General features: G+C 69.7%; 53 protein-coding genes (2 of these 53 cut by a window edge). 31 read left to right on the forward strand and 22 right to left on the reverse strand.

Going from position 1 to position 55676, the window contains the following annotated elements; translation table 11 throughout:
• From VPH43_RS24125 to ydiK, 4 genes are all read left to right on the forward strand, one after another.
• Positions 1-195, forward strand: the final stretch of a protein-coding gene (locus tag VPH43_RS24125; RefSeq protein ID WP_328580328.1) for a heavy metal translocating P-type ATPase. Its footprint begins 2073 nt before the window's first position; 195 of the gene's 2268 nt are visible here — the last part of the coding sequence; its start codon lies off the left edge, out of view; it ends in the stop codon at positions 193-195.
• Positions 196-203: 8 nt separating this feature from the next.
• Positions 204-683, forward strand: a complete 480-nt coding sequence (cueR, locus tag VPH43_RS24130; protein WP_328580380.1) for a Cu(I)-responsive transcriptional regulator — start codon at positions 204-206, stop codon at positions 681-683.
• Between the two features lie 175 nt (positions 684-858).
• Positions 859-2601, forward strand: coding sequence for a M14 family metallopeptidase (locus VPH43_RS24135; RefSeq protein WP_328580329.1), 1743 nt, complete (start codon positions 859-861; stop codon positions 2599-2601).
• Between the two features lie 150 nt (positions 2602-2751).
• Positions 2752-3816 carry an AI-2E family transporter YdiK gene (ydiK, locus tag VPH43_RS24140; protein ID WP_328580330.1) on the forward strand — a complete coding sequence of 355 codons (1065 nt, stop codon included), beginning with the start codon at positions 2752-2754 and terminating at the stop codon, positions 3814-3816.
• A gap of 42 nt (positions 3817-3858) precedes the next feature.
• On the opposite strand, the gene VPH43_RS24145 is transcribed toward ydiK, so the two are convergent.
• Both VPH43_RS24145 and VPH43_RS24150 read right to left on the reverse strand, forming a co-directional pair.
• Positions 3859-5595, reverse strand: a complete 1737-nt coding sequence (locus VPH43_RS24145) for a sensor histidine kinase (protein WP_328580331.1) — start codon at positions 5593-5595, stop codon at positions 3859-3861.
• Positions 5596-5647: 52 nt separating this feature from the next.
• Complete coding sequence (locus tag VPH43_RS24150) at positions 5648-7054, reverse strand: MATE family efflux transporter (protein WP_328580332.1); 1407 nt, start codon at positions 7052-7054, stop codon at positions 5648-5650.
• Between the two features lie 167 nt (positions 7055-7221).
• On the opposite strand from VPH43_RS24150, the gene VPH43_RS24155 reads away from it, so the two are divergent.
• From VPH43_RS24155 to VPH43_RS24165, 3 genes are all read left to right on the forward strand, one after another.
• On the forward strand, positions 7222-8115 hold the full coding sequence (locus VPH43_RS24155) for an MBL fold metallo-hydrolase (RefSeq protein WP_328580333.1): 894 nt from the start codon (positions 7222-7224) through the stop codon (positions 8113-8115).
• The gene (locus VPH43_RS24160) at positions 8112-8759 is read left to right on the forward strand and encodes a DsbA family protein (protein WP_328580334.1); all 648 of its coding nucleotides are present in this window, start codon (positions 8112-8114) and stop codon (positions 8757-8759) included. The genes VPH43_RS24155 and VPH43_RS24160 overlap by 4 nt, the downstream gene beginning before the upstream one ends.
• 120 nt (positions 8760-8879) lie before the next feature.
• Complete coding sequence (locus VPH43_RS24165) at positions 8880-10532, forward strand: tannase/feruloyl esterase family alpha/beta hydrolase (protein ID WP_328580335.1); 1653 nt, start codon at positions 8880-8882, stop codon at positions 10530-10532.
• Between the two features lie 23 nt (positions 10533-10555).
• Here the strand turns inward: VPH43_RS24165 and VPH43_RS24170 are convergent, their stop codons facing one another.
• Positions 10556-11515, reverse strand: coding sequence for an alpha/beta hydrolase (locus tag VPH43_RS24170; RefSeq protein ID WP_328580336.1), 960 nt, complete (start codon positions 11513-11515; stop codon positions 10556-10558).
• 163 nt (positions 11516-11678) lie between these two features.
• Between VPH43_RS24170 and VPH43_RS24175 the strand changes: the two genes are divergently transcribed.
• The 5 genes from VPH43_RS24175 to VPH43_RS24195 all read left to right on the forward strand — a co-directional run bounded on the left by VPH43_RS24175 (position 11679) and on the right by VPH43_RS24195 (position 15412).
• Complete coding sequence (locus VPH43_RS24175; protein ID WP_328580337.1) at positions 11679-12152, forward strand: hypothetical protein; 474 nt, start codon at positions 11679-11681, stop codon at positions 12150-12152.
• Between the two features lie 59 nt (positions 12153-12211).
• A complete protein-coding gene (locus tag VPH43_RS24180; protein ID WP_328580338.1) occupies positions 12212-12808 on the forward strand; it encodes a TOPRIM nucleotidyl transferase/hydrolase domain-containing protein in 597 nt (198 codons plus the stop codon).
• Positions 12809-12861: 53 nt separating this feature from the next.
• The gene (locus VPH43_RS24185; RefSeq protein WP_328580339.1) at positions 12862-13467 is read left to right on the forward strand and encodes a TetR/AcrR family transcriptional regulator; all 606 of its coding nucleotides are present in this window, start codon (positions 12862-12864) and stop codon (positions 13465-13467) included.
• A 104-nt stretch (positions 13468-13571) separates the two neighbouring features.
• Positions 13572-14414, forward strand: a complete 843-nt coding sequence (locus VPH43_RS24190; protein ID WP_328580340.1) for an oxidoreductase — start codon at positions 13572-13574, stop codon at positions 14412-14414.
• Positions 14411-15412 (forward strand): NADP-dependent oxidoreductase, encoded by a 1002-nt coding sequence (locus VPH43_RS24195; protein WP_328580341.1) that lies wholly within the window; start codon positions 14411-14413, stop codon positions 15410-15412. Before VPH43_RS24190 ends, VPH43_RS24195 begins: the two co-directional genes overlap by 4 nt.
• A gap of 16 nt (positions 15413-15428) precedes the next feature.
• Here VPH43_RS24195 and VPH43_RS24200 read toward each other — a convergent pair whose 3' ends face one another.
• Entirely contained in the window at positions 15429-16088 is a 660-nt protein-coding gene (locus tag VPH43_RS24200) for a TetR/AcrR family transcriptional regulator (RefSeq protein WP_328580342.1), read from the reverse strand.
• 183 nt (positions 16089-16271) lie between these two features.
• Here VPH43_RS24200 and VPH43_RS24205 point away from each other — a divergent pair, with 183 nt between their 5' ends.
• The 10 genes from VPH43_RS24205 to ggt all read left to right on the forward strand — a co-directional run bounded on the left by VPH43_RS24205 (position 16272) and on the right by ggt (position 28278).
• Positions 16272-18077 carry a feruloyl-CoA synthase gene (locus VPH43_RS24205; RefSeq protein ID WP_328580343.1) on the forward strand — a complete coding sequence of 602 codons (1806 nt, stop codon included), beginning with the start codon at positions 16272-16274 and terminating at the stop codon, positions 18075-18077.
• A complete protein-coding gene (locus VPH43_RS24210) occupies positions 18078-18914 on the forward strand; it encodes a crotonase/enoyl-CoA hydratase family protein (protein ID WP_328580344.1) in 837 nt (278 codons plus the stop codon).
• Positions 18911-20176 carry a thiolase family protein gene (locus VPH43_RS24215; protein WP_328580345.1) on the forward strand — a complete coding sequence of 422 codons (1266 nt, stop codon included), beginning with the start codon at positions 18911-18913 and terminating at the stop codon, positions 20174-20176. Before VPH43_RS24210 ends, VPH43_RS24215 begins: the two co-directional genes overlap by 4 nt.
• Positions 20173-20592 (forward strand): acyl-CoA thioesterase, encoded by a 420-nt coding sequence (locus tag VPH43_RS24220; RefSeq protein WP_328580346.1) that lies wholly within the window; start codon positions 20173-20175, stop codon positions 20590-20592. Before VPH43_RS24215 ends, VPH43_RS24220 begins: the two co-directional genes overlap by 4 nt.
• Positions 20593-20651: 59 nt before the next feature.
• Positions 20652-21788: an ABC transporter substrate-binding protein gene (locus VPH43_RS24225; protein WP_328580347.1), complete on the forward strand. Its 1137-nt coding sequence runs from the start codon at positions 20652-20654 to the stop codon at positions 21786-21788.
• 28 nt (positions 21789-21816) lie between these two features.
• On the forward strand, positions 21817-22854 hold the full coding sequence (locus VPH43_RS24230) for a branched-chain amino acid ABC transporter permease (protein ID WP_328580348.1): 1038 nt from the start codon (positions 21817-21819) through the stop codon (positions 22852-22854).
• A gap of 108 nt (positions 22855-22962) precedes the next feature.
• Positions 22963-24705, forward strand: coding sequence for a branched-chain amino acid ABC transporter ATP-binding protein/permease (locus tag VPH43_RS24235; protein ID WP_328580381.1), 1743 nt, complete (start codon positions 22963-22965; stop codon positions 24703-24705).
• A gap of 91 nt (positions 24706-24796) precedes the next feature.
• The gene (locus tag VPH43_RS24240) at positions 24797-25576 is read left to right on the forward strand and encodes an ABC transporter ATP-binding protein (RefSeq protein ID WP_328580382.1); all 780 of its coding nucleotides are present in this window, start codon (positions 24797-24799) and stop codon (positions 25574-25576) included.
• Between the two features lie 32 nt (positions 25577-25608).
• Complete coding sequence (locus VPH43_RS24245) at positions 25609-26373, forward strand: SDR family NAD(P)-dependent oxidoreductase (protein WP_328580349.1); 765 nt, start codon at positions 25609-25611, stop codon at positions 26371-26373.
• A gap of 219 nt (positions 26374-26592) precedes the next feature.
• Positions 26593-28278, forward strand: coding sequence for a gamma-glutamyltransferase (gene ggt / locus VPH43_RS24250; protein ID WP_328580383.1), 1686 nt, complete (start codon positions 26593-26595; stop codon positions 28276-28278).
• 113 nt (positions 28279-28391) lie between these two features.
• On the opposite strand, the gene VPH43_RS24255 is transcribed toward ggt, so the two are convergent.
• Together VPH43_RS24255 and hemN are read right to left on the reverse strand one after the other, a co-directional pair.
• The gene (locus VPH43_RS24255; protein ID WP_328580350.1) at positions 28392-29087 is read right to left on the reverse strand and encodes a sulfite exporter TauE/SafE family protein; all 696 of its coding nucleotides are present in this window, start codon (positions 29085-29087) and stop codon (positions 28392-28394) included.
• Positions 29088-29140: 53 nt separating this feature from the next.
• Positions 29141-30559, reverse strand: a complete 1419-nt coding sequence (gene hemN, locus VPH43_RS24260) for an oxygen-independent coproporphyrinogen III oxidase (RefSeq protein WP_328580351.1) — start codon at positions 30557-30559, stop codon at positions 29141-29143.
• Between the two features lie 99 nt (positions 30560-30658).
• Here hemN and fnr point away from each other — a divergent pair, with 99 nt between their 5' ends.
• A complete protein-coding gene (gene fnr / locus VPH43_RS24265) occupies positions 30659-31429 on the forward strand; it encodes a fumarate/nitrate reduction transcriptional regulator Fnr (protein ID WP_328580352.1) in 771 nt (256 codons plus the stop codon).
• A gap of 16 nt (positions 31430-31445) precedes the next feature.
• Here the strand turns inward: fnr and VPH43_RS24270 are convergent, their stop codons facing one another.
• From VPH43_RS24270 to VPH43_RS24310, 9 genes are all read right to left on the reverse strand, one after another.
• Positions 31446-31709 carry a hypothetical protein gene (locus tag VPH43_RS24270; RefSeq protein WP_328580353.1) on the reverse strand — a complete coding sequence of 88 codons (264 nt, stop codon included), beginning with the start codon at positions 31707-31709 and terminating at the stop codon, positions 31446-31448.
• Positions 31710-31729: 20 nt separating this feature from the next.
• Positions 31730-31990 carry a hypothetical protein gene (locus VPH43_RS24275; protein WP_328580354.1) on the reverse strand — a complete coding sequence of 87 codons (261 nt, stop codon included), beginning with the start codon at positions 31988-31990 and terminating at the stop codon, positions 31730-31732.
• A 14-nt stretch (positions 31991-32004) separates the two neighbouring features.
• Positions 32005-33456 (reverse strand): cytochrome c oxidase accessory protein CcoG, encoded by a 1452-nt coding sequence (gene ccoG / locus VPH43_RS24280; protein ID WP_328580355.1) that lies wholly within the window; start codon positions 33454-33456, stop codon positions 32005-32007.
• Between the two features lie 12 nt (positions 33457-33468).
• Positions 33469-34392: a cytochrome-c oxidase, cbb3-type subunit III gene (gene ccoP / locus VPH43_RS24285; protein ID WP_328580356.1), complete on the reverse strand. Its 924-nt coding sequence runs from the start codon at positions 34390-34392 to the stop codon at positions 33469-33471.
• Positions 34389-34547 carry a cbb3-type cytochrome oxidase subunit 3 gene (locus tag VPH43_RS24290; RefSeq protein ID WP_328580357.1) on the reverse strand — a complete coding sequence of 53 codons (159 nt, stop codon included), beginning with the start codon at positions 34545-34547 and terminating at the stop codon, positions 34389-34391. The genes ccoP and VPH43_RS24290 overlap by 4 nt, the downstream gene beginning before the upstream one ends.
• Before the next feature lie 15 nt (positions 34548-34562).
• Complete coding sequence (gene ccoO / locus VPH43_RS24295) at positions 34563-35183, reverse strand: cytochrome-c oxidase, cbb3-type subunit II (RefSeq protein WP_328580358.1); 621 nt, start codon at positions 35181-35183, stop codon at positions 34563-34565.
• 16 nt (positions 35184-35199) lie between these two features.
• Positions 35200-36642 (reverse strand): cytochrome-c oxidase, cbb3-type subunit I, encoded by a 1443-nt coding sequence (gene ccoN, locus VPH43_RS24300; protein WP_328580359.1) that lies wholly within the window; start codon positions 36640-36642, stop codon positions 35200-35202.
• A 78-nt stretch (positions 36643-36720) separates the two neighbouring features.
• Positions 36721-36885 carry a cbb3-type cytochrome oxidase assembly protein CcoS gene (gene ccoS, locus VPH43_RS24305; protein ID WP_328580360.1) on the reverse strand — a complete coding sequence of 55 codons (165 nt, stop codon included), beginning with the start codon at positions 36883-36885 and terminating at the stop codon, positions 36721-36723.
• A complete protein-coding gene (locus VPH43_RS24310; protein ID WP_328580361.1) occupies positions 36885-39155 on the reverse strand; it encodes a heavy metal translocating P-type ATPase in 2271 nt (756 codons plus the stop codon). The genes ccoS and VPH43_RS24310 overlap by 1 nt, the downstream gene beginning before the upstream one ends.
• A gap of 178 nt (positions 39156-39333) precedes the next feature.
• Between VPH43_RS24310 and VPH43_RS24315 the strand changes: the two genes are divergently transcribed.
• Positions 39334-40104 (forward strand): Crp/Fnr family transcriptional regulator, encoded by a 771-nt coding sequence (locus tag VPH43_RS24315; protein ID WP_328580362.1) that lies wholly within the window; start codon positions 39334-39336, stop codon positions 40102-40104.
• Between the two features lie 68 nt (positions 40105-40172).
• On the opposite strand, the gene VPH43_RS24320 is transcribed toward VPH43_RS24315, so the two are convergent.
• Positions 40173-42452: a nitric-oxide reductase large subunit gene (locus tag VPH43_RS24320; protein ID WP_328580363.1), complete on the reverse strand. Its 2280-nt coding sequence runs from the start codon at positions 42450-42452 to the stop codon at positions 40173-40175.
• A 184-nt stretch (positions 42453-42636) separates the two neighbouring features.
• Between VPH43_RS24320 and VPH43_RS24325 the strand changes: the two genes are divergently transcribed.
• On the forward strand, positions 42637-43851 hold the full coding sequence (locus VPH43_RS24325) for an NAD(P)H-dependent flavin oxidoreductase (protein ID WP_328580364.1): 1215 nt from the start codon (positions 42637-42639) through the stop codon (positions 43849-43851).
• 14 nt (positions 43852-43865) lie between these two features.
• Here VPH43_RS24325 and VPH43_RS24330 read toward each other — a convergent pair whose 3' ends face one another.
• Genes VPH43_RS24330 through VPH43_RS24345 form a run of 4 tightly spaced genes read right to left on the reverse strand, consistent with a single transcriptional unit; the run spans position 43866 to position 45923 of the window.
• The gene (locus VPH43_RS24330; protein WP_328580365.1) at positions 43866-44450 is read right to left on the reverse strand and encodes a hemerythrin domain-containing protein; all 585 of its coding nucleotides are present in this window, start codon (positions 44448-44450) and stop codon (positions 43866-43868) included.
• A 45-nt stretch (positions 44451-44495) separates the two neighbouring features.
• Positions 44496-44912, reverse strand: coding sequence for a putative zinc-binding protein (locus VPH43_RS24335; RefSeq protein ID WP_328580366.1), 417 nt, complete (start codon positions 44910-44912; stop codon positions 44496-44498).
• Positions 44913-44919: 7 nt separating this feature from the next.
• The gene (locus VPH43_RS24340; RefSeq protein WP_328580367.1) at positions 44920-45624 is read right to left on the reverse strand and encodes a hypothetical protein; all 705 of its coding nucleotides are present in this window, start codon (positions 45622-45624) and stop codon (positions 44920-44922) included.
• Between the two features lie 26 nt (positions 45625-45650).
• Positions 45651-45923: a DUF2249 domain-containing protein gene (locus VPH43_RS24345; RefSeq protein WP_328580368.1), complete on the reverse strand. Its 273-nt coding sequence runs from the start codon at positions 45921-45923 to the stop codon at positions 45651-45653.
• Positions 45924-46072: 149 nt separating this feature from the next.
• Here VPH43_RS24345 and VPH43_RS24350 point away from each other — a divergent pair, with 149 nt between their 5' ends.
• The 6 genes from VPH43_RS24350 (at position 46073) to VPH43_RS24375 (ending at position 54359) form a co-directional block, all read left to right on the forward strand.
• Positions 46073-48970: an adenosylcobalamin-dependent ribonucleoside-diphosphate reductase gene (locus VPH43_RS24350; RefSeq protein ID WP_328580369.1), complete on the forward strand. Its 2898-nt coding sequence runs from the start codon at positions 46073-46075 to the stop codon at positions 48968-48970.
• Between the two features lie 92 nt (positions 48971-49062).
• Complete coding sequence (gene moaA / locus VPH43_RS24355; RefSeq protein ID WP_328580370.1) at positions 49063-50139, forward strand: GTP 3',8-cyclase MoaA; 1077 nt, start codon at positions 49063-49065, stop codon at positions 50137-50139.
• A gap of 60 nt (positions 50140-50199) precedes the next feature.
• Positions 50200-52098 carry a type IV pili methyl-accepting chemotaxis transducer N-terminal domain-containing protein gene (locus VPH43_RS24360; RefSeq protein WP_328580371.1) on the forward strand — a complete coding sequence of 633 codons (1899 nt, stop codon included), beginning with the start codon at positions 50200-50202 and terminating at the stop codon, positions 52096-52098.
• A 2-nt stretch (positions 52099-52100) separates the two neighbouring features.
• Entirely contained in the window at positions 52101-52769 is a 669-nt protein-coding gene (locus VPH43_RS24365) for a LuxR C-terminal-related transcriptional regulator (RefSeq protein ID WP_442909337.1), read from the forward strand.
• Between the two features lie 85 nt (positions 52770-52854).
• The gene (locus VPH43_RS24370; protein ID WP_328580373.1) at positions 52855-53493 is read left to right on the forward strand and encodes a YitT family protein; all 639 of its coding nucleotides are present in this window, start codon (positions 52855-52857) and stop codon (positions 53491-53493) included.
• A 20-nt stretch (positions 53494-53513) separates the two neighbouring features.
• Positions 53514-54359: a DUF6544 family protein gene (locus VPH43_RS24375; RefSeq protein ID WP_328580384.1), complete on the forward strand. Its 846-nt coding sequence runs from the start codon at positions 53514-53516 to the stop codon at positions 54357-54359.
• Positions 54360-54676: 317 nt separating this feature from the next.
• Here the strand turns inward: VPH43_RS24375 and VPH43_RS24380 are convergent, their stop codons facing one another.
• Both VPH43_RS24380 and VPH43_RS24385 read right to left on the reverse strand, forming a co-directional pair.
• Positions 54677-55360 (reverse strand): DUF4145 domain-containing protein, encoded by a 684-nt coding sequence (locus VPH43_RS24380; protein WP_328580374.1) that lies wholly within the window; start codon positions 55358-55360, stop codon positions 54677-54679.
• An 85-nt stretch (positions 55361-55445) separates the two neighbouring features.
• Positions 55446-55676, reverse strand: the 3' end of a protein-coding gene (locus tag VPH43_RS24385) for a hypothetical protein (protein ID WP_328580375.1). The gene runs 480 nt beyond the window's last position; the window shows 231 of its 711 coding nt (coding positions 481-711); its start codon lies beyond the right edge, outside the window; it ends in the stop codon at positions 55446-55448.

Genomic DNA, 55676 nt, shown 5'->3' on the forward strand with positions numbered 1-55676 from the left:
GTGCTCGGCATTCCACTGGCCGCGCTGGGCCTGCTCAGCCCGATGGTGGCCGGCGCGGCCATGGCGCTCAGCAGCGTGAGCGTGGTCACCAACGCCTTGCTGCTGCGGCGCTGGCGCGGTGCGGCCGCCGCACACACCGAACCCGGGGCGCCGGCCGACGCCGCCCGCCCCGCCACCCTGCAGGAGGCTCGATGAACGGGATGATGAACATAGGGCAGGCCGCCAAGGCCTCCGGCGTGTCGGCCAAGATGATCCGGCACTACGAAAGCGTGGGGCTGTTCGAGGAGGCCCACCGCACCGAAGCGGGCTATCGGCAATACACCGACAAGGACGTGCACACGCTGCGCTTCATCCGCCAGGCGCGGGTGCTGGGTTTCTCGATCGAACAGATCCGCGAGTTGCTCGGGCTGTGGCAGAACCGCCGGCGCCCCAGCCGGCAGGTGAAGGCGCTGGCGCAGGCCCACATCGAGGAGCTGGACCAGAAGCTGCAGGAGATCCAGGCGATGAAGGCCACGCTGGAGCGCCTGGTGCACTGCTGCCATGGCGACGACCGGCCCGACTGCCCTATCCTCGAAGGGCTGGCGGACGACGCGCTCGCTGTGGTGCCGCCGCCGGCAGCCGATGCCCGCCACCGGCATGCTGGCCTCAAGTCCGGCAAGGCCACCCCGCGCCACGACAGCTAGCCTGCGGGCGGCAGTCCTCTGCTGGGGACAACCCTGAGGCGCACCGCACCATGCGTGCACTGAAGCACACCTGACCCGAGAATCGCGCGGCGCCATGCGGACACACGATGCCGCTGCGGCGCGCCGCCTGCCGGCGGTGGCCTTCGCGCCGGCATCCAGACCAGGGAGACCTTCAATGAACCACGCCCGTTCACCGATCTGCGGTGCCGTCCTCGCCTTGCTGCTGTGCGGCAGCCTGCCCGCACTGGCCCAGACCGCGTCACGCGCCGCCGAACACGACGCCTTGCGGCAGGAGGAGCTGCAGCGCAACCACTACTTCAAGGCCTGGTTCCCCGACCTGGCCACGGCGCACAAGGCCGCGATCAGCTTCCACAACGAGCTGATGGAGGCCGACTACGCCAAGGGCTACCTGGTGTTCGAGCTGGAGCCGGCGCAGGTGGCCGAGCTGCGCCGTTTCGGTTTCCGCGTGGAAACCTCTGCGGAGCATGTGGCACAGCGCCGCCAGATGCTGCAGCGCCTGCAACGGGTCGCCGCCGAGCAGCGTGCGCAAGGGCAGGGCGGCGATGTGAGCGTGCAAAGCATTCCCGGCTTCAGCTGTTATGAAACGGTGGAGGAGACCTTCGCCGCCGCCCAGGCCTTCGTGAGCGCCCATCCCACGCTCGCCCAGTGGCTGGACGTGGGCGACTCCTGGGAGAAGACCAAGGGCATCGGGGGTTACGACATGGGCGTGCTCAAGCTCACCAACAGCGCCATCGCCGGCCCCAAGCCCAAGCTCTTCATCAACAGCGCCATCCATGCGCGTGAATACACCACCGCGCCCCTCAACCTGGAGTTCGCCCGCTGGCTCATCAACGGCTACGGCACCAACGCCGACGCCACCTGGATCCTGGACCACCAGGAAGTGCACCTGATGCTGCAAGCCAACCCCGACGGCCGCAAGAAGGCCGAGGCCGGGTTGTCGTGGCGCAAGAACACCAACACCGCCTACTGCCGCCTGCGCCCCAACAAACGGGGCGCCGACCTGAACCGCAACTTCGAGTTCAGCTGGAACTCCACCGGTGGCCAGGGCTCCAGCGGCAACGCCTGCAACGAAACCTACCGCGGCCCCTCGCCGGCGTCGGAACCCGAGGACCAGGCCATCCAGGCCTACATCCGCAGCCTGTGGCCGGACCGCCGCGGCCCCAACCCCAGCGACCCGGCGCCGGCCGATACGAGCGGCGTGCACCTGGACATCCACAGCTACAGCCAGCTGGTGCTCTGGCCCTGGGGCAACACCACGGCGCCCAGCGGCAATGCCACCGCGCTGCAGACCATGGGCCGGCGCCTGGCCTGGTTCAACGGCTACACGCCGGAGCAGTCGATCGGCCTGTACCCCACCGACGGCACCAGCGACGGCCCGAGCTACGGCGAGCTCGGCGTGGCCGCGTTCACGATCGAGCTGGGCACCAGCTTCTTCGAAAGCTGCACCAGCTACGAAAGCAGCACAAAGCCCAAGAACCTGCCGGCGCTGATCTATGCCGCGCGCGTGGCCCGTGCGCCCTACCAGCTGCCCGCAGGGCCGGACGTGACCAGCGTGGCACTGGCCGGCGATGCCAGCGGCGCCGGTGTGCCCGCGGGCACGCCGGTGAGCCTGAGCGCGGCCATCACCGACACCCACTTCAACAACAGCAATGGCACCGAGCCGGTGCAGAATGTGGTGGCCGCCGAGGCCTACATCGACGTGCCGCCTTGGAGCGCCGGCGCGGTGGCCCGGCCGCTCGCTGCAGCGGATGGTGCCTTCAACACGCCCACCGAAAACGTCGCCGGCACCCTGGCCACCACCGGCCTGGCACCGGGCAAGCACCTGGTGTATGTGCGTGGCCGTGATGCGTCAGGCGCCTGGGGGCCGGTGAGCGCGGTGTTCCTCAAAGTGAACTGACCCTGCCGTGGCACCGCCGGCCGTGCCGGCGGTGCGCCCCGCGTCAGTTGCGGTTCGGCACCACAGGCCCGGCATGAACGCGTGCCGGGCCGTGTTGCACACTCCGGGCATGCCGATACCCAACACCCCACTCGCCTGAGTGCCGACCTCATGTCCAGCTCCCCCCGTGACCTCACCCGCACCCTGCTTGCCACGCTGTTCCTCGGCGCCCTGATCTATGGGTCGGTCGCCATCCTGCGGCCGTTCCTGGTGCCGGCGATCTGGGCCACCATGATCGTGGTGACCACCTGGCCGGTGATGCTGCGGCTGCAGCAGCGCCTGTGGGGCCGGCGCGCGCTGGCCGTGACCGCGATGACCTTGATCCTGCTGCTGGCGATCGCGGTGCCGCTGGCGCTGGCGGTGGGTGCGCTGGTGACCAATGCCGACGACATCGTCGACCAGGTGAAGTCGCTCACCGCGTTCCGCCTGCCCGGCCTGCCCGACTGGCTGGTGAGCCTGCCCTACGTGGGGCCGCGCCTGGCGGCTGCCTGGCAGCAGTGGGCTGCCACTGGCGTGGAAGGCCTGCTGGCGCAGCTGCAGCCCTATGCCGGCAACCTGACACGCTGGCTGCTCGGCCGCGCCAGCAACGCCGGCTACGTGATGCTGGAGTTCCTGCTGACCTTGCTGCTGGCTGCGGTGATGTACGCCAGCGGTGAAAAGGCGGCGCTGGCGCTGCTGCGTTTCGGCCGACGCCTGGCCGGCGAGCAGGGCGAGCTGTCGGTGCTGCTGGCCGCGCGCGCCATCCGCGGCGTGGCGCTCGGCGTGGGCGTCACCGCCGTCGTGCAGTCGGTGCTGGGCGGGCTGGGGCTGGCGATCGTCGGTGTGCCGGCCGCCGGGCTGCTCACCGCCCTGATGTTCGTGCTGTGCCTGGCGCAGGTGGGGCCGTCGCCAGTGCTGCTGAGTGCGGTGGTCTGGGTGTTCTGGAGCGGCTCCATCGGCTGGGGCATCTTCCTGCTGGTGTGGGCACTGGTCGTCAGCACCATGGACAACGTGCTGCGCCCCTGGCTCATCCAGCGTGGCGGCGCCGACATGCCCTTGCTGCTGGTGTTTGCCGGCGTCATCGGCGGGCTGCTGGCCTTCGGCCTGGTGGGCATCTTCGTCGGGCCGGTGGTGCTGGCCGTGGCCTATACGCTGCTGCAGGCCTGGGTCGAGCTGGACCAGCCGGCGGCGGCCTGACGCATCGGCCGGTTCGCCGATCGGTGGGCCCTCACAACAGCGTCAATCGGCCAGCGGCAGGCGCACCTCGAAGGCCGAGCCGGCGCCGGCGCCTGCACTGCGGGCCACCACGGTGCCCCCGTGCAAACCCACCAGCTGCTTCACCAGGGCCAGGCCGACGCCCATGCCGCCCAGCGGCCGGTCCATGGCCTGATCGCCCTGCACGAAGAGTTCAAACGCCCGTTCGATGAGGTCGGGCGACATGCCCTGGCCCGAGTCCGACACCACCAGCACGGCGTGGGGCGGCTGCGAAGCCACCTTGATCCCGATGCGGCCGCCCGGCTCGGTGTACTTGGCGGCGTTCTCCAGGAGATTGGTGACCACCTGGGACAGGCGTGCCTCGTCGCCCATCACCATGGTGCGCTCCATCTCCTCCTGCACCTTGTGCTCCAGCAGCCGGCCCGACAGTTTCAGGTTGGCCAGCACCGTTCGCGCCACACCGGACAGGTCGATGCGCTCGCGCTGCATGGTGGCGTTGCCACGCGTGATGAGATGGACTTGAAGCAGGTCATCGGCCAGCCTTGCCATGTGGCGCAGCTGACGTTGAAGCACATCGCGCGCCTTGGCCAGCACGTCCGGCCGGTGCACATGCTGAAGCAGCAGGGTCGCCCCCTGCATGGCAGCCAGGGGGTTGCGCAGTTCATGGCTGAGCATGGCGAGGAAGTTGTCCTTGGCGCGCTCCTCCGCGCGCAGCCGGGTCTCCCGCTCCCGTACCGCCTCGGCCGCACGCTGCAGCGCACCGGCCAGCTGGTTGACTTCGTGCACCGGGCTGTTCAGGTGGGCGGCCGCGCTTTCCCCGGCTTCGATGGCCGATGCGGCGTCGGCAAGCCGGGTGATCGGCTTTGCCAGGCGGCGCGAAATGAGCCACGCCCCGGCCAAGGCCAGGGCCAGGACGAGCGCCATGCTCATGGCCGCAACCGCGGCCGCATGGCGGGCGCGTTCATGCACCAGGCGCGCCGGAATGGCGATCACGACGCTCCAGCCGCTCATCGGGGACCTGGTGAAGCCGCGGTACACGTCGATGCCTTCCAGTGACAGTCCGCGCGTCCAGCCCTCCGGCGCGGCGGACAGGTCGGCTTGCAGGTTGCTGGTGGCCACGGTGCCCGCCTCGGGAGCCAGTGGGCGGCTGCGCGCCACGAAGGCATAGCGCCGGTCCAGCACCGCAGCGATCCAGCCGGGCGGAATGTCGCGTCCCGCGATCAGGCGCTCGATGGAGGCGGGGTCGATCACCGCGGCCACCACGTACGCCACCTTGCCCTCGCTCAGCACCGGCACGCGCACCGAGTAGCCGGTGCGCGCCGTGAGGGCGCCGCGGGCCATGTTGCTGACCACCGGGCGACGGGTCTCGAAAGCCTGCTTCAGGCTCGGTAGATCCGGTGTCTGCGGCAGCGGCGCACCGGGTGCAGCCTTGAGGTTCAGCACCTGCTGTCCCGTGGGCAGGGAGACGTTGACGTTGTACCAGTCCGGCTGCGATGCCTGCACACGAAGCGCTTCCACACGGAAGGTCTCCAGGTCGCCTGCACCCAGCGCCTGCGACGCGGCCAGCGCCTGCAGGGTGCGGATGTGGCCCTGTACTTCGGCATCCACCGCAGACTGCAGGGCGCGGGTGCGGGCCTGTATGCCGTGCTGGAAGGTCTGCTGCTCCTGATGCACCAGCGCCCACGTGCCCAGGATGCCCAGAACCAGCATCGGCGCCATCACCACCAGCGTGAGCAGCAGCAGGTGACCTCTGAGCCGCATCGTCTCCCTCACTTTCCGGGGAAGCGGCAAGCCGTGTGCCGGCGCGGGGCGCCTAAGGTTGTTGCACCGTCGCCGCCGCCGCCTGCAGCTCCCTGCGCTTGGACGCCACGCGCCGGTGGGTGGCGCGCGCATGCGGCACCCAGCCGCGGCGCCACCAGCGCGCGGCCATCATCAGCCCGCGCAGCCATTCGTCGGCCGCATAGGCGAACCACACACCCGCCAGGCCGAAGCCCCAGTGCACCCCCAGCAGCCAGGCGCCGCCCGCCATCACCAGCACCATGGACGCCACGCCGGCAGCCACCGGGAAGGTGGCATCGCCGGTGGCGCGCAGCGCGTTGATCACCACCAGGTTGAAGGTGCGCCCCGGCTCGAGCAGCACGCAGATCCACAGCAGCGTCTGCGCGGTGGCAATCACCTGCGGGTCGTGCGTGAACAGCCGCAGCAGCCATGGCGCCGACAGCGCGAACGCGAGGGCGAGCAGGAACGACACGGCCAGGCCGACGGCCAGGCTCTTGCGCACCAGCCGGTGCGCCGCATGCAGCTCGCGCGCGCCCACCATGTGGCCCACCAGGATCTCGCTGGCAAACCCCATCGACAGCCCCGACAGCAGGATGAAGTACATCAGCTGCATGGTGTAGGTGTGGGTGGCCAGCGCACCGGCGCCCATGCGCGCGGTGAGCGCGATGGTGAACATCATCGCGAGCCGGAACGCCATGTTCTCCGCCGCACCGGGCAGGCCGATGTGCAACACCGGCGCCAGGCGCTGGCCGCGCAGCGTCCACCAGTCGCGGCGGCCCGGCACCAGGCCCAGCCGCCGCTTCCACAGCCACAGGTGGAAGCCGACACCGAAGGCGCGGCTGAACACCATTGCCAAGGCAAAGCCCTGCAGGCCCAGCGCCGGCAAGGGCCCCACGCCGCCCATGAGCGGCCAGCACAGCAGCAGGTGCAGCGCATGCATGGCCAGCATGTTGAGCAGTGCGTCGCGTGCATGCAGGTGGGCGCGCATCACCGAGGCCATGCTGGCGTTGAAGGCATCCAGCGCCAGGCCCAGGGCCAGCAGGCGCAGGTAGGGCAGGGCCAGGGGCAGCACCTCCGCTGGCGCGTTCATCCCCCGCAGCATCGGCCCGGCGCCGGCCACCACGCCGACTGCGGTGGCCAGGCCCAGCCAACTGCTCGCGCCCAGCGACGCCCGCGCAGTCTGGTCGGCCGCAAGGCGGTTGCCGGCGCCCAGGTTCTGCGTGATCACCACGCTGACACCCACGCTGACGATGCGAAACAGCAGGAAGAAGGTGGCCTGCACATTGTTCGCCAGGGCGAACGCGCCCGACGCTGCATCGGAGGTGCGCGAGGCCAGCCACAGGCCGACCATGCCGACAGACATGCCGAGCAGCAGCTCGGCGAACAAGGGCCAGGCGATGGCGAACAGCGCGGGCCGCGGCGCTGGCGAAACCGATTTCATCGGCCGAAGTGTCGAGCATGGCGGCGCTTGCGGCGCGAGACGGCTCGACGATGAAACCACCATGACGATTGGCTCGGTTCGGTTGACAAAGATTCGATCGTTTCGCGGTTTATCTACTGGCGCGGTGCCAATAACCTCCGGCCATCGTCACTTCACCGGAAACCACCATGAGCCTGCTCAAGACCTTCACCCGCCTGCTCGCCCCGATGGGCCTCACCCTCGGCGTGGTCGCCCAGGACGCAGCGGCACAGCCCGCGCAGCCGCCGCTCACGCTGCAGGTCTACAACGCCGACGGCAACAGCTTCCATGTCAACGCGGTGCTGGTGGCGGGCAAGACCGATGCGGTGCTGCTGGACACCGGCTTCACCCGCGCCGACGCGATGCGCATCGCCGCGATGGTGCTCGACAGCAAGAAGACGCTGAAGACCATCTACATCAGCCAGGCGGACCCGGACTTCTATTTCGGCATCGACGTGCTCAAGCAGGTGTTCCCCGATGCGAAGGTGCTGGCGACGGCGCCCACGGTGAAGAAGATGGAGGCCACGCTGCAGAACAAGCTGCAGGTCTGGGGCCCCCGCCTGGGCGCCAATGCGCCACGCCAGGTCCCCATGCCCGAGGTGCTGGCCGGCAACACCATCGCGCTGGAAGACCAGGTGCTGGAAGTGCGCGGCCTGGACGATGCGCTGCCGCACCGCAGCTATGTGTGGATCCCGTCCATCCGCGCAGTGGCTGGCGGCGTGAACATCTTCGCGGGCCTGCATGTGTGGACGGCCGACACCCAGGCGGCGCAGGAGCGCACCGCCTGGGCGCACAAGCTGGACACGATCGCCGCGCTCAAGCCGCAGACCGTGATCCCGGGTCACTCCGCACCGGGCGCCAAGCAGGACGTTTCACAGATCGCCTACACGCAGGCCTACCTGGCACGCTTCGAAACCGAGCTCGGCAAGGCGGCCAACGCGGCGGCGCTGACCGAGGCGATGAAGGCGGCGTATCCTCAGGCGGGCCTGGGCATCGCACTGGACATCGGCGCCAAGGTCAACAAGGGAGAGATGAAGTGGTGAGCCCGCCCGGCCCGGTGCTGCATTACATCTTCGATCCGCTGTGCGGCTGGTGTTATGCGGCCGCGCCGCTGGTGGCGGTGGCGCGCGAGCTGCTGCCGGTCAAGCTGCATGGCGGCGGCATGATGGCCGGCGCATTGCGCCGCCCGGTGTCGCCGCAGTTCCGCAGCTTCGTGCTGCGGCATGACCGGCAGATCGCGCAGGTGAGCGGCCAGCCGTTCGGCGAGGCGTATTCCAACGTCCTGCTGAACGACACCAGCGTGGTGCTGGACTCGGGCCCGCCCATCACCGCCATCCTGGCGGCGGAGTCCATCGGGGGCAGGGGGCTTGACCTGCTGACGCGGCTGCAGCGTGCGCACTACGTGGAGGGGCGCAGGATTTCGCGGCCCGAGGTGCTGGCCGAGCTGGCGCTGGACCTCGGCATCGACGAGGCCGCCTTCGCGCAGGCCTGGCGCGCGATGGACGGCCAGGCGACCCTGCGCCACATCGAGCAGAGCCGGGATCTGCTGAGCGCGCTGGGCGGATCCGGCTTCCCGACACTGGCGCTGGAGCGCAAGGGCGAGCGTGTGCTGCTGGATGCGAGCGCGCATCTCGGCCAGCCCGGGCGCTGGCGCGACTGGCTGGCCACGGCGATCGGGCCGGCCTGAAGCGATCCGGCCGGCGGCGGCGCGGCACGGGTGCCCGGTTTTACCCCGATGCGTCACAGGAGCGGCAGGGCTACCATGCGTCCATACCGTACACCACTGTATGGACGCAGGAGACCCCAGGTGACACGCTTCAACCCCTCCCTGGCGACCACGGTCGCCTGCCTGCTCACGGCCTGCGGCGGCACCCATGAGACCGTGCCGCCCACACTGGCCTGCGCGGAGCTCAACACCGCCAACCTGCAGCTGGCCGGCGTCAAGGTGGCCAGCGCGGTGGCCGTGGCCGCCTCGGGCACGCTGCCGGCCCATTGCCAGCTCAACGGCACCATCGCAGAGCGCACCGGCATCGATGGCAAGCCCTACGCCATCGGCTTCGAGCTGCGCGCGCCCACCGCCTGGAACGGCAAGTTCTTCTTCCAGGGCGGCGGTGGCACCAATGGCGTGGTGGTGCCGGCCACCGGCAACCTGCTCAACGCACCCAGCGGCACTGCACTGGAGCGTGGATATGCGGTGGCCAGCACGGACGGTGGCCATGCCACCGGCGTGTCGGACACCAGCTTCGGCATCGACCCGCAGGCGCGTTACGACTATGGCTACAACGCGGTGGGGCAGACGACCGTGGTGGCCAAGCAGATCCTGCGTGCCCACTACGGCCGCGACGCGGCGCATTCGTACATCGTGGGCTGCTCCAACGGCGGCCGGGACGCGATGGTGGCCGCGGCGCGCTTTGCGGACCAGTTCGACGGCTTCGTTGCCGCCAACCCGGGGTTCAACCTGCCCAAGGCCGGCCTGGCGGAACAATGGGACACGCAGCAGTTCATGTCCGCCGCCACGCCGGGGCAATTGCCGAAGGACGCGTTCCCGCCGGCCGTGATGGCGCTGGTGGCCAACCGCATCCTCGCCAGGTGCGATGCGCTGGACGGTGCCGTGGACGGCCTGGTGAACGACCGCGCCGCCTGCCAGGCGACCTTCGATCTCGAGGCGGACGTGCCCACCTGCAGCGGCACACCGGATGGCAGCTGCCTCACCGCGGCGCAGAAGAGCGCGCTGGCCCGGGTGTTCGGCGGCCCGCGCAATGCGGCAGGCCAGCAGCTGTATGCCACCTGGCCGTGGGACCCGGGCATCGCCGGCGCCGGCTGGCGCTTCTGGAAGCTGGACGCCGGCTTTGCGCCGCTGCCCTTCAACACCCTCATCGGCGCCGGCGCGATGGGCTACGTGTTCACCACGCCGCCGGATGCGCCCAGCCTGGCTGATGGCGGCCTGGGCTACCAGCTGGGCTTCAGCATGGACACCGACGCGCCCAAGATCTTCGCGACCAACGCCACCTACACCCAGTCGGCCATGGCGTTCATGACGCCGCCGAATCCGGCCGCGCTGTCGACCCTGATGGCCCGCGGCGGCAAGCTGATCGTGGTGCACGGCACCGCCGACCCGGTGTTCTCCGCCGACGACAGCATCGCCTGGTACGAGGCCTTCAAGGCGGCCAACACCACCGCGGCCCATCACGCGCGGCTGTTCCTGGTGCCGGGCATGAACCACTGCGCCGGCGGGCCGACCACCGACCGCTTCGACCTGCTCACCGTGCTGGAGAACTGGGTGGAGAAGGGCACGGCGCCGGATGTGGTGACGGCCGGCGTGAACCCCGCGGATCCGGACGTGGTGGCGGCCGGCTGGCCCGCCAGCCGCACCCGGCCGCTGTGTGCCTACCCGCAAGTGGCCAGGCTGAAGCCCGGCGCCACCAACCTGGAGGACGCGGCCAGCTTCCAGTGCCAATAGCAGGCACGGGGGCCGGCCCGTGATCAGGACAGCGCCGTCGCCAGGATCGGCAGGCTGATGTCCATCCGGTAGTCGACCGATGTGTGGTCATCGGCGAACTCTTCATAGACATGTGGCACGTCCATGGCGGCCAGCCGCTGGTGCATGCGCCGCGCCCCATAGACCAGGTTGTACTGGTCGATGTCGCCGCAATCGATGTAGAGGCATTTCAGCCGCTTCAGCCCCGGGCCGTGGGCCTCCACCAGCGTCAGCGGGTCCCAGGCCATCCAGTTCGCCCAGCGCTCGGGAATGAGCTCGCAGGTGTCCAGCGTCACCGGCAGGCGCACGCCATAAGGCGCCGAGCGATCGGGGTCGAAGCTCGCCGCCTGCGCCAGCATCATGAGGATGTGGACGTCGCTGTCCTTCACCTTCTTGGCCTGCCAGAAGTTGTCGACCCACTTGCCAATGTCGGGCTCCTTGGCCAGGGCCCGCAGCACCGCCGCAAATTCGTGCCGGTACATCAGCTCGAAACCCATGTCCCCGGAATGCACCGCGGCGGCGCTCCACACATCCGGGTGCAGCAGCGCGTGCACCATGGCGCCGTAGCCGCCGCTCGACTTGCCGAAGATGCCACGCCGGCCATCACCGCCGCAGCCGAAACGGCCTTCGACGAAAGGCACGGCCTCGGCCACCAGGAAGTCGTCCCAACGGCCCATGGCCACCGAGTTCACGTACTGGTTGCCGCCCAGCCGCGTGAAGCAGTCCGGCAACGCCACCACCACCGGCGGCATCTGCCCCGTGGAGATCAGCCGGTCCAGGCGCTCGGGAAGGTTTTCGCCGAAGTTCTTCCAGTTGGTGTGCGCCGGGCCGCCGGCGGTGAAGCCCACCACATCCACCAAAAGCGGCAGCCCGCGCCCGTCATGGCCATGAGGCACGTAGACATCGATCGTGCGGCGAGTGGGGTCACCGAGCAGGTTGCCCTTCAGCACCTGGCTGTCGAGCATCAGGCGATGAACGGTTCCTGCGGGTGTGTCGGGGTTCCTGCGCATGGGGTCCTTTCAGAGGTGGGTGGGCCGGCCGCACGGCGAAGCTTGGACAGGCCGCTCGGGCGGGAATAATCGCACGGCTGTCCTGCCCTTGGCGGTGATGCTTGGAGAGGGAATGCCCATGAATCTGTTTGCTGAGGTGATGTCCTTTCTTTCCGCGGGTGGCCTTGCCCTGTTCGTGGGTGCGCTGCTCACGGAGGCCATGGTGCTTGTTCCCATGTGGCGAACATTGCAGCCGCAAGAGTTCTTCACGCTGCACGCAGCGCATGCGCACCGCCTGTACGCGTTTTTTGCCCCGCTCACCGTGAGCGCCACGGTTCTTGCCGTGGGTGCGGCCATCGCGTCCGTCGCTGCAGATCGGCCGCTGAGTTCGGCGTCGGTTGTCGCTGCTGTGCTGGCCCTGGTCATCCTGTCGACCTACGTGTTGTACTTCCAGCGGGCCAACGCCAGCTTTGCCGCAGCGAGCATTCCGCATGAACACCTGCCCGCAGAGCTGGCACGGTGGGCGTCCTGGCACTGGTTTCGCACCGCGATCGGCCTTGTCGCGCTGGCCTCGGCCTTGTTCGCATGGCGCGGCGGTACAAACATCCCGTGATGAACCGGCCGCCGGACCGCCGAGGTCGAATGTCACTCTCGTGATGCCGCCTGCGCCGCATGGAAAGCGACACGCCCGCTCCGACCCTGGTGCTCGTGGAAGGTGACAGCGATGCGGGCGCTGTTCGCGCGCTCGCCGCCCTCATCGGATGCGACCTCGACATGCATCGCATCCAGGTCAGGTCAGCGCACGGGGTGACCAACTTTCCCCGGTTGCTCGCGGAGTTTGTGCACGTGCACCCCAGGTCAGGAACCTGCGGTTTGTATGACGTTGGCGAAGAATGGCATGTTCGCCGCGCCATCGCCCACGCTCGTGCACCCATCGCCGCCGACGAGTCGCTGGAGACCCATGGTTTTTATGCCTGCGTCGTCGACCTCGAGGATGAACTGATCCGTGCGCTGGGCCCCGACGCGGTGGAACAGGCGATCCAGGCGCAGGGCGAACTTGCTTCCTTCCGGCGGTTTCAGGCGATGCCTCAGCAACGCGGCAAGCCGGCCCATGACCAGCTCCGCCGATTCCTCGGCACGCGCGCGACACGCAAGATCCGCATGGCGGCTCATCTCGTGCGGGCGCTGGGCGTGGCCCGGCTGCCGCGCCCGCTGGCGCAACTGGCGGCCCACCTCGTTGAGGCGGCACGAGAGCGCAGCGGCGCCTGAGCGGGGATCCTCGGCTGAGCACAAGACAGTCGACACCTTGACGGAATAGTCGTATGATGAGCATCATGCGAAAGAACGCACCCAATGCCAGAGCCGCTGCCAAGGACGCCACGCATGAACGCATCGTGTCCGTGGCGGCCCGCGCGATCCGCCGCAGCGGGTATGACGGCACGGGAGTGGCGGACATCATGAAAGAAGCCGGCTTGACGCACGGCGCCTTCTATTCCCACTTCGCGTCACGCGAGGCCATGCTGGCCGAAGCGGCCGGAAAGGCCTGCGCGGAATCCGCGGCCGGGGTGGCCGACGTGGCGGCCGCCGCACCGCCCGGCATGGCGCTCGCGACGATGCTTGCGGCCTACCTGTCCCGAGAGCACGTGGCGCAACGGGAGGCGGGCTGCCCGCTGGCAGCGCTGGGTTCCGAAACCTCCCGGCAGTCGCCTGAAGTGCGCCGCGTCACCACGCGTCATATCAAGGCGACGATCGACCTGCTCGCCCGCCAGTCCGCAGACTGGGGGCAGCCCGCTGCCCACGGGAGGGCGCTGGTGACGCTGTCCACGATGGTGGGCGCCCTGATGCTGGCCCGTGCGGTCGATGACCCCGCGCTCTCGGACAGCCTGCGCGAAGCGGCGCTCCAGCACCTCACCGCCATCGGGCACTGAGCCTTCGATGCCAACCGCTTTTTTTGCTCGCCTTGACGCATGACGATCATCATGCGAGTAAGGCGAGCGACCTTCCTTTTCCCACAACCTGACGGAGATGCGTCATGACCATGAAGAAACAGGGCGGCAAGGTTGCCCTCGTGACAGGTGCCTCCTCAGGCATCGGACAAGCGACGGCGCAGCGGCTCGCAGATGCCGGCTATACGGTGTACGGCACCAGCCGGCGCGGCGGCGGTGCGGGCGGGCGGTCGTTCGAGATGCTCACCCTGGATGTGACCAGCGACGCCTCCGTCGCCGACGCTGTCGCTCAGCTGATGCATCTGGAAGGGCGCATCGACCTCCTCGTCAACAACGCCGGCTTCGGGGTGGCGCCAGCCGGGGCGGAAGAAAGCTCGATCGCGCAGGCCCAGGCCATCTTCGACACCAACTTCTTCGGCATCGTGCGCATGACGCGTGCCGTGCTCCCCCACATGCGCGGGCAGGGCGCCGGGCGCATCCTCAACATCGGCTCGGTGCTGGGGCTGCTGCCCATGCCGTACGGCGCGCTCTACTCGGCGACCAAGCACGCGATCGAGGGCTATTCCGAGTCGCTCGACCATGAACTGCGCACCCGCGGCATCCGGGTTTCGGTGATCGAGCCGGCCTACACCAACACGCCGTTCGACGCGAACTTCCTGCAGCCGGACGCACAACTCGATGCCTATCGCCAGGCCCGCGTCGCCGTGAGCCAGCGCGTGAAGGAAGTGATGGCCACGGCGGACCATCCGCGTGTGGTGGCCGAGGCGGTGCTGAAGGCCGCCAGTGCCGGGCGCCCGCAGCTGCGCTACACCGCCGGCGGGCTCGCCGGCCGGCTGGCCTGGCTGCGCCGGTTTGCGCCTGCGGGCGTGATGGACGCCGGGATTCGAAAGGACCTGCGGCTCGACGCAAGGCCGGCGGTGAATGCATGAAAGCCTTCGTCGTCGATCGCTATCAGAAGCAGGCGCCCCTGCGCCTGGCGGACCTGCCCACGCCGCAGCCCCGTGAAGACGAAGTGCTGGTCGAGGTGCATGCCGCCGGCGTGAACCTGCTGGACGCGAAGCTGCGAAGCGGCGAGTTCAAGCTCATCCTGCCCTATCGCCTGCCGCTGATCCTGGGCCACGACGTGGCGGGCGTGGTCGTCAAGGTCGGCACGCGCGTGCGCCAGTTCCAGCCGGGTGACGAGGTCTATGCGCGGGTGGACGACCTGCGGATCGGCACCTTCGCTGAGTTCGTCGCGGTGAAGGAGGCGTCGCTGGCGCTCAAGCCCAAGGGGCTGACGATGGAGGAGGCCGCTTCGATTCCGCTGGTGGGGCTGACGGCATGGCAGGCGCTGGTCGAGAAGGCCCACCTGAAAAAGGGACAGAAGGTCTTCATCCAGGCCGGCTCAGGGGGCGTCGGCAGCTTTGCCATCCAGCTGGCCAAGCACCTGGGCGCCACTGTCGCGGCGACGACGGGCACGACGAATGTCGAGCTCGTCAAGGGGCTGGGCGCGGACGTCGTCATCGACTACAAGACGCAGGATTTCGAGGATGTGCTGCGCGACCATGACCTGGTGCTGAACAGCCAGGACAGCAAGACACTCGACAAGTCCCTGCGCGTCCTGCAGCGTGGCGGCCAGCTGATCTCCATCTCCGGGCCACCCGATCCCGAGTTCGCACGCGAGAGCGGGGCACCCGCGTTCCTGCGATGGGCGGTGCGGCTGCTGAGCGCGGGTGTGCGGCGCAAGGCGCGGCGATTGGGGGTGCGCTACGGCTTCCTCTTCATGAAGGCGAGCGGAAGCCAGTTGCGTGAGATCACCGAACTGATCGAGGCCGGGGCCATCCGCCCGGTGATGGACCGGGTGTTCCCGTTTGCGTTGACCAACGAGGCGCTGGCCTACGTCGAGGCCGGGCGCGCGAAGGGGAAGGTCGTCGTCAGCGTGAAATGAGCCGAGGCCGCCCAGCTCAGGCGCCCTTGCCAGCCTTGAGCGGCAACCCGATCAGCTGCTCCACGAAGCGCGCCCGCTCGGCGCGCTCGGACGCCGCGCCCTGCGTGGACATCAGCGACTCCGCCACCAGGTAGGCATACAGCAAGAAGGCGCGCGAGCGGGCTTCCAGCACCGGGAAACCGAGCGCCGAGAACAGCTGGGCGATGTAGGCCCGGCGGCTGGCGTCCGCTTCGTCCACCGCGCTGCGTGCCATGTTGTCGCGCCGGGCCCAGGCGCGGATGGCCAGCTCGATGCGGGCCGCGCGCAGGGCGGCCCGGCCGCGGAAAGGCAGCGAGAGCACGTCGCGCAGCTGTTCGCGCGGATCGGCATGCGCCTTTTCCAGCCGAGAGGTCAGCGCCTCGGTGGCACTTTCGCGCCAGGCCTGCAGTACCGCCCTCAGCAGCTCCTCCCGGTCGCGGAAGTGCCAGTAGAAGCTGCCGCGGGTGACCTTGAGCTGGCCGGCCAGCACGTCCACCCGCACATGGTCGATGCCCTGGTCCACCAGCACTTCGGTGGCCGCTTCGATCCAGGTGTCGGGCGTGAGGGGCGCGCGGGCCTCGGTGCTCTCGGCCTTGCGGCGCGGTTTGGCCGGCAGCGGGCGGACGGTGGGGCGAGGCGGAGCGGAAGCGTTGGACACAGTGGTGAATGGAACTCGGAATGGCGCCCATGATGCCATCGCCCGGCGCGGCCAACCAGGGCGGCGCCGCGCCGCAGGAGGCCGAGCCTAGACATAAACCCTGATAGGCAAGCCCGGCCGCCTCCTTATGATGCAGCCACGCCATACACCTGTGTATGGTGATGCAAGACAGGAGACACCGGCATGGCCACGCCAGGCTACGACCGCGGCTTCGACCCGCGAGACCTCGCTCCGCCGCGTGCCGTGCGCATCGCGCTGGACGACGGCAGCTTCGTGCTGCGCTCGCCGGAGCCGCTGAAGCCGTATGCGCGCTGCACCGGGGAATGGCTGGAGCGCTGGGCCGCGGAAACGCCGGATGCGGTGGCCTTTGCCGAGCGTCGGCCCGACGGTGAGTGGACGCGCCTGACGTGGAAGGACACTCGGGAACGCGTGGGGCGCATTGCGCAGAGCCTGCTGGGCTTGCGCCTGCAGCCGCAGGCGCCGGTGGTGGTGCTGTCGGACAACTCGCTGGACCACCTGCTGCTGGTGCTGGCCGCACAGCACATCGGCCGCGCGGTGTGCACCGTTTCCAGCGCCTATTGCCGCATGACACGCGACTACAGCAAGGTGCACAGCATCCTCAACACGCTCGGGCCGGCGCTGGTGTATGCCGACAATGTGGAGGTGTATGGGCCGCCACTGGCGAGCGCGGGGCTCAAGGCGGTAGTGGTGTTCAGCCACGGCGCCGACCGGTTCCCGGGCGCGCTGTCGTTCGACAGCCTCACCCGCACCGCCGAAGGCCCGCAGGTGATGCAGGCGATGGCCGAGGTGACACCCGACACGCATGCCAAGTACCTGCTGACCTCCGGCTCCACCGGGCACCCCAAGGTGGTGATCAACACCCATCGCATGCTGTGCGCCAACCAGCAGATGATTGCCCAGGCCTGGCGCTTCCTGGAGCACGAGAAGCCGGTGATCGTCGACTGGCTGCCCTGGAGCCACACCTTCGGCGGCAACCACAACACCAACCTGGTGCTGCGCAACGGCGGCACCCTGGTCATCGACGAAGGCCGGCCGGCCCCCGGGCTGGTGGAGAAGTCGCTTGCCAACCTGATCGAGGTGCAGCCGACGCTGTACTTCAACGTGCCGCGCGGCCTGGACCTGCTGCTGCCGCTGCTGGAGGCCGATGAGGCCGCGGCACGCCGCTTCTTCGAGCGCCTGCGCATGGTGTTCTATGCCGGCGCCGCGCTGCCCCAGGCCACCTGGGACCGGCTGCAGGCGCTGGCGCGCAAGGTGCGCGGCGAGGAGGTCTGGCTCACCACCTCCTGGGGCTCCACCGAAACATCGCCGGCCATCACCATGGCGCATTGGCGGCTGGAGCGCGCCGGCAACATCGGCCTGCCGCTGCCCGGGCTGGAGCTGAAGTTCGTGCCCAACGGCAGCAAGCTGGAGATGCGGGTGCGCGGCGTCAGCGTGTTTCCCGGCTACCGGGACGCGCCGCAGCTCACCGCCAAGGCCTACGACGAAGAAGGCTACTACTGCATGGGCGACGCCGGGCTGCTGGTGGACGAAGCGCGCCCTGAGCTCGGCATCGTGTTCAACGGCCGGGTGGCGGAGGACTTCAAGCTCACCACCGGCACCTGGGTGTCGGTGGGCACCTTGCGCGTGCGCGTGGTGTCGGCCCTGTCGCCGCTGGCGCAGGACGTGGTGGTCACCGGGCATGACCGCGACGAGGTCGGCGTGCTCGTCTTCCCGTCGGCCCAGGGCGCGGCGCTGCCGCCGGCCACTTTAGCGGCGCGCATCGGCGAGGCCTTGCGCGCACTCAAGGCGGAAGGCGGCGGTTCGTCCCAGGTGCCGGTGCGTGCCCTGGTGTTGGACGAGCCGCCCAGCGCCGACCACGGCGAGGTCACCGACAAGGGCTATGTCAACCAGGCGGCGGTGCTCAAGCGTCGCGCCGATCGCGTGGCCGCGCTGTACGACGGTGGCGCCGGCGTGGTGCGGGTGAACTGAATGAATGAAACCGAGGCGAACGACGTGCTGTCCGAATTCCAACCCGCCGGCGGCCTGCTGGCCGAGCTGTCCCTGCTGCGCGTGGAGTGCGCGGGGCCGTTGTTCCACCTGCGCCTGAACCGCCCGGCCAAGCGCAACGCGATCAACGACACGCTGGTGCGCGAGTTGCAGACCGCTTTCGTGCACCTGCCCAAGCAGGCGCGCGTGGTGGTGATCAGCGGCGAAGGTGCGCACTTCAGCGCGGGGCTGGACCTCTCCGAAGTGACCGAGCAGGACGTGGTGGAGGGTGTGTTCCATTCGCGCGCCTGGCACGCGGCTTTCGAGCAGATCCAGTACGGCCCGGTGCCGGTGATCGCGGCGCTGCACGGTGCGGTGGTGGGCGGCGGCCTGGAGCTGGCGGCCACCGCGCACCTGCGCGTGGCCGACCAGACGGCCTTCTTCGCCTTGCCGGAGGGCCAGCGTGGCATCTTCGTCGGCGGCAGCGGCTCGGTGCGCATCTCGCGCCTCATCGGCGTGTCGCGCATGACGGACATGATGCTCACCGGCCGGGTGCTCGATGCCACCGAGGCGGAAGCTGCCTCGCTCGTGAACTACCGGGTGCCCGAAGGCCAGGCGCTGGCCAAGGCGCTGGAGCTGGCGCACAAGGTGGCCGCGAATGCACCGCTGTCCAACTATGCCGTCACCCAGGCACTGCCCCGCATCGCGGAGATGGCGCCGGGCGACGGCCTCTTCCTCGAATCGCTGATGTCGGCCATTGCGCAAGGCGATGAGGCGGCCAAGCAGCGGGTGCGCGACTTCCTGGCCAAGCGCGCCGGCAAGGTGGGGAAGGCGGCATGAACACCACTCCCCAACCGAAAGGCCTGTTCCAGCGCTTCGAAGGCGTGGTGCTGCTCGACGGCGTGCGCACGCCGCAGGTGGACTACCAGGGCGCGTTCGCGGATGCCAACCCGATCGACCTGGGCATCAAGGTCGCGCGCGCGGTGCTCGCGCGCACCGACATCAACCCCGCCCAGGTGGATTCGGTGCTGGCCGGCAACATGGCGCCCGGCGGCTTCGACCAGTTCTACGTGCCGCGCCACATCGGCCTGTATGCCGGCGTGCCGCTGGAGGTGCCGGCGCTGATGTGCCAGCGCATCTGCGGCACCGGCTTCGAGCTGTTCCGCCAGGCCGGCGAGCAGATCAGCGCAGGCGTTGCGAGCCTGTGCCTGCTGGTGGGCACCGAATCGATGACGCGCAACCCGATCGCCGCCTTCGACCACCGCGGCGGCTTCCGGCTCGGTGCACCCATCGGCTTCAAGGACTACATGTGGGAGGCGCTCACCGATCCGGCGGCCGGCATCTCCATGATCCAGACGGCGGAGAACCTGGCGCAGCGCTACCAGGTCACACGAGAGGCGGTGGACGCCTTTGCATCGCGCTCCTTCGCGCGCGCGGTGGCGGCGCAGGCGGCGGGCTGGTTCGACGACGAGATCGTGCCCGTGCGCGATGAGGTGTTCGAGCTGGCCGGCTACCGGCCGCGCCGGCTCAAGCTGGCCGGCAAGGCGCAAGTCGCCGACCGCGACACCCACCCGCGGCCCACCAGCGTGGAGGTGCTCGCGTCCTTGCGCACCGTGTTCCCCCACGGCGTGCAGACCGGTGGCAACAGCTCGGCGCTCACCGATGCCGCGGCGGCCGCGCTGGTGGCCGATGAAGCGACGGCCAAGGCCTGGGGTCGCGCGCCGCTGGCCCGCATCGCGGCCGCGGCCGTGGTCGGCGTGCCGCCCGAGCTGATGGGCATCGGCCCGGCACCCGCGATTCGGCTGCTGCTGGCACGCTGCGGCCTGGCGCTGGACGACATCGCGCGTTTCGAGGTCAACGAAGCCCAGGGCGCGCAGACGCTCGCCGTGGCGCGTGAACTGCGGCTGGACGAGGAGCGGCTGAACGTGAAGGGCGGCGCCATCGCACTCGGCCATCCGTTGGCCGCCACGGGTGTGCGGCTCACCCTTTCGGTAGCGCGGCAGCTGCGCGAGGCGGGCGCGCGCTGGGGCATCGCGTCGGCCTGCATCGGCGGCGGCCAGGGCATTGCGCTGCTGGTCGAGAACCCCGAGGCCGCGCAATGAGCCGCAGCCACGTCTACCGCGTGAACGTGCAGTTCGGTGATTGCGATCCGGCCGGCATCGTGTTCTTCCCCAACTTCTCGCGCTGGATGGACGAAGCCTCGCTCGCCTTCTTCATGGCCTGCGGCGTGCCGCCCTGGCGCGAGCTGGTGAAGACGCGCGGGATCATCGGCACGCCGCTGCTGGAGATCCACACCCGTTTCTTCAAGCCGGCCACCTACGGCGAAACCATCGCGGTGCACACCGAGGTGGAAGAGTGGGCCGCCAAGACCTTCCGCCACCGCCACACCGTGCGGCGTGGCGACGACCTGCTGTGCGAAGGCACGGAGGTGCGCGCCTTCTGCCAGCGCGACCCGCACAACCCCGAGCGCATCCGCGCCATCCCCGTGCCCGAGGACATCAAGGCGCTGTGTACCTGACCCGTGCGCCTGCGCCGGCGCACCCCACAACAGCTCGAAGAGCTTCACAGGAGACAACGATGACTCGAACGATTCACCACCTGCTGGCGGCGGCGCTGTGCGCCGTGGCATCCACCGCCTGGGCCGACCTCACCATCGGTGTCAGCGTGCCGCTCACCGGCCCGGCCTCCGGCCTCGGCATCCCGATGAGCAATGGCGTGAAGATGTGGCCGCAGACCATCGGCGGCGAGAAGGTGAACGTCGTGATCCTCGACGATGCCACCGACCCCACCAAGGGTGTGCAGAACGCGCGCCGCTTCGTCAACCAGGACCATGCGGACGTGATCGTCGGCTCCGGCGCCACGCCGGTGGGCATCGCGATCGCGGAGGTGGCCTCCGAATCCAGGACGCCGCAGCTCAGCCTGTCGCCGATCGGCCTGCCGCCGGCCAAGGAGGGCTGGAGCTTCCGCATGCCGCAGAGCAACGGCGTGATGGCCAACGCCATGGTGGCGCACATGCAGAAGCAGGGCGTCAAGAGCGTCGGCTTCATCGGCTACACCGACGCCTATGGCGAGCAGTGGCTGCAGGAGCTCAAGCCCCGGCTGGAGAAGGCCGGCATCCGCCTGGTGGGCGAGGAGCGTTTTGCGCGCAGCGACACCAGCGTCACCGCCCAGGCCCTCAAGCTGGCCAGCGCCAACCCGGATGCGATGGTGGTGGTGGCTTCCGGCAGCGGCGCCGCCATGCCGCAGCTGGCATTGATCGAGCGCGGCTACAAGGGCAAGTTCTATCAAACCCATGCCGCGGCCACCAAGGACCTGATGCGCGTGGGCGGCAAGGCGGTGGAGGGCACGTTCGTCACCTCCGGCCCGGTGGTGGTGGCCGAGCAGCTGCCCGACAGCCACCCCAGCAAGGCGCTGGGTGTGAAGTTCAACGCCGCCTATGAGCAGGCCTATGGCGCCGGCTTGCGCAACCAGTTCGCCGCGCATTCCTACGACGCCTACCTGCTGCTGGACAAGGCGGTGCCGGTGGCGCTGAAGAAGGCCAAGGCCGGCACGCCGGAGTTCCGCGCGGCGCTGAAGGAGGCGCTGGAAGCCGGCACCCCGCTGGCCGTGACCCACGGCACGCTGGACTACACACCCACCGACCACTGGGGCTTCCGCCCGGACACCGGCGTGGTGATGAAGGTGGTCAACGGCGAGTGGAAGCTGGAGCCCTGAGTCGCGACCAGCCACACCCACACAGGCCATGGACTGGACCATCGCTTCCATCCTCGCGGTCGACGGGCTGACCAACGGCGCGGTGTATGCCCTCGTGGCCATCGCGCTGGTGCTGGTGTTCGCCGTGACCCGGGTGGTGTTCATCCCGCAGGGCGAGTTCGTCGCCTTCGGTGCGCTCACGATGGCCCTGTTCCAGGCCGGCCGGCTGCCGGGCACGGTGTGGCTGCTGCTCGGCCTGGTGCTGCTGGTGGCCGCGCTGGACGGCTGGCAGGCCTGGCGCCGCGGCTGGCCGCTGGCGCGATGGGCGCGGCAGGCCGTGCCCACACTGCTGCCCGCCTTGCTGGCCGTGGCCGCCGCCGCCGCGGTGGCGGGCCGGCAGGTCCCCATGCTGCTGCATGCCCTGCTCACGCTGGCGCTCATCACACCCATGGGCCCGCTGCTGTACCGCGTGGCCTACCGCTCGCTGGCGCACGCCACGGTGCTGGTGCTGCTGATCGTGTCGGTGGGGGTGCACTTTGCGCTCACCGGCCTGGGGCTGGTGGCCTTCGGCGCCGAGGGCTTCCGCAACCCGGGCTTCCTGGACCTGCGCCTGGCGCTGGGCCCGGTCACCGTCACCGGCCAGGCGTTGATCGTGCTGATGGTGGCGCTGGCACTCATCGCCGGGCTGTTCCTGTTCTTCGGCCGCACGCTCACCGGCAAGGCGCTGCGCGCCACCTCGGTCAACCGCACCGGCGCCCGGCTGATGGGCATCTCCAGCGACGGCGCGGGCGCGCTCAGCTTTGCGATGGCCGCCTTCATCGGCGCCTTGTCGGGGCTGCTGATCGGGCCCAGCACCACGGTGTTCTACGACACCGGTTTCCTGATCGGGCTGAAGGGCTTCGTGGCGGCGGTGTTCGGCGGGCTGGGCAGTTTTCCGCTCGCGCTGGTGGGCGCGGTGGGCGTGGGGCTGGTCGAGTCCTTTGCCTCGTTCTGGCAGAGCGCGCTGAAGGAGGCGATCGTGTTCACGGTGATCCTGCCGGTGCTGATGTGGCGCTCCTTCATCGATCCGCATGTGGAGGAGCACTGAATGGCGCGCGTGATCGATCCGCCGGCACCCTTGCTGCATGACACGCCGGCGCCGCCGGTGCGCCGGGGATGGGGCCGCCCCGCGATCCTGGGCGGCGGGCTGGCCTTGATGGTCGCGCTGCCGTGGCTGCCGGTGCCGGACTACTGGATCACCCAGCTCAACTACATCGGCCTGTTCGGGCTGGTGGCGCTGGGGCTGGTGCTGCTCACCGGCGTGGGTGGCCTCACGTCCTTCGGCCAGGCGGCGTTCGCGGGCATCGGCGCTTATGCCTCCGCCTGGTTGTGCGTGCGCTGGGGCGGCTCGCCGTGGCTGGGGCTGGCGCTGGGCCTGGGCATCACGGCGGGCGTGGCCTTGCTGCTGGGCTGGATCACGCTGCGCATGTCCGGCCACTACCTGCCGCTGGCCACCATCGCCTGGAGCCTGGCGCTGTACTACACCATGGGCAACGTGGACGCGCTGGGCAAGTACGACGGCCTGCTGGGCGTGCCGCCGATCTCGATCTTCGGCCTGCAGCTGCAGGACGAGCGCCGCATCTACCTGCTGATCTGGGGCTGCGCGCTGTGTGCCGGCATCGGCATCACGCGGCTGCTGGATTCGCGTGTCGGCCGCGTGATGCGCGCGCTCAACGCACATCGCGGCGGCGGCATCACCATGCCCGAGGCCATGGGGGCCTCCACCTTCCGCTACAAGGTGCTGATGTTCGTGCTGGCGGCCCTGCTGGCGTCGTTGTCGGGCTGGCTGTTCGCGCACATGCAGCGGGCGGTGAACCCATCACCCTTCGGCATCAAGTTCGGCATCGAGTACCTGTTCATGGCGGTGGTGGGCGGGGTGGGGCACGTGGGCGGTGCCTTCGTGGGCGCAGCCCTGGTGAAGATCGCCGAAGACCAGCTGCAGACCTGGCTGCCGGTGCTCTTTGGCACCTCGGGCAGCTACGAGGTCGTGGTGTTCGGCGTGGTGCTGGTGCTGGTGCTCAAGTTCGCGCCGGACGGCCTGTGGCCGCTGGTCGAACGGCTGCTGCCACGGCGCGCGCCTCAGCGGCCGGATCCCGCATTGGCCGCGCTGCCGCGCCGGTGCAAAGCTGCCGCCGGTGAGCCGCTGCTGCAGGTGCAGGGGCTGCGCAAGGCCTTCGGCGGCCTGGTGGCGGTGAACGACATCAGCTTCGAGCTGCGCGCCGGCGAGATCGTGGGCCTGATCGGGCCCAACGGGGCGGGCAAGTCCACCACCTTCAACCTGGTGTCCGGCGTGCTGGGTGCCACCGCCGGCGAAGTGCGGTTGTGCGGCCAGCGGGTGGACCGGCTGCCCGCGCGGGCGATCGCCCGCCGGGGCCTGGCGCGCACCTTCCAGCATGTGAAGCTCGTGCCCGAGATGACGGTGCTGGACAACGTGGCCCTGGGCACCTACCTGCGCACCTCGCGCGGCGCGCTGTCCGCCATGGCCGGCACCGACCGCCGGGAGGAGGCCCGTGCCCGCGCCGAAGCCGCGCTGCAGCTGCAGCGCGTGGGGCTGGGTGAGTGCCTGCACGAGCAGGCCGGCAACCTGGCGCTCGGCCAGCAGCGCCTGGTGGAGATCGCGCGTGCGCTGGCCGCCGACCCCTTGTTGCTGCTGCTGGACGAGCCGGCCGCCGGCCTGCGCCATCGCGAGAAGCAGGCCCTGGCCGCGGTGCTCAAGCAGCTGCGTGCCGAAGGCCTGAGCCTGCTGCTGGTGGAGCACGACATGGACTTCGTGATGCGGCTCACCGACCGCATCGTGGTGATGGAGTTCGGCACCCGGCTCATGGAGGGCACGCCCGCCGAAGTGCAGGCCAGCCCGCAGGTGAGGGCGGCGTACCTGGGCACGGAGGAGGCCCAGTGAGCCTCGCCCGGCCGCCCGAAGAGGCGAATTCCCGCCTGGCGGGAACGCGCGCAGCGCGAAGGGTGCACCAATGAGTGCGGCTTGTATGCCGATGACAACCTTGCAGGCCGAACGCGCCGTCGCACCGGCCGCGGCCACGGGCACTGCCCCCTTGCTGGAGATGACCGGCCTGCGCGCCGGCTACGGCAAGGCGGTGGTGCTGCAGGGGCTCGCGCTGGCCGCACGCGCCGGCGAGGTCGTCACCGTGATCGGCCCCAACGGTGCCGGCAAGTCCACCTTGTTGAACGCGCTGATGGGCCTGCTGCCGCACGAGGGCAGCCTGCGTTTCGATGGCCAGGACCTGCAGCAGCTCACGCTGGAAGAACGTGTGATGGCCGGCATCGCGCTGGTGCCCGAGAAGCGCGAGCTCTTCGGCAGCATGAGCGTGGAGGACAACCTGCTGCTGGGCGGCTGGCGCGCGCACAAGCTGCGCCGGCGCGATGCGCCCCAGCAGATGGAGCGGGTGTACGGCCTGTTCCCGCGCCTGAAGGAGCGGCGCGCCCAGGCGGCCGGCACCTTGTCCGGCGGCGAGCGCCAGATGCTGGCCATCGGGCGCGCATTGATGAGCGGGCCGCGCCTGCTGATGCTGGACGAGCCCAGCCTCGGGCTGGCGCCGCTGGTGGTGCGCGAGATCTTCCACATCATTGCCAGCCTGCGCGACACCGGCGTCACGCTGCTGCTGGTGGAGCAGAACGCGCGCGCAGCCCTGCAGGTGGCCGACCACGGCCATGTGCTGGAGACAGGCGAGTTCGTGCTGCACGGGCCGGCCGCCACGCTGGCCACCGACCCGCGCGTGATCGACACGTACCTGGGCAGCGACAGAAAGGATTGACATGACGTTCGCAACGGCCGGGAGGTACTGAGATGCAGATCCACGGACAAGCCGCCTTGGTCACCGGCGGCGGCAGCGGGCTCGGCGAAGCGGTGGCGCGGGCGCTGGCCGCGGCGGGCGCCAGGGTGTCGGTGCTGGACCGCAATGCCGAGGGCGCGCAGCGCGTGGCCGATGCGATCGGCGGCCGGGCCTTCACCTGCGATATCGCTGACACCGCCAGCCTGCAGCAGGCGCTGGACGGCGCCAGCGCCGCCCACGGCACAGCGCGCATCGTGATGAACATCGCCGGCATCGGCACCGCCAAGCGCGTCATCGGCAAGGACGGGCAGCCCGCGCCGCTGGAGGACTTCGAGCGTGTGGTGCGCATCAACCTGATCGGTACCTACAACGTGGTGCGCCTGGCGGCGGCCGCCATGGCCAGGCTCGAGCCGCTGGCCGGCGGCGAGCGCGGCATGGTGCTGATGACCGCCTCGGTGGCGGCGTACGACGGCCAGGTGGGCCAGGAAGCGTATTCGGCGTCCAAGGGCGGCCTGGTCTCCATGACGCTGCCGCTGGCACGCGACCTGGCGCAGCACGGCATCCGCGTGGTCACCATCGCGCCGGGCCTGTTCGAGACGCCGCTGATGAAGACCTTGCCCGACGCAGTGCAGCAATCGCTGGCGGCCTCCATCCCGTTCCCGCCCCGGCTGGGCCAGCCGGAGGAGTTTGCGGCCCTGGCGCTGCACGCGGTGACCAACGGCCACCTCAATGGCGAGACCATCCGGCTCGATGGTGCGCTGCGCATGGCGCCGCGCTGAATTGTGGGGTGAGGCACGCGCAGCTTCGCAGGCTTGTCCGCCGCTGGAAGAATCTGTTACGCGCCGAACCCGTTGTGACCTCCGGCCGCCGCGCTAGAGTGGCCCGGCCGTGCCCCCGGCACGCCCACAACACACCGCCTGACTGGAGACGCCCTCATGCTGCTTGCCGATCGAACGCTTCCGCACCTGCCGCTTGTCCACCGCCTGCTGCTGGCGGTGATGACCACCGGCTTCGTGGCCACGGCCCAGGCCGCCTCCCCCGCGCCGGTGGCCGCCGAGAACGGCATGGTGGTCACGGCGCAGCACCTGGCCAGCCGGGTCGGCGTGGACGTGCTCAAGGAAGGCGGCAACGCCATCGACGCCGCGGTGGCGGTGGGTTATGCGCTCTCGGTGGTGTACCCGGCGGCCGGCAACCTGGGCGGCGGTGGTTTCATGACCATCCAGCTGGCCAACGGCCGCAAGACCTTTCTCGACTTCCGCGAAAAGGCGCCGCTGGCCGCCACGCCCAACATGTACCTCGGCCCGGACGGCAACGTGGTCAAGGGCCTGAGCACCACCGGCCACCTCGCCGTGGGTGTGCCCGGCAGCGTCGCCGGCCTGGAATACGCGCTGGCCCACTACGGCAGCATGAAGCGCGCCACGCTCATGGCACCGGCGATTGCCTATGCCGAGCGCGGCTACACCCTTGAGCAGGGCGACGTGGAGCTGCTGCACACCGCCACCGAGGATTTCCGCAAGGACCCGGCCACCGCCGCCATCTTCCTCAACCGCGGCGAGCCGTTTGCGCCCGGCCAGAAGCTGGTGCAGCGCGACCTGGCCAAGACGCTGAAGCTCATCCGCGACAAGGGCGCCGACGGCTTCTACAAGGGCCCGGTGGCCGCGGCCATCGTCGCGTCCAGCCAGGCGGGCAAGGGCATCATCACCCAGGCCGACCTGGACCAGTACAAGGTGCGCGAGATGGCGCCGGTGGAGTGTGACTACCGCGGCTACCACGTGGTGTCGGCGCCGCCGCCCAGCTCCGGCGGCGTGATCATCTGCGAGATCCTCAACGTGCTGGAGGGCTATCCGCTCAAGGAGATGGGCTTCCGCTCGGCGCAGGCGGTGCATGTGCAGGTGGAGGCCATGCGCCATGCCTACGTGGACCGCAACAGCTACCTCGGCGACCCGGACTTCGTGAAGAACCCGCTGGACCGCCTGCTGGACAAGGCCTACGCCGGCAAGATCCGCGCGGCCATCGACCCCGCCAAGGCCGGCGTGTCCAAGGACATCAAGCCCGGCGTGGCACCGCACGAGGGCAGCAACACCACCCACTACTCGATCATCGACAAGTGGGGCAATGCAGTGTCGGTCACCTACACCCTGAACGACTGGTTCGGCGCCAAGGTCACGGCGCAGGGCACCGGCGTGCTGCTCAACGACGAGATGGACGACTTCACCGCCAAGATCGGCGTGCCCAACCTCTACGGCCTGGTGCAGGGCGAGGCCAACGCCATCGCCCCGGGCAAGCGGCCGCTCAGCTCGATGAGCCCCACCATCGTCACCAAGGACGGCAAGCCGGTGATGGTGGTGGGCACGCCCGGCGGCAGCCGCATCATCACCGCGGTGCTGCACACCATCATCAACGTGATCGACTACGACATGACGATCCAGGAGGCGGTGGACGCACCGCGCTTCCACCAGCAATGGCTGCCGGAGGCCACCAACGTCGAGAACTTCGCGCTCAGCCCGGACACGCGCCGCATGCTCGAAGGCATGGGCCACAAGTTCGGCGGCGCGCAGCCGGCCAACCACCTGGCCGCCATCCTGGTGGGCGCGCCGTCGCTGGCCGGCAAGCCGGTGGGCAACAATCGCTACTACGGCGCCAACGACCCGCGGCGCAACACCGGGCTGGCGCTGGGGTACTGATCCGCGCAGGCATGCCCGTCGTGCGGGGGCGGTGCCACGAGGCGGGGCCCTCGATCGACCGCAGGCGAACTGCGCCTGCGACCGCGGGCCGATGCACCTGCGGCTCGCGCAGCTCAGGTCGCGCACCAGGCTGCCACGCGCTCCCACAGCCCATGGGTGAGCGCCCAGCCGGATGCGGCGGCCACCATCGCGCCGGCGCTGCGCGCCGGCCAAGCGCTGGGGGCGCGGCCGCCGGGGCCGGCCAAGCGACGCAGCGCCAGCGGCAGCAACACCAACGCCGGCGCAGACGCTAGCGCGAAGCTGCCCATCGTGGCTGCGCCCAGCCAGGGGCTGTCCGCCAGCGCCGCCAGCAGCAAGGCCGCTTGGGACAGGCCGCATGGCCACAGGATCCAGCTGCTGCCGGCAGCGGCGGCACGGCCGGGCCCGGCGATGCGATGCCAGCCAGGCGACGCGCCCGCTGCAGCGGGCGCCAGGGCGGCCGAAGCCCCGCTGCGCCAGGTGGGCAGCCGGCCGGTGACCAGCATCCACACGCCCAGCGCGAGAGCACCCGCATGCAGCAAGGTCCACAAGGGCCGCAGCAGCGGCGCCAGCTCCGCCAGGCTGCGCAGCGCGGCCATGCTGCTCGCTGCCACCGCACCGGCGAGCGCATAACCGGCCACGCGGCCCAGGTGGAAGGCCGGCGGCGCCGATCGCGATGCGCCGCAGCCACGCAGCACGGCAGCACAAGGGGCGCTGCACATCGCTGCACAGTGCGGCGAGCCGGCCAGGCCCATCAGGGCGGCGGCTGCCAGCAGGGCGGGGCCATTCATGTCAGCGCCGCCCGGGGGGCAACGAACGAAGTAAGCGTGGGGGTCGTTCCATCTCAGATGATTCTCGAGAAGCGGGCGCGCGTGGTGTCGTCCTGCAGGTAGCGGTCGAACACCATGGCCACCGCACGCACGAAGTACCAGCCTGCTGGTGTGACCTGCACGGCGCGGGGCTCCAGCACCACCAGGCCGGCATCGGCCAGTGGCCGCAGCCGCTCCAGCTCACTGCGGAAGTGGCTGTCCATGCTGACGAGGTGCGCCGATTCGATCGATTCGAACTCCAGCCGGCCCTGGCACATCAGCGCCATGATGACCGCGCGGCGCAGCAGGTCGTCGCGCGACAAAGCCAGGCCGCGCACGGTGGGGAAGTCGCCCTGCCGCAGCGCGTCGTAGTACTCGTCCAGCGTCTTGGCGTTCTGGCTGTAGCTGGCCCCGACGCGGCCGATGGCCGACACGCCCAGCGCCACCAGGTCGCAGTCGGGCTGGGTGCTGTAGCCCTGGAAGTTGCGGTGCAGCCGGCCCTGGCGCTTGGCCGCGGCGAGTGAGTCGCTGTGCAGCGCGAAGTGGTCCATGCCGATGTAGTCGTAGCCCGCCTGCAGGAAGCCGTCGATCGCGCCGCTCAGCATGCCGATGCGGGTGGCGGCCGCCGGCAGGTCGGCCGAGGCGATGCGCCGCTGCGGCTTGAAGCGCTGCGGCAGGTGGGCATAGGCGTACAACGCGATGCGGTCGGGCCGCAGCCGCGACACCTGGGCGATGGTGCGCTGGAAGGAGGCTTCGGTCTGCAGCGGCAGGCCGTAGATCAGGTCCACGTTGATGGATTCATAGCCCAGCGCCCGGGCGCTCAGCATCAAGCCCTCCACCGATTCGAAGGACTGCACCCGGTGCACCGCCTTCTGCACATCGGCGTCGAAATCCTGCACGCCCAGGCTGAGCCGGTTGAAACCGAGGGAGGCCAGGTGCGCCAGGCGCTCGGGCGTGGCGGTGCGCGGGTCGACCTCGATGGACATTTCCGCGCCCGGCACGAAATGGAAGGCCCGGCGCAGCGAGGTCATGAGGCGTGTGAGCTCCTCGTCGCTCAGGAAGGTGGGCGTGCCGCCGCCCAGGTGCAGCTGCGAGGCCACCTCCTTCGGGCCCAGCACCGCCACGTGCAGCGCCATCTCGCGCTCCAGTGCGTCCAGGTAGTCCGCCGCGCGCTCATGGTGCCGGGTGATCACCTTGTTGCAGGCGCAGTAGTAGCAGACCGATTCGCAGAACGGGATGTGCACGTACACCGACAGCGGCGGCCGGCCGCCGATGGTGGCCCCCTCGGCGCGCTGGCGCAGCGCCTGGCGGTACTCGGCCGCGCCATAGGCTTCGACGAAGCGGTCGGCCGTGGGGTAGGAGGTGTAGCGCGGCCCGTTCATGTCCAGCCGTTGCAGCAGCTCGGGCGGGAACAGCGGGGTGCGCGGGGGCGGGCAGAGCGTGGGAGCGTCCATGGCCGCTACTGTGGCAAGCGCCGGGCGCCATGGCCTTGATTTGGCTCAAGCGCCCGCACGCCCGCCTGGCAAAGAATGGGGCAGCTCTTGAGGTTGCGCATGCTGACACCGACGAACCCTCCCTCCATCCCCCCGCGAGCGGCCGCCGACGCCGATGGGTTGCACCCGCTGAAGGTGGCCTGCTCCAGCTGCAACCTGCGGGAGTTGTGCTTGCCTGTCGGGCTGTCCGGCGCCGACCTGCAGCGCCTGGACGGGCTGGTGGCCACCCGGCGCGCCGTGCCCCGCGGGCAGACGCTGTTTCGCATCGGCGATCCGTTCAAGGCGGTGTACGCCGTGCGCACCGGTTTCTTCAAGACCCGGGTGAGCGCCGAGGACGGCCGCGACCAGGTCACCGGCTTCCAGATGGCCGGCGAGCTGCTGGGCCTGGACGGCATCAGCACCGACCGGCACAGCTGCGACGCGGTGGCGCTGGAGGATTCGCAGGTCTGCACCATTCCTTATGAGGACCTGGAATCGCTGTCGCGCGAATTCACCGAGCTGCAGCACCAGTTCCACAAGATCATGAGCCGCGAGATCGTGCGCGACCATGGCGTGATGCTGCTGCTGGGCAGCATGCGCGCGGAAGAGCGGCTCGCCGCCTTCCTGCTCAACCTCACCAAGCGCCTGCAGGCCCGCGGATTCTCTCCCTCGGCCCTGGTGCTGCGCATGACCCGCGAAGAGATCGGCAGCTACCTCGGGCTGAAGCTCGAGACCGTGAGCCGCACCTTCTCGAAGTTCCAGGACGATGGTGTGCTGGAAGTCAAGCAGCGCCAGATCCGCGTGCTGGACCAGGCCGCCTTGCAGCGGCTGGTGAACAGCCCCAGCTGCTGAACCCGGCCGCGCGGCGCTACCAGCGCGGCAGGCCTTCGGGGTCGGCCAGCAGCTGCGACAGCGCGCCCGCGCTCGCCGTGGTGGCCCAGAAGATGAGGAAGGTGACGGTGTAGACCGCCTGCACCGGCCATTCGATCGGCGTGACGCCAAACCACTGCAGCGTGTGCGGGTCCACCACCACGAACACCAGCGCGGCCTGCACGCCGGCCACCAGGAAAGCCGGCCACAACAGCATCAGCACCCGTTGCGCGAAAGGCAGTGGCGTGGGGCGGGTGGGCATGGCAGCGGCCGGCATGGTGCTCAGCGCCCGGCAGCCGTGGCCGCGTGGTTGCGCGCCTGCAGTGCCGGTGCATCGGCGGTGGCCACCGGCCGCGGCTTCACCACCGGGGCGATCGAGTCCATCACGCTGCGGTCGCTGCCATGCCAGATGAACACCGCGGTGACCGCACAAGCCAGCACCACCGACACGGGGCCACCCAGCACCAGCCACATCACCTTGACGCGCCACCAGGGCGTGGGGGCGGCGGACGGCGGAGCGGAAGAAAGCACGGCGTGGGTCATGGGTGGTCTCCTGTTCAGCGCGGCACGACGAAGGTGGATTTCTCGCTCACCTCGGCGTCGCTGTGGTGGCCGTCCGGCCCCAGGCGCTCGATCTCGAACTGCATCGGGTGGGCGCCCGGATGCGCCTTCCGGGCCGTCTCGTGCGGCACCTGCACCGCCACCGCGAACCAGCGGGCACCGGCGGCCGGCACCTCCAGCTCGGTGGCGCCATTGATGCGGGCCTGCTCCAGGCCCTTCACCCCGACGCGATAGCGCTGGGGCGCCTCGGTGGCGTTCATCACCTGCAGGCGGTACACGTTCTCGATGCGGCCGTCCTCCACCATGCGGGCCAGCGAGGTGCGGTCGCGCACCACGTCCACCCTGAATGGCTGGCGCAGGGCCAGGCTGGTGCCCAGCGCGCCGACGATGGCGATCAGCACCGTGCCGTACACCAGCACACGCGGGCGCAGGGCGCGCCTGAGCATCTGGGCACGCGTGAGCTTTTGCGTCATGCCGTTCTGCGTGGCATAGCGGATTAGGCCGTGCGGGTAGTGCATCTTGTCCATCACGCCGTTGCACACGTCGATGCAGGCGGCGCAGCCGATGCAGTCGGACTGCAGGCCGTCGCGGATGTCGATGCCGGTGGGGCACACCTGCACGCACAGGCCGCAGTCGATGCAGTCGCCCAGGCCCAGGGTCTTGAGGTCGGCGCTGCGCGCCCGGGTGCCGCGCGGATCGCCACGCGCCGTGTCGTAGCTGATGATCATCGTGTCGCGATCGATCATCGCGCCCTGGAAGCGGGCATACGGGCACATGTACTTGCACACCTGCTCGCGCAGGTAGCCTGCATTGCCGTAGGTGGCAAACCCATAGAACAGCACCCAGAACCATTCCCACGGGCCGAAGCTGAACTGCAGCGCCTCGGCGGCCAGCGTGCGGATGGGGGTGAAGTAGCCGACGAAGGTGAAGCCGGTCCACAGCGCGATGGCGATCCAGATCACCTGCTTGCCGCCCTTGCGCAGCAGCTTGGTTGCGCTCCAGGGCGAGGCATCCAGCTTCAGGCGCTGCATGCGGTCGCCCTCCAGATGGCGCTCCACCCAGAGAAAGATCTCGGTGTACACCGTCTGCGGGCAGGCGTATCCGCACCACAGGCGCCCGGCCAGCGCGGTGAAGAAGAACAGCGAAAACGCGCTGACCACCAGCAGCCCCGTCAGGTAGATGAAGTCCTGCGGGTACAGCACCAGGTCGAAGATGTAGAAGCGCCGCGAGGCCAGGTCGAACAGCAGTGCCTGCCGGCCGTTCCAGGGCAACCAGGCCAGGCCGTAGAAGAGGGCCTGCGTGAGCCACACCAGGGCCCAGCGCCAGGCGGCGAACCAGCCATGGACGGCGCGGGGATAGATCTTTTCCTGCTTGGCGTACAGCGATACCAGCTGCCCGTCGTTGGCGGCGGGCTGGATGGGGATCACGCGGGCGACGCCCTGGCTCATGGTCGTCTTTCGTTACTGCGTCGACGCAACGGCCTGGCCCCTGGGCTGCGACAGGCTCCACACGTAGCTCGCCAGCACATGAATCTGCTCAGGCGACAAGCGGCTCGCATGCGCCGGCATCACGTTGGTCTTGCCGTTGTTGATCATCGCGACCACCGCGTCCTCGCCCCAGCCGTGCAGCCACACCTTGTCGGTGAGGTTGGGTGCGCCCAAGGCCTGGTTGCCGCGGCCGTCGGGACCGTGGCAGGCGGCGCAGGCCGCGAACTTGGCGCGGCCGAGTTGCGCGGCCAGGCTGTTGTGCGGGCTGCCGGAGAGGCTGAGCACGTAGTTGGCCACGTTGCGCACGTCCTGCTCGCCGCCCACGGCGGCGGCCATCGGTGGCATCTGGCCCTGGCGGCCCTGGGTGATGGATTCCGCGATCTTCTCCGGTGTGCCGCCGTGCAGCCAGTCGTTGTCCGTGAGGTTGGGAAAGCCCTTGCTGCCGCGCGCGTCCGAGCCGTGGCAGGTGGCGCAGTGGTTGACGAACAGGCGCTCGCCGATGCCCATCGCCTGCGGCTCGCGGGCCAGCTGGTCCGCCGGCAGGCCGGCAAAGCGGGCGTACAGCGGCGCCGTCGCCTCACGGGCCTTGCGCTGTTCGGCCGCGTGCTGGGCGGTGCTGCTCCACTGGAGCGTGCCGTCCGCGCTGCCCAGGCCAGGGTAGAAGATCAGGTAGCCGAAGGAGAACAGCACGGTGGCCACGAACAGGCCCATCCACCAGCGCGGCAGCGGGTTGTTCATCTCGCGCAGGTCCTCGTCCCACACATGGCCGGTGGTGTTGTCGCCGGCCATCACCTTGCGGCGGGCGGCGATCACCAGCAGCGCCAGGCAGGCGATGAGGCTCAGGATGGTGACGATCGCGATGGTGACGGACCAGCCTTGGCTGAAGAAGTCGCTCATCGCCGCGCTCCCCGGGCCACGTCGTCCTCCAGCGGCAGGCGGGCGGCATCGTCGAAGGCGGCGCGGCGGGACGGCCGCCAGGCCCAGGCGGCGATGCCGGCGAAGATCAGGGCGCTCACCAGGGTGATGGCGCTGCGCAGGTCATTGATGTCCATGATCGGATGTCCTTCTCACTTCACTTGGGTGCCCAGTACCTGCAGGTAGGCCACCAGCGCATCGAGCTCGGTCTTGCCCTTCACCGCGTCGCCGGCAGCGGCGATCTCGGCCTGGCTGTAGGGCACGCCCAGGCGCTTGAGGGCCACCATGCGGGGGGCCATGCTGGCGGGCTCCACCGCGGCACGCTCCAGCCAGGGGTAGGCCGGCATGTTGGATTCGGGCACCAGGTCGCGCGGGTTCAGCAGGTGCAGGCGATGCCATTCGTCGCTGTACTTGCCGCCCACGCGGTGCAGGTCCGGGCCGGTGCGTTTGCTGCCCCACTGGAACGGATGGTCGTAGACGAATTCGCCCGCGGTGGAGTAGTGGCCGTAGCGCAGCGTCTCCGCGTGCAGCGGGCGGATCATCTGCGAGTGGCAGTTGTAGCAACCCTCGCGCAGGTACACGTCGCGCCCGGCCAGCTGCAGTGCGTCGTAGGGTTTCAGGCCCGCCACCGGCTGGGTGGTCGAGCGCTGGAAGAACAGCGGCACGATCTCCACCAGGCCGCCCACGGCCACGGTGATGAGGATCAGCACGATCATCAGGAAGTTGCTGGTCTCGATGCGCTCGTGACCGCGCGCTTGAGCGTGTTCAGACATGTCGAAGTTCCTCCGGTCAGGCGGCGGCCACGGCTGCCGCGGGGAGGGCGGCAGCCCCCGTGCGCGGCGCAGCCCGCACCGTCATGGCGACGTTCCAGGCCATCACGCCCATGCCGCTGAGGTACAGCAGGCCGCCGCACAGCCGCACCACGTAGAACGGAAAGGTGGCCTTCACGCTTTCGACGAAGCTGTAGACCAGCGTGCCGTCGGGGTTGAGCGCGCGCCACATCAGGCCCTGCATCACACCGGCGATCCACATGGCGGCGATGTAGAGCACCACGCCCAGGGTCGCGATCCAGAAGTGCAGCTCGATCGCCTTGACGCTGAACATCCGGGTCTGGCCGAACATGCGCGGGATCAGGTAGTACAGCGAGCCCATGGTGATGAAGCCCACCCAGCCCAGGGCGCCGGCATGCACGTGGCCCACGGTCCAGTCGGTGTAGTGCGACAAGGCGTTCACCGTCTTGATGGACATCATCGGGCCCTCGAAGGTGGACATGCCGTAGAACGACAGCGCCACGATCAGGAACTTGAGGATCGGGTCGTCGCGCAGCTTGTGCCAGGCACCCTGCAGCGTCATCACGCCGTTGATCATCCCGCCCCAGCTGGGCGCCAGCAGCACCAGCGAGAACAGCATGCCCACGCTCTGCGCCCAGTCGGGCAGGGCGGTGTAGTGCAGGTGGTGCGGGCCCGCCCACATGTAGGTAAAGATCAGGGCCCAGAAGTGCACGATCGACAGCCGGTACGAATACACCGGCCGCTCGGTCTGCTTGGGGATGTAGTAGTACATCATCCCGAGGAAGCCGGCCGTGAGGAAGAAGCCCACCGCGTTGTGGCCGTACCACCACTGCACCATGGCGTCCTGCACGCCGGCGTAGGCCGAGTAGCTCTTCCAGAAGCTCGCCGGCATGGCGGCGCCGTTCACCAGGTGCAGCAGCGCCACCGCGAGGATGAAGGCGCCGAAGAACCAGTTGGCCACGTAGATGTGGCGCACGCGGCGCTTGCCGATGGTGCCGAAGAACACGATCGCATAGGCCACCCACACCAGCGTGATGAGCACATCGATCGGCCACTCCAGCTCGGCGTATTCCTTGCCCTGCGTGTAGCCCAGCGGCAAGGTGACGGCTGCGGCCACGATGACCAGCTGCCAGCCGACGAAGGTGAAGCGGGCCAGCCAGGGCGCGAACAGCCGCACCTGGCAGGTGCGCTGCACCACGTGGAAGCTGGTGGCCATGAGGGCGCAGCCGCCGAAGGCAAAGATCACCGCATTGGTGTGCAGGGGCCGCAGCCGGCCGTAGCTCAGCCACGGAATGCCGAAGGTCAGGTCGGGCCAGGCGAGCTGGGCGGCGATGATCACGCCGACCAGCATGCCGACCACTCCCCACAGCACCGCGGCAAGCGCGAAACCGCGGACAGGATCGTCGTCGTACACCGGCGCGACGGAGGCGGAGGCAGCCATGTTGCGCGTCCTTTCAGGGCAATGGAATTGAACTGATTCCATTGTTCGGGACAGGGGCTTCCCAGGGCTTGACGGCGATCAAGTGCCCGGTGTTTTGCGCTGCGTCAGCGGTTCGTCGAGGATGCGTTCGCCTTCACGCGCCAGGTCATCGAACTGGCCACCGTGCAGCGCCCAGGCGAACACGCCCAGGATGGCCAGCACCAGCAGGGCCGACACGGGAATGAGCAGGTACAGGATGTCCATCACGAGTGCGCACGGGCCAGCCGCAGCGAGTTGCCAACCACCAGCAGCGAGCTGAGTGCCATGCCGAGCCCGGCGGCCCAGGGCGGCAGCGCGCCGGCCAGGGCGAGCGGCACGCAGGCCAGGTTGTAGGCGGCGGCCCAGGCCAGGTTCTGCCGCATCACCCGCACGGTGCGGCGGGCCAGGCGGCGCGCGTGCACGAAGTCCGCGAGCCGGTTCGACAGGATCACCGCGTCCGCATGCACCCGCGCCACGAAGGCGCCGTGCGCCATTGCGAACGACACGTCGGCCTGGGCCAGCACGGGTGCGTCGTTGACGCCATCGCCCACCATCGCCACCCGCGTGCCGTCCGCCTGCGCCCGGCGGATGGCAGCGAGCTTGGCGTCGGGCGAGCAGCCGCCTTGTGCATCGGCGATGCCCAGGCGGGCCGCGAGTGCGGACACGCGCGATGGCGCATCGCCGGACAGCAGGCTGACCCGCACGCCATCCACCCGAAGCGCCTGGATGGCCGCGGCGGCATCCGGCCGCTGGGCTTCATCGAACTCCAGGCACAGCAGCGGCCGGCCCGGCCGACCGAAGAAGGCCTGCAGGTGATCGCCCGCGGCCTGCGCCATGTGGGGCTGGCCCAGCCAGGCGGCTGATCCCAGGCGCCATTCGCAACCCTGTTCGTCCCATGCGCTCAGTCCCGCGCCGGATGTCTCCTGCACCGTCTGCCAACGGGGGGTGGCATCGGCTTGTGGCACCGCCTCGGCCAGTGCCTGCGACAGCGGGTGCTGCGACCAGCGCGCCAGCCCGGCGGCGGCCTGCAGCAGGGCGTCGGGTGCCTGGCCCGGGGCACCGGACACGAGCCGTGCACCGCGCCACGCCGGCCGGGTGTCGGTCAGCGTGCCGGTCTTGTCGATGAACACCTGGCTCACCTGGGCCAGGTCTTCGAGCGCATCCACGCGGCGCAGCAGCACGCCCCGGCGGGCGAGCGCACCCGTGGCGCTGAGCAGGGCCGACGGTGCGGCCAGCGACAGTGCGCACGGGCAGGTGACGATCAGCACCGACACCGCCACCCAGACCGCGCGCGACGGATCGATCGCCTGCCAGGCCAGCACCGCGACTGCGGCCAGCAGCAGCACGCACCAGAGGAAGGGGCCGGCACACCGGTCGGCCAGCCGGGTGACGGCGGGCCGCTGCGACAGCGCGTCGCGCACCAGCGCCACGATCGCCTCGTAGCGTGTGTCCAGGCCCACCTGCAGTACCTGCATCACCACCGGCGCGCCCAGGTTCACGCTGCCGGCGATCAGCGTGTCTCCCGCGGCCTTGGCCACCGGCCGCGATTCACCGCTGAGCAGCGCCTCGTCGGCCTGCGTGGCACCGTCGAGCAGCACGCCGTCGGCAGGGAACGCCGCCCCCGCGGCCACGCGCACCCGGTCCAGCGGCACCAGGCGGTGCACGCTCACGGTGTGGCTGCTGCCGTCGTCAGCCAGCCGTTGGGCTGTCTGCGGCAGTTCGCCCAGCGCCTGCTCCAGCGTTTCGGCCGCCCGGTGGCGCGCCTTCATCTCGAGGTAGCGGCCGAGCAGCAGGAAACTGACGAACATGCCGAGTGAATCGAAGTACACCTCGCTGCCGAACCAGCCGCCGGGGCTGAAGGCGGCCGCGCTGCTGGCCACGAAGCACACCGCGATGCCGATCGCCACCGGCACATCCATGCCGATGCGGCGGCGGCGCAGCGCGTGCCAGGCACCGGCGAAGAAGGGCCCAGCGGAGAACAACAGCACCGGCAAGGTGAGCAGCCAGCTCGCCCACTCCAGCAGGCGGCCCAGGTCGGGAGCCAGCTCGCCGGGCCCGGCCACGTAGGCCGGCGCGGCCATCATCATCACCTGCATGGCGCAGAAGCTGGCCACGAACAGCCGCCACAGCAGCCGCCGTGATTCAGCCAGCCGCAGGGCACGCGCCTGGGCGGTGGTGTCGGGCACCGCGTCGTAGCCGGCGGCCTGTACCGCCTGCACCAGCTGCGACGCGCGCACGCGCGATGGTGACCAGCGCACCGTGGCACGCTGCGCCGAGGCATTCACCTCGGCGGCCAGGACACCGTCGACGCCGGTGAGTGCGTTCTCGATCAGCCCGGCGCAGGCGGCGCAGTGCATGCCACCGAGCTGGAACGAGGACTCCGCCACAGCGCCCTCGGCCGACGGCCGCATGCGCGTGAAACGCGCCAGCTCCACCGGGTCGTCGAGCACGGCCAGCGGGACGGCAGGATGGGGAAGGGCGGCGGCGTGGGTCATGAGGCGGCTTCCAGGCGAATCTAGCGGCGGCCTGCAGCGACCGGCCTGACGAATGTCAAGAACGCGGGGCGGGTGATGCAGCGCAACCCTTGCCCGGGCCGGCGGCTTGTCGCACATCAACACCACCGCGCCGCCGAGCCGGCACATTGCCTCACCCGAATCACGCCCAGAGCACGCCATGCAGACCATCGCCCCGGTGATTCCCGCTGCCCAGCCCCTGACGCGGCCCCGGCGCACCAGCGACCCGGCCGCTGTGAACCCGTTGCCCGCGCTGCTGGCCGATGCCTGCCGGCCGGGCGTGCTGGGCACGGGCGCCGCAAGCGCGCTGGCTGCGCTGGCGCAGGAGGAGAGGGTGGCCGCTGGCGCGCAGGTGCTGCGCAGGAGCGAAGCCGCTTCGTCGCTGTGGCTGGTCAGCCGAGGCAGCGTTGCCTTGGGGCTGCGCTGCGGCCCCACGCTGCAGCAACGCCGCTCGGTCGATGCCGGCGAGTGGCTGGACCTGGGCAGCGCGCTGCTGCACGGCCAGTACGGCGAGGACGCCGAAGCGCAGACCGATGCGGTGCTGCATCGGCTGCCGCTGCCCGCGGTGCTGCGCTGCGCCCAGGCCCACCCCAGCGTGATGCCGGCGCTGGCCACCGCGCTGGCGGCGCAGGTGCGGGGCCTGGTCGAAGGAACGCGCGGCCTGATGACCAAGGATGTGCTGGCCCGCTGCGCCACCTGGCTGCTGGCCCAGGCCGAGCTGCAGCGCGATGCGGAAGGCCGGCTCACGGGGCGGCTTCAGCTGCAGGTGCGCAAGCGCTCGGTCGCGCAGCAGCTGGGCACCACGGCCGAGACGTTTTCACGCACCTTGCGGCACCTGAGCCGGCAGGGGCTCATCGACGTGCGGGGCTATGCCATCTCGCTGCTGCAGGTGCAGGCCTTGCAGCGCCTGGCGGAGCCGGACGCACGCTGAAGCGGCCTGGTACTCACCATGAAAAAGGAGGGCCGGTGGCCCTCCTTTTCGTTCACATGCCCGAGGCGTCAGCGCTTTGCTGCGGCGGTGGCCGGTGACAGCACCATCGCCGGGCCGGGACGTGCCGGCCGCAGCAGCTTCAGCGCATACAGCGCCAGGCAGACGCTGCCCGCGGCGAACACCATGTCACCCGGCACGCGCAGCCAGACCAGCGTCTCCATCACCTGGGAATGAATGATCTCCGGCGATCGGGCATACCACAGGCCCCTGGTGATGCTGGCCCAGGCCTGGTAGATGCCGGCGGGCAGCAGCGACATGAACACCATCATGCCGAGGCCGAGGTTGAGGCCCCAGAAGGCAGGCTTGAGCAGCTTGTCCGCATGCAGGCCACGTTCGTACAGGCCACGCAGGCAGAACAGCATCAGGCCGATGCCCAGCATGCCGTACACCCCGAACAGCGCGGCGTGTCCGTGCGCAGCCGTCATGTTCAGGCCCTGCACGTAGTACAGCGACGCCGGCGGGTTGATCGCGAAACCAAGCAGGCCGGCGCCCACGGTGTTCCAGAAGCCGACCGCGACGAACGACAGGATCACCCACTTGTAGGCGCCCAGCCAGGCCACGTCCTTCGAGCGGCGCCAGGTCTGCAGTGCTTCCAGGCCGATCAGCGTGAGCGGCACCACCTCGAGCGCGGAGAACACCGCGCCGACGGCGATCACCGAGGTCGGCGTGCCGGTCCAGTACAGGTGGTGCAGGGTGCCCAGGATGCCGCCGAAGAGGAACACGATGGTCTCCGCCACGATGGCCCGGTTGGCGCTGGCTGCCTTGATTAGCCCCAGGTTGGTGAAGATCAGCGCGACCACGGCGGTGGCGAACACCTCGAAGAAGCCTTCCACCCACAGGTGCACCAGCCACCAGCGCCAGTACTCGATCATCGAATAGTGGGTGTGCCGGCCCCAGGTGAGGGAGGTGGCATAGAAGCCGCCGATGCAGGTGGCCGACAGGAACACCATCGCGATCAGGCCCCGGGTTTCCGAGGGCTTCTTCAGTGCAGGCCAGAGCGCGCGGCCGAGCAGGAACACCCAGAACAGCAGGCCCACGAAGAGCAGCAGCTGCCAGACCCGGCCCATGCTGGTGAACTCCAGGCCCTGGTTGCCCAGCCAGAAGCTGAAGTCCACACCACGGTGCTGCAGCGTGCCGAGCCAGCCGGTGAGGGTGGAGCCGAGCACCACGACGATGAGCGCCCAGAACAGCGCATCCACGCCCAGCTTCTGCAGCCTGGGTTCGCGCCCCGACAGCAGCGGCGCCACGTACAGGCCGGTGGCCAGCCACGCGGTGGCGATCCAGAACACGCCGATCTGCGTATGGACGGTACGGCTGATCACATAGGGCAGCACTTGCGCCAGCGGCAGGCCGAAGAACGACTCGCCCTCGACCGCGTAGTGCGCCGTGACCACACCCATGCCGATCTGCAGCAGCATCAGGCCGATCACCACGAAGAAGTACTTGCGCGTGGCCTTCATCGATGGCGTGGCCTTGGCGCCCAGCAGCGGGTCGGCCTTGGGCACCTCGGCCTCGGCCTCGTGGCCGTCACCCCGGTGCAGCCAGAGCATGGCCGCGATGCCGGCCAGCAGCAGGATGATGCTGACCATCGACCACATGGCGGCGGACGTGGACAGGGTGTTGCCCACCAGCGGCTCGTGCGGCCAGTTGCTGGTGTAGGACAGGCCGGCCTCACCCGGGCGGTCGGTGGCCGCGGCCCACGACGACCAGAAGAAGAAGGCCGCGAGCGCCTCGCGCTCCACCTTCTCGGGCAGCGCACCTTCGGTCATGGCGTACTGCTCGCGCAGCGTCGCCAGGGACGGGTCGGTGCCGAACAGGCCGACATAGTGGCGCGCCACCTCGCGGATGGCCTGTGCCCGGTCCGCCGAGACGGTGACCGTGCCGGTGCTGGCATCGTAGGTGTTGCGGCGCATCTCCTCGCGCACGCGGGTGTCGACGGCCGCCTTGTCGGGGCTGGCCATGGCCGGGGTGGCCTGGCGCTGTTGCGCGGTGCGGATGGCCTGCAGCGCGCTGGCCTCGCGGTGCAGCCAGTCGGCCGACCAGTCCGGCGCCACGTAGCTGCCATGGCCCCACACGGTGCCCAGCTGCTGGCCGCCGGCCGACAGCCAGGCCTGCTGGCCGAGCTGGATCTGCTCGCCGGTATAGACCAGCTGGCCGTCGGTGGTGACGACCTGCTTGGGGATCGGCGGTGCGAACAGGTAGATCTGCCAGCCCAGGTACCCGAGGGCCCCGAACGACAGAACGAAGATGAGGCCCAGCCAACGCCAGAGCCTGCCGGTGGTCTTCATGATGTTCCTCGTGAAGTAGAAGGTGCATTTGCCATGAACCTATTCTGGGAACCGGCCGGGCCCGGGCCCTTGAGGCAGATCAAACAATCGGCGCCCGGCGTGCCGCCGCCCCAGCCGGCCGCACACGGCGCGGCTTGAGCCAAGGCAAGGACGCGCGCGCTGCCTTCCGGTACGGTGCAGCCGCATGAACCAGCCAACCGCCATCGACCCCGCGCTGCGGGCCTTGCTCCACGGCAGCGCGCTCGCACCGCTGCGCCTGGGCGACCGCGAGCTGCTGCCGGTCGTGCAGGGCGGCATGGGGGTCGGCGTCTCGGCACACCGCCTGGCCGGCAGCGTGGCCGCGCTGGGCGGCGTGGGCACCTTGTCGTCGGTGGACCTGCGCCGCCACCATCCCGACCTGATGGAGCGCACCCGCGGCCTGGGTGTCGGGCCGGATGCCAAGGCCGCGATCAACGGGGCGAACCTGGTGGCGCTGGAGCGCGAGATCGCGCTGGCACGCCGGCTGTCGGGCGGCTTCGGGATGCTGGCGATGAACGTGATGCGCGCCGTGAGCGACTACGCCGCGTACGTGCAGCGCTCGCTTGAATGCGGCATCGACGCGGTGGTGGTCGGCGCCGGCCTGCCGCTGGACCTGCCCGAGCTGGCGGCCGATCATCCGAAGGCCAGGCTCATCCCCATCCTGTCCGACGCCCGCGGCGTGCAGCTGGTGCTGCGCAAGTGGGAGCGGCGCAAGCGCCTGCCCGATGCGGTGGTGCTGGAACATCCCGGCCATGCCGGCGGCCACCTGGGCGCGGCTTCGGTGGCCGACGTGTCCGACCCGCGCTTCGACTTCGATCGCGTGGTGCCGCAGACGCTGGAGGTGTTGCGCGCCGCCGGGGTGGAGCGGCAGGTGCCTGTGATCGCCGCAGGCGGCATCCGCAGCCTGCACGACATCCGGCGGCTGCAGTCGCTGGGGGCGGCCGCGGTGCAACTGGGCACGCCGTTCGCGGTGACGGTGGAGTGCGACGCCGATCCGGCCTTCAAGCGCGTGCTGGCCGAGGCGCGCGACGAGGACATGGTGGAGTTCACCAGCGTGGCCGGCCTGCCGGCGCGCGCGGTGCTCACGCCCTGGCTCAAGGCCTACCTCAAGGCCGAACCGCGGCTGCAGGCCGTGGCGCACGTGAAAGCGCGCTGCACCAAGGTGTTCGACTGCCTGGCGCAGTGCGGGCTGCGCGACGGCAAGGCCGGCTGGGGGCAGTTCTGCATCGACCAGCAGCTGGCGGCCGCCATGAAGGGCGACCTGCAGCGGGGCCTGTTCTTCCGCGGCCGGGGTGCCTTGCCGTTCGGCGACCAGATCCGCAGCGTGCGCGAGCTGATGGAGCGGCTGCTCGGCGGCGTGGTGCCGGCCGCAGCGGCGTGAGGCGCGCGCCGCGTTCAGGCGCTGCGCTTGTAGCCCAGCGGGTCGGGCAGGCTCGCCAGGATGTGCTGGTACAGCGGGCGGAACGGCTCTTCCGGCTCATGGCCGGTGAAGGGATCGCGGTTGCCCGCGAAGGCTTCGTCCAGCTCGGCCCAGTCCTCAGGGCTGAAGCGTTCCTCGGCGGCGCGCAGCACGTGCCGCTCCTCGAGCATCATGTGACGCAGGTAGAACGCGGTGTAGCGGTCCAGCGCCTGTTCGAACGCGGCGCGCCGTTCATCGCCCATCACCTCGTAGGCCAGCAACGCGTGCTCCAGCTGGTGCATCGAGCGTTCGCCTTGCTGATGATCATCCGACAGCTGGTCCAGCACTTCGGCGAGGTCCGGGCACTCGCGCCGCACCCGGGGGAACAGCAAGGCCTCCTCCTTCGGGTGGTGCAGGCGATTGGGGTACTCGTCGACGTAGAACAGCATGGTGCGCAGCAGCCGGAAGTCGGGTGGCTGCCTCGCCGCCCGGCACTGCCGCAACAGCAAGGACATGGACTGCAGCATCGCGCTCAGCACGCGGTGTTCGTCGCGGATGATGGCCAGGGCGGTGGATCGCATGATGCGTGAGCTTGGCAGGCCGCTGCCGCAAGGCCTTGCGCTGGATCAAGCGGGGGCCACGCCGGCCTGCTGCACCGTGGCGGCCAGCTCCGCCGCCTGGCGCACCAGCGCGGTGTACAGGCGGTCGGCTTGCGCTGCATCGAAGTCCGCGTGGTAGACCTTGCGCACGCCTTCACGCGCCAGCTGCACGTGCAGCGTGGGTTGCACCCCTCGCTGCGCCAGGCAGCTGCGCGCGCAGGCCAGCACGCAGCCGTCGATGGCGATGATCGGCCGGCCGTCGATGGCCGCGTCGCGCGCCTTGCGCACCAGCGGCGCCACTGCGCCGCCCACGCCGGCGATGCACGACATCTCCGCCTGGCCGGCACGGTCCAGGCGCACCGCGAGGTGGTTCGCCAACTGGGCCGCGCTGGAGCAGCCCGAACAGGCGTAGACCAGCGGCAGGCTTTCGCGGTCTCTCGGCATGGTGGTCTCAGAAGCGGGTGTCGGCAAGGCGGCCGTGCGATGTGCGCTCCAGCGGCAGCGGGAAGGACGACGCGATGGCCGATGGTGGGCTGGGCCACAGGCGGCGTGCCGGCCGCACCACGAACACACCGTCGTCGTACGCCAGGTCGCACAGCAGGTGCTCCACCCGCTGCTGCCACAGGCGGCCCAGCTCCGCCAGCTCGGCGGGGGAGGCCTTGCCCTGGGTGCATTGCTGCAGCAGCCGCGTCAGCTGCGGCGGCTCGGGCAGCAGGGTGAGGTCGGCCACGGCGTCGACCGCCCAGCGGTTGTCGAGCCGGGTGAAGCGCAGTGCCAACGGCAGCGCGGGCACGTAGCGCTGCAGGCCGTTGCGTGCAAAGCGGCCTGCCAGGCCCTTGAAGCCTGTTTCCCCGGCCGCACCGGTGAGCTGCTGCACCACCGCGGCGACCACCCCGTTGGCGCCGTCGCGCATGTCGTTGCGGAAGTCCACCCGCACGCCACCACGCTCGGGCAGGCGGTCGGGGTAGAGCGCGACCATCGCACGCACGGTCAGCCAGTACGTGGCGGCGACCGTGGGGCAGGAGTGGCCGGCCAGCATCACGACGTCGGCGTAGCCGTACTCGAACACGCCGCCTTCGGCGCTGCCCAGCACCTCGGCCAGCGGATCGTGCACGCGCAGCCGGGGCACGCGGTCGAAGAATGGGGGGAGTTTCATGGCCCGCGGGTTCGCAGCGTGCCGGTTCAGCGGCAGGTACACCCGCCGCAGCAGTCGCCCGACGATTCCTTGTCGATGCGCACGCGCCAGATCTGCGGGCCCTGTTCCACGTAGTTCCAGCTGAAGCGGCCCGGATGCTGCGCTTTCAGCTGGTGGTACAGCGGCTGGGGATCGTGGTCGTTCACCAGCTCCAGCGCGGCGCCGGGCGCCAGGTCGTCAAAGAGCGCAAAGATGCGTGCATGGCGCTCGCGCGGCAGCAGGGTTCGCACGTCGAGTGTGGTCACAAGGGGATGGGACATGAAGGTCTCCGCAGTGGGGTCATGGAGCGGCCCGTGCACGGGGCGGCGGCGATAGATGCATATTGAATACACCTCAGCCCGAAGACGCCTTGATCCACGGCAAGCTCGCGCGCCCGGGGCGCCACTAACGTGCCGGGCATCACAACCCAATGACCGCCATGACGACCACGCTCACTCCCACTGTCCTGACCGCGCAACCGATCAGCGAGGAAGTGCTGGTCGAAAAGTACGCCAAGGGCGATGAGCGCAGCGTGGCCGACGTGCGCAAGCGCGTGGCGCGAGCGCTGGCGGCCGCCGAGCCGCCGGACCAGCGCGCCCACTGGGAGACGGTGTTCTTCCAGGCGCAGGAGGCCGGCTTCGTGCCGGCCGGGCGCATCAATTCCGCCGCCGGCACCGAGCTCAGCGCCACCTTGATCAACTGCTTCGTGCAGCCGGTCGGCGACTCCATCGCGCACGATGACGACGGCCATCCGGGCATCTACACGGCGCTCACGGAGGCGGCCGAAACCATGCGCCGGGGCGGCGGCGTGGGCTATGACTTCTCGCGCATCCGCCCCCGCGGCGCCTGGGTGGGCAGCACGCAGTCCAGCGCATCCGGCCCGGTGAGCTACATGCGGGTGTTCGACCGCTCCTGCGAAACGGTGGAGTCCGCCGGTGCGCGTCGCGGCGCGCAGATGGGCGTGTTGCGCTGCGACCACCCCGACGTGGAGGAGTTCATCCACGCCAAGGACTCGGGCGACCTGCGCAACTTCAACATCTCGGTCGGCGTGACCGACGCCTTCATGCAGGGCGTGCTGGCTGGCAGCGAGATCGAGCTGGTGCACAAGGCCGAGCCCGGCCAGGCGCAAAAGAGCGCCGGCGCCTACCAGCGCGCCGACGGCCTGTGGGTGTACCGCAGGGTGAGCGCCCGCGCACTGTGGGACCAGGTGATGCGCTCCACCTACGACCATGCCGAGCCGGGCGTGCTGTTCCTCGACCGCATCAACGCCGACAACAACCTGTCGTATTGCGAGACGATCGCGGCGACCAATCCATGCGCCGAGCAGCCGCTGCCGCCCTACGGCTGCTGCTGCCTGGGCTCGATCGACCTCACGCGCTTCGTGCGGCAGCCGTTCGAGGCCGATGCCGCCTTCGACGAGCCTGGTTTCACCGCCTTGGTGCGCACCTGCGTGCGCATGCTGGACAACGTGCTGGAGGTGACGCACTGGCCACTGCAGCGCCAGCATGACGAGGCGCGCAACAAGCGCCGCATCGGCCTGGGCTTCACCGGCCTGGGCGACGCACTGGTGATGCTCAACCTGCGTTACGACACCGACGCTGCGCGCGCCATGGCGCGCCGCATCAGCGAGGCGATGCGCGACGCGGCCTACGAGGCGTCGGTGGCGCTCGCACAGGAGCGCGGTGCGTTCCCGCTGTTCAACGCCGACCTCTACCTGCAGCGCGGCACCTTCGCCTCGCGCCTGCCGCAGCCGCTGAAGGACCGCATCCGCGCACACGGGCTGCGCAACTCGCACCTGCTGTCGATCGCGCCCACCGGCACGATCAGCCTGGCTTTTGCCGACAACGCCAGCAATGGCATCGAGCCTGCGTTCTCGTGGAGCTACCAGCGCAAGAAGCGCATGCCCGATGGCACCTTCAAGGAATACGCGGTGGAGGACCACGCCTGGCGGCTGTACCGTCACCTGAAGGGGCCGGACGCGGCGCTCACGCCGGCCTTCGTCAGCGCGCTGGAGATGAGTGCCGAGGCGCACCAGCAGATGGTGGCCGCCGTGGCACCCTGCATCGACACCGCCATCTCCAAGACGGTGAACGTGCCGCAGGAATATCCCTACGAGGAGTTCCAGCATCTGTACCTGCGTGCCTGGGAATCGGGCTTGAAGGGGCTGGCCACCTACCGGCCCAACAGCGTGCTCGGTTCGGTGCTCAGCGTGGAGCCCGCTGTGGCGCCGGCACCGCAGGGCTTAGCGCCCGCTGCCCATGCCAACCAGCGCCTGGCGCTGGAGCGGCTGCCGCGGCAGCCGGTGCTGGCGTCGCTGCGCTGGCCGGGGCGGCCGGAGTTCCCCGCCGGCAACGCGGCCTGGTGTTTCATGGTGCGGCATCCGCACGGCGAGTTCGGCCTGTTCGTCGGCGAGGCGGCCTCGGAGGAGCTGATTCCGCGGCCCTTGCCCTTCGAGGTGTGGGTCAATGGCGCCGAGCAGCCACGCGGCCTGGGCGCATTGGCCAAGACCTTGTCGATGGACCTGCGGGCCCGGGATGCGGCCTGGGCCCGGCTGAAGCTGGACGCGCTGGCCACCGTGCAGGAGGAGCGCGCCTTCGAGATGCCGTTTCCGCCACACGGCGAGCGGCGCCAGTTTCCCGGCGTGGTGGCCGCCACCGCCGCCGTGATCCGCTGGCGCTGCGAACAGCTGGGCCTGTGGAGCGGGACGGACGGCGACGCGCCCACGCCGGTGCTGGACGCGATGTTCAGCCTCGACGAGCCGCACACCGGCCCCTCCGGCACGCTGGCCTGGGCGGTGGACGTGGACAACCCGAGCACGGGAGAGGACTTCACCCTCACCTTGAAGGAAGTGGTGCTGCCCGGTGCGGATGGCAGCGCCCGCACGCGGCCTTGCGCGATCGGCTTCTCGGGCAACTACCCGCGTGCGCTGGACGGGCTGGCCCGTGTGCTGTCGCTGGACATGCGGGTCATCGACCCGGCCTGGATCGGCATGAAGCTGCGCAAGCTGCTGTCCTATGCGGAGCCGCTGGGCCACTTCATGGCCTTCGTGCCCAGCCTCCACGCGCACGAGCGACGCCAGCAGACCTGGCCGTCCACCGTGGCCTACATCGCGCGGCTGATCATCCACCGCTACGCCATGTTGGGCGTGTTGGACGAACAAGGCTATCCGTTGCAGGAGATGGGCATCCTGGTGTCGCCCGAAGGCGCACCGGCGGCCGCCGCGCCCATGGCCGGCGCGCGCTGCCCGGAATGCGGCAACAGCACCCTGATCCAGAAGGACGGCTGCAGCTTCTGCACGGCATGCGGCCACATCGGCGCCTGCGGTTGACGCCGCGTGCAAGCCGGGCGGTCGCTTGACCCAGGTCAAGTCCCCGCCCGGCATGTCGCCGCACAGTCGCATCACTGACCCTGCGAGCCCCCATGCCATCGCCCGACACCCCCGATGCCGCCGCCGTGCCCGACGGTGCACTGCCGCTGCGCGACGCGCTGGGCCGGCCGCTGCGCGACCTTCGCGTCTCCATCACCGACCGCTGCAACTTCCGCTGCACCTACTGCATGCCTCGCGAGCGGTTTGCGGCCAACGACGCCTTCCTGCCGCGTTCGTCGCTGCTCAGCTTCGAGGAGATCCGGCGCCTGGCGTCGGCCTTCGTGCGGCACGGCGTGCGCAAGATCCGGCTCACCGGCGGCGAACCCCTGCTGCGCAAGGATGTGGAGCGGCTGGTGGCGATGCTGGCCGAGCTGCGCACGCCGGGCGGCCAGCCGGTGGAGCTGTCGCTCACCACCAACGGCTCGCTGCTGGCGCGCAAGGCCGTGGCCCTGAAGGCGGCCGGGCTGCAGCGGGTGACGGTGAGCCTGGACGCGCTGGACGATGCGGTGTTCCGGCGCATGAACGACGTGGACTTTCCGGTGGCCGAGGTGCTGCGTGGCATCGAGGCGGCGCAGCGCGCCGGCCTGGCGCCGGTGAAGGTGAACACGGTGGTGCAGCGCGGCGTGAACGAGGCGCAGGTGCCGGCGATCGTGAAGCACTTTCGCGGGACTGGCGTGGTGCCGCGCTTCATCGAGAGCATGGACGTGGGCGGGGCCCAGTGGCACCGGGACCAGGTGGTTCCCTCGGCAGAGCTGCTGCAGCGCCTGCAGCAGGCACACGTGCTGGTGCCCGTGGCCCCCGCGCACCGGGGCGAGACGGCGCGCCGCTGGATGCACGCCGACGGCTGCGGCGAGATCGGCTTCATCAGCAGCGTCACGCAGGCCTTCTGCGGCGACTGCAGCCGCGCCCGGCTGTCGGCAGACGGCCAGATGTACCTGTGCCTGTTCGGCCGCCGCGGGGTCGACCTGCGCGGGCCGGTGCGTGACGGCACCACTGACGCCGGCCTGAGCGAGCGCATCGCGGCCGCCTGGCAGCAGCGCGCGGACCGGTACTCCGAACTGCGCGGCACCGCGGCAGCAGCCCGGCTCATCCCGATCCGGCCGGTGGCCATGCACTACATCGGCGGCTGACCGGCCGGCGCTTGACACACGTCAAGCCGGGTGGGGCGGTGACGGCCCACCATCGGCGCCATGGACCCCGCACGCTGGCCCCTCGCTTCCAAGTTGTTGGGCATCGGCCTGGCCTTCCTGCTGCTGGCGCTGGTGTCCATCGCGCTCACGCTGTGGGTGTCGTGGCAGCTGGAGGGCGGTGCCGCCGCGGTGAACGAGGCGGGCCGCCTGCGCATGCAAAGCTATCGCCTGGCGCTGCAGGTGCAGCTTGGCGCGCCGGCCGCGCAACGGCAGCGCACCGCCGAGGGCATGGACGCCGGCCTGGAGCGCCTGCGCGCCGGCGATCCGTCGCGGCCGTTGTTCGTGCCCTGGAACGCGCGCACGCGTACCCAGTTTGCCGAGCTGCAGGCCCAGTGGCCGGCACTGCGCGACGCATGGCTGCGCTCCCCCGCCGCACCCGATGTCGAGCCGGTGGATGCCTTTGTGAGCCGCATCGACCGCCTGGTGGGCAGCATCGAGCAGCAGCTGTCCGACTGGACCGCCGTGCTGCGTGGATTCCAGTTCGCCATGGTGCTGCTGGCGATCTCCAGCACGGTGGTGCTGATGTACACCGGGCACCTCTTCGTGCTGGAGCCGCTGAAGCGGCTGCACCAGGGCCTGGCCCAGGTGCGCGAAGGCGACTTCGGCGCCCGCGTGGAAAAAACCTCCAGCGACGAGTTTGGCCAGCTGGCCGAAGGCTTCAACACGATGGCGGCGCATCTGCAGGCGCTGTACGGCCAGCTCGAAGCCAAGGTGGCGGAAAAGACCGAGCGCCTGGAGGTCCAGCGCGAGCGGCTGGCGGCCCTGTACGAGGTGAGCGCCTTCATCGCCAGCGCCGAAACGCTGCCGGTGCTGGCGCAGGGCTTTGCACGCCTGATGCGCCGCATCGCGCGCGCAGACGGGGTCGCGGTGCGCTGGTCCGACGAACGCAACGAGCGCTACCTGATGCTGGCCTCCGACGGCCTGCCCGCTGCGCTGAGCGACGAGGAGCAGTGCCTGCCCGCTGGCGACTGCCACTGCGGCCAGGTGGCGCAACCGCCCCGCTTGCGGGTGATTCCGATCATCGGCGGCGAACCCAGCTCACGAGGCCACTGCTCGAAGCTCGGCTTTCGCATGCTGCTCACGCTGCCGGTGGCGTTGCACCAGCAGGTGCTGGGCGAGATCGACCTGTTCTTCAACGCGCCGCGCGAGGTGGGCGAGGAAGAGCGTGCCCAGTACGAAACCCTGGCCAGCCACCTGGCCGGCGGCATGGAAAGCCTGCGCGCCGCGGCGCTCGAACGGGAAGCGGCCGTGGCCCAGGAGCGCACGCTGCTGGCGCAGGAGCTGCACGACTCCATCGCCCAGTCGCTCGCCTTCCTGAAGATCCAGGTGGGGCTGCTGCGCCAGGCCATGAAGCGCCATGACGAACCTGCGCTGCAGCGCAGCGCCGACGAGCTGGAGACCGGCGTGCGCGAGTGTTATGGCGATGTGCGCGAGCTGCTGCTGCACTTTCGCACCCGCACCAGCGCCGAGGACATCGGCGTGGCGCTGCGCACCACCTTGCAGAAGTTCGAACACCAGAGCGGGCTGCGCACCGAGCTGCAGATGCACGGCCACGGCGTGCCGCTGCCGGCCGACGTGCAGATCCAGGTGCTGCATGTGCTGCAGGAAGCGCTGTCCAACATCCGCAAACACGCCCGGGCCACGCAGGTGGTGCTCAGCGTGCAGCAGCAGCCGGCGTGGCGCTTCCAGGTCAAGGACGACGGCATCGGCTTTGACCCGCACGCCGCGCTGGACGAGACGCACGTCGGCCTGCGCATCATGCGCGAGCGTGCGGCCCGCGCGGGTGCCACGGTCGACGTGGCGTCGGCCCCTGGCCAGGGCACCTGCATGACCCTCACCCTGCATGCGCGGCCATCGCCCGCCCGCGTTGCGCCTTCCTCCAGCACCGCTGCTGCATGAACATGCCCACCGCTCCCATCCGCCTGCTGGTCGTCGACGACCACACCTTGTTCCGCCGTGGGCTGATCGCGCTGCTGGGCCAGTACCCCGACCTGGAAGTGGCCGGAGAGGCGGGCGACGCGAGCGAGGCACAACGGTGCGCACTCGAACTGCAGCCTCAGGTGATCCTGCTGGACAACCATCTGCCGGGGGTGACCGGCATCGCGGCGCTGCCTGCGCTGCGCGAGGCGGCGCCGGGCGCATACATCCTCATGCTGACGGTGAGCGAGGACGAGCAGGACCTGGGCAACGCGTTGAAGGGCGGCGCACGCGGCTATGTGCTGAAGACGGCCGAGGGCGACGAGCTGGCCGATGCGATCCGGCGCAGCGCGCGGGGCGAATCGGTGGTGAGCCCCGACATGACCGGCAAGCTGGTGCACGCCTTCCGCGCGGTGAGCGAGCCTGCACCGGCCGCGCCGCCCACGCCCAGCGACCCGTTGGCGGCGCTGTCGCCGCGCGAACAGGAGATCCTGCGGTTCATTGCGCAGGGGGCCAGCAACAAGGTGATCGCACGAGCGCTGGACATCGCCGAGACCACGGTGAAGATCCACGTGCAGCACATCCTGCGCAAGCTGAACCTCAGCTCGCGCGTGCAGGCGGCGGTGGTGCTGGCGGCGCGAACAGCGGCTTGAGCGCCAGGCAGGCGCCTCGCACCCGCTGGGGTTTGCGCCAGCGCAAGGCACGGCAAAGGGCCACCGCCGCACACTGAGGCAGCCCATGAACGCCAGGCTCGACACACCCTCGCCCCAACCGCACTCCCTGCTGGACGACGCACAGGCGTTCGGCACAGCCCTGCTGTTCATTGCGCTCGGCCTGTCCATGGTGGGCAGCGCCGGGCTGCTGACCGGCGGCACGCCCGGCCTGGCCTTCCTGCTGCACTACGCCACCGGCATGCGGCTGGGCGTGGCCTTGTTGGCGGTGAACCTGCCGTTCTACCTGCTGGCGTGGCACGCCATGGGCCGGCGCTTCACGCTGAAGACGCTGCTGGTCGTGACCGGCCTGTCGGTGGCAGTGGAGGCCATGGTGCACCTGCTGTCCTTCCAGACCCTGCAGCCGCTGTTTGCCGCAGTGGCCGGCGGCACGCTCATCGGCGCCGGTTTGCTGGTGCTTTTTCGTCACCACGCCAGCCTGGGCGGCATCGGCGTGCTGGCGCTGCAGCTGGAAAAGCGCCGTGGCTGGCGCGCAGGCTGGGTGCAGATGGCGATCGACGCCTGCATCGTGGCGACCGCCTTTGCGGTGGTGGAACCCCGGCGCGTGCTGTATTCGCTGGCCGGCACGATCGCGGTGAACCTGGTGCTGGCCTTGAACCACCGGCCCGGCCGGTATGTGGCCAGCCGGGCGGCGCAAGCCGGCTGAGGCGCGGCGCCTTGTTCGCGATGAAATGGATCGTGGGCCTGCTGCTGCTGGCCGTGGCCACCGCAGCCTGCCTGCAATACGGGCGCTGGTCGGCAGACCGGGCGGAGGCCGAGCGAGCCTGGGCGTCATTGCTGCGGCCTACGATGCCGCTGCCCGAGCGCTTCGACCCCGCCATGGTGGCCAGCTTGCCGGAGCCCGCGCGGCGGTACTTCGGCCATGCCATCCAGCCCGGTACGCGCCTCAGTGCCGTGGTCGAGATCCACATGGAGGGCGTGCTGTCGCTGGGCTCCAAGGAGGACCCGAAGTACCAGGCCATGAGCGCAGACCAGGTGCTGGCGCCACCGCATGGGCTGGTGTGGCGGGTGCGGGTGGGGCAGGGGCTCACGCAGGTGGAGGGTTCGGACGGCATGGTGGCCGACCGCTCATGGACGCGCTTCTGGCTGCTGCGCCTGATCCCCGTCGCGCGGGCCGGAGGTGACCCCGACCACCTGCGCTCGTCATTCGGCCGTGTGGTGGCGGAAGCCGCCTTCTGGGCGCCCGCGTTTCTGCTGCCGCGGCCCGGTGTCGAGTGGACCGCGCTGGACGCGGACACCGCGCGCGCCACGGTGACGCACGGCGTGTGGCGCCAGGCGGTGGACATCCGCGTCGGCCCGGACGGCCAACCGCTGTGGGTGAGCCTGCCGCGCTGGAGCAACGCCAACCCGGAGCAGGTGTTCCGCGTGCAACCCTTCGGCGGCGGGTTGAGCGACTTCCGCGAGGTGTCCGGCTATCGGCTGCCGTTTCGCGTGGACGGCGGCAACTTGTTCGGGACGCCGCAGTACTTTCCGTTCTATCGGGCGAGGGTGGTGGGGATCAGGGTGCGGTGAGCGTGGAGTGGGCGGTGGAGTGTTGTGGCAGCGGGTGGGGCGTTTGGGGGATGCCGTTGGTTCCCCTTCCGGTTGGCGAGGCTCGGACGCTCATGGTCGGGTCATAACCATCAGGTGGCACTCGACCTGGGTGAGCGGGCGACAGCAATGCAGCGGTTGCGGCCCCTCCCGCATGTCGCGCTGACCGGCGCCTTCCGACCCTTGTGGTGACTCGGAATGTTCAGGCAGCCGACCTAAAAGCAGTCGTTCGCTAACGTTCGACATGAGCGGGTTCGTGCTGGCGCAGCCAGCTCCAACCCGCCGGCTCGATGAGGTGGTTAGGCGTCACCTTCGAACTCCGCCTCTGCTTGCTTCGGAAGTATGTAAACGTCCTTCAGTAAGTGCTCAACGATATCCATTGCCAGCGCCAGTTGGCCTTCGGTATGTGGCTTAACTTCATGCGCTGCCGCGTTACCCAAGGTGCGGATCTTGTGAAGGATCTTCGCACCGGCAGGTGTCAGGATTCGCTTGTCCACAAGAGAGTCGATCTTCTTGAATAGGTCGCCGCCTTCTGCCTCCTTCTCTTTGCACACAGTCTCTAGGAGCGCACGTAGTCCGATTGCGGCTAGCACAGGCGCCTGAACTGAGAGTGCGATCTGTGTTTCCTCGTAGATCTGCTTGACCTTGGGGGGCAAGTAGAACTTTTCATCTCCGAGTCCTTTGACCCCCTCTACGCGCGGCGGGTAGAGCTTTTCCGATTCGGGATAGACGCACACATCGTTCTCGTCGTGGTAGTACTCCTCTGAGTTGGAGCCAACAATCCGATACGAAAGCGCTCTACATCCCAGGCATTTCACGATTTGGTGATAGTCGCTCCAATCGACGGAGTAGTTGCTATCACCTTCGCTTCCTTGGACATGAACCTGGACCAAAGGTACATGAGCAGTTTTCCCGCTGCACTTGGCACAAGCTACATCAACCTCTGCGCCCGGTTCTGTAATGACCTCGTGTTTGGTGCTCATCTCGCTCCCTCTTCTGCGTGACGCCTAACGTTCGATCTGAGCGGCATGACCCCGCTTGCCGGGGTATGTCTGCTCGATGGATGGCTCAGGTTGCAATCTTTATCCAAACCGAAGGCAAACCACTCGAAGTCCTCCAGAGCGCGAAAGAAGCGAGCGTCAGCGGAGTAAAGATGTCAAGCACCCAGAGGCTCAGGAATCTGGCTCTCAAACGCCAAGAAAGGCGCTCCGCCTTGTTGATTAATCCCCGCCACTTTGAGAGGAGCGGCTCCACCTCCTCGTAGAACGAATCCATGTTTTGCTGTATTGAGGAGAGTTG

Source organism: Ideonella sp. BN130291, from assembly GCF_036231905.1.
Classification (GTDB): domain Bacteria; phylum Pseudomonadota; class Gammaproteobacteria; order Burkholderiales; family Burkholderiaceae_C; genus CAMLIZ01.

Excerpts from the sequence above, each read along its gene's own strand:
- VPH43_RS24245 (WP_328580349.1), top strand. The coding sequence starts at position 25,609 with ATGCAGATCCACGGACAAGCCGCCTTGGTCACCGGCGGCGGCAGCGGG.
- VPH43_RS24340 (WP_328580367.1), bottom strand. The coding sequence starts at position 45,624 with ATGAAACTCCCCCCATTCTTCGACCGCGTGCCCCGGCTGCGCGTGCAC.
- VPH43_RS24370 (WP_328580373.1), top strand. The coding sequence starts at position 52,855 with ATGAACGCCAGGCTCGACACACCCTCGCCCCAACCGCACTCCCTGCTG.
- VPH43_RS24230 (WP_328580348.1), top strand. The coding sequence starts at position 21,817 with ATGGACTGGACCATCGCTTCCATCCTCGCGGTCGACGGGCTGACCAAC.
- VPH43_RS24290 (WP_328580357.1), bottom strand. The coding sequence starts at position 34,547 with ATGGACATCAATGACCTGCGCAGCGCCATCACCCTGGTGAGCGCCCTG.
- fnr (WP_328580352.1), top strand. The coding sequence starts at position 30,659 with ATGCTGACACCGACGAACCCTCCCTCCATCCCCCCGCGAGCGGCCGCC.
- ggt (WP_328580383.1), top strand. The coding sequence starts at position 26,593 with ATGACCACCGGCTTCGTGGCCACGGCCCAGGCCGCCTCCCCCGCGCCG.
- VPH43_RS24335 (WP_328580366.1), bottom strand. The coding sequence starts at position 44,912 with ATGCCGAGAGACCGCGAAAGCCTGCCGCTGGTCTACGCCTGTTCGGGC.
- VPH43_RS24185 (WP_328580339.1), top strand. The coding sequence starts at position 12,862 with ATGATGAGCATCATGCGAAAGAACGCACCCAATGCCAGAGCCGCTGCC.
- VPH43_RS24235 (WP_328580381.1), top strand. The coding sequence starts at position 22,963 with ATGGTCGCGCTGCCGTGGCTGCCGGTGCCGGACTACTGGATCACCCAG.
- VPH43_RS24360 (WP_328580371.1), top strand. The coding sequence starts at position 50,200 with ATGGACCCCGCACGCTGGCCCCTCGCTTCCAAGTTGTTGGGCATCGGC.
- VPH43_RS24345 (WP_328580368.1), bottom strand. The coding sequence starts at position 45,923 with ATGTCCCATCCCCTTGTGACCACACTCGACGTGCGAACCCTGCTGCCG.
- VPH43_RS24310 (WP_328580361.1), bottom strand. The coding sequence starts at position 39,155 with ATGACCCACGCCGCCGCCCTTCCCCATCCTGCCGTCCCGCTGGCCGTG.
- VPH43_RS24195 (WP_328580341.1), top strand. The coding sequence starts at position 14,411 with ATGAAAGCCTTCGTCGTCGATCGCTATCAGAAGCAGGCGCCCCTGCGC.
- VPH43_RS24270 (WP_328580353.1), bottom strand. The coding sequence starts at position 31,709 with ATGCCCACCCGCCCCACGCCACTGCCTTTCGCGCAACGGGTGCTGATG.
- VPH43_RS24170 (WP_328580336.1), bottom strand. The coding sequence starts at position 11,515 with ATGCTCGACAGCCAGGTGCTGAAGGGCAACCTGCTCGGTGACCCCACT.
- VPH43_RS24175 (WP_328580337.1), top strand. The coding sequence starts at position 11,679 with ATGAATCTGTTTGCTGAGGTGATGTCCTTTCTTTCCGCGGGTGGCCTT.
- cueR (WP_328580380.1), top strand. The coding sequence starts at position 204 with ATGAACATAGGGCAGGCCGCCAAGGCCTCCGGCGTGTCGGCCAAGATG.
- VPH43_RS24350 (WP_328580369.1), top strand. The coding sequence starts at position 46,073 with ATGACCGCCATGACGACCACGCTCACTCCCACTGTCCTGACCGCGCAA.
- VPH43_RS24145 (WP_328580331.1), bottom strand. The coding sequence starts at position 5,595 with ATGCGGCTCAGAGGTCACCTGCTGCTGCTCACGCTGGTGGTGATGGCG.
- moaA (WP_328580370.1), top strand. The coding sequence starts at position 49,063 with ATGCCATCGCCCGACACCCCCGATGCCGCCGCCGTGCCCGACGGTGCA.
- VPH43_RS24155 (WP_328580333.1), top strand. The coding sequence starts at position 7,222 with ATGAGCCTGCTCAAGACCTTCACCCGCCTGCTCGCCCCGATGGGCCTC.
- VPH43_RS24320 (WP_328580363.1), bottom strand. The coding sequence starts at position 42,452 with ATGAAGACCACCGGCAGGCTCTGGCGTTGGCTGGGCCTCATCTTCGTT.
- VPH43_RS24330 (WP_328580365.1), bottom strand. The coding sequence starts at position 44,450 with ATGCGATCCACCGCCCTGGCCATCATCCGCGACGAACACCGCGTGCTG.
- ccoS (WP_328580360.1), bottom strand. The coding sequence starts at position 36,885 with ATGGACATCCTGTACCTGCTCATTCCCGTGTCGGCCCTGCTGGTGCTG.
- VPH43_RS24325 (WP_328580364.1), top strand. The coding sequence starts at position 42,637 with ATGAACCAGCCAACCGCCATCGACCCCGCGCTGCGGGCCTTGCTCCAC.
- VPH43_RS24190 (WP_328580340.1), top strand. The coding sequence starts at position 13,572 with ATGACCATGAAGAAACAGGGCGGCAAGGTTGCCCTCGTGACAGGTGCC.
- VPH43_RS24205 (WP_328580343.1), top strand. The coding sequence starts at position 16,272 with ATGGCCACGCCAGGCTACGACCGCGGCTTCGACCCGCGAGACCTCGCT.
- VPH43_RS24215 (WP_328580345.1), top strand. The coding sequence starts at position 18,911 with ATGAACACCACTCCCCAACCGAAAGGCCTGTTCCAGCGCTTCGAAGGC.
- VPH43_RS24135 (WP_328580329.1), top strand. The coding sequence starts at position 859 with ATGAACCACGCCCGTTCACCGATCTGCGGTGCCGTCCTCGCCTTGCTG.
- VPH43_RS24220 (WP_328580346.1), top strand. The coding sequence starts at position 20,173 with ATGAGCCGCAGCCACGTCTACCGCGTGAACGTGCAGTTCGGTGATTGC.
- VPH43_RS24210 (WP_328580344.1), top strand. The coding sequence starts at position 18,078 with ATGAATGAAACCGAGGCGAACGACGTGCTGTCCGAATTCCAACCCGCC.
- VPH43_RS24225 (WP_328580347.1), top strand. The coding sequence starts at position 20,652 with ATGACTCGAACGATTCACCACCTGCTGGCGGCGGCGCTGTGCGCCGTG.
- ydiK (WP_328580330.1), top strand. The coding sequence starts at position 2,752 with ATGTCCAGCTCCCCCCGTGACCTCACCCGCACCCTGCTTGCCACGCTG.
- ccoP (WP_328580356.1), bottom strand. The coding sequence starts at position 34,392 with ATGAGCGACTTCTTCAGCCAAGGCTGGTCCGTCACCATCGCGATCGTC.
- VPH43_RS24180 (WP_328580338.1), top strand. The coding sequence starts at position 12,212 with ATGGAAAGCGACACGCCCGCTCCGACCCTGGTGCTCGTGGAAGGTGAC.
- VPH43_RS24150 (WP_328580332.1), bottom strand. The coding sequence starts at position 7,054 with ATGAAATCGGTTTCGCCAGCGCCGCGGCCCGCGCTGTTCGCCATCGCC.
- VPH43_RS24375 (WP_328580384.1), top strand. The coding sequence starts at position 53,514 with ATGAAATGGATCGTGGGCCTGCTGCTGCTGGCCGTGGCCACCGCAGCC.
- ccoO (WP_328580358.1), bottom strand. The coding sequence starts at position 35,183 with ATGTCTGAACACGCTCAAGCGCGCGGTCACGAGCGCATCGAGACCAGC.
- VPH43_RS24275 (WP_328580354.1), bottom strand. The coding sequence starts at position 31,990 with ATGACCCACGCCGTGCTTTCTTCCGCTCCGCCGTCCGCCGCCCCCACG.
- hemN (WP_328580351.1), bottom strand. The coding sequence starts at position 30,559 with ATGGACGCTCCCACGCTCTGCCCGCCCCCGCGCACCCCGCTGTTCCCG.
- VPH43_RS24240 (WP_328580382.1), top strand. The coding sequence starts at position 24,797 with ATGACAACCTTGCAGGCCGAACGCGCCGTCGCACCGGCCGCGGCCACG.
- ccoG (WP_328580355.1), bottom strand. The coding sequence starts at position 33,456 with ATGAGCCAGGGCGTCGCCCGCGTGATCCCCATCCAGCCCGCCGCCAAC.
- VPH43_RS24380 (WP_328580374.1), bottom strand. The coding sequence starts at position 55,360 with ATGAGCACCAAACACGAGGTCATTACAGAACCGGGCGCAGAGGTTGAT.
- VPH43_RS24255 (WP_328580350.1), bottom strand. The coding sequence starts at position 29,087 with ATGAATGGCCCCGCCCTGCTGGCAGCCGCCGCCCTGATGGGCCTGGCC.
- ccoN (WP_328580359.1), bottom strand. The coding sequence starts at position 36,642 with ATGGCTGCCTCCGCCTCCGTCGCGCCGGTGTACGACGACGATCCTGTC.
- VPH43_RS24365 (WP_442909337.1), top strand. The coding sequence starts at position 52,101 with ATGCCCACCGCTCCCATCCGCCTGCTGGTCGTCGACGACCACACCTTG.
- VPH43_RS24315 (WP_328580362.1), top strand. The coding sequence starts at position 39,334 with ATGCAGACCATCGCCCCGGTGATTCCCGCTGCCCAGCCCCTGACGCGG.